Source organism: Mesorhizobium sp. M0870 (assembly GCF_040319775.1).
GTDB lineage: Bacteria > Pseudomonadota > Alphaproteobacteria > Rhizobiales > Rhizobiaceae > Mesorhizobium.
Genome location: NZ_JAMYOI010000032.1, coordinates 1 through 56,507 on the forward strand (window position 1 = coordinate 1; position 56,507 = coordinate 56,507).

The window sequence follows — 56,507 nt, forward strand, 5'->3', positions numbered from 1 at the left end:
ACGAGCTGTTCATGCGGGTGACGCTGACCTTCGGCTACATGGAGCAGCCGAACATCCCGCGCGCGCTGGCGATCTGCCGCAAGCAGGGCTGGAAGTTCGACATCATGACGACCTCGTTCTTCCTGTCACGGCGTTCGCTCAAGGCCTCGCCCAATTCCGGCATGCCGGTGTGGCAGGATCGGCTGTTCATCGGCCTGGCGCGCACGGCGGCCGATGCGACGGAGTATTTCCAAATCCCGACCGGGCGCGTGGTCGAGATCGGCACGCAGGTGGCGATCTAGGACATGTCCTGGCGGATCGGCGAATGGACTGTGCTTCACGGCACAGTCCATGTCACTCCGCTTCAACCGGCCAGCGCGGCCTTGTTTGCCTCGAGGAACTGCTTCAGCGTCTTCGACTTCCGGCCGGAAAGCGTCTCGACCGCGTCCGTCACCATGGCGATGCGGCCGGAACGCGTGTTGGCGTCGAACGACACGATGATGCGGGCAAAGTCCTCGGGAACGCCAGCCGCCTTCACGCCCTCGGTCAGGGCTTCATCCGGAACCTGCACGACATCTAGCGGCTTGCCGGTGACCTCGCTTACCAGGGCCGCAATCTCCGCGGTGGTGTAGGCCTGCGGGCCGGTCAAGGTGTAAGTCTTGCTTTCGTTCGAAACGGTAACGAGGCCGGCGGCAATCGCTGCCGCCATGTCGTCGCGCGCACCGTGCGCCATGCGGCCGTCGCCGGCGGACGTATACCAGTGTCCCGAGGCAATGGCCTGCGGCAGGGCCATGAACAGGTTCTCCTGGTACCAGCCGTTGCGGAAGATCGTGTAAGGGATGCCGCTCGCCTTGATCGCCTGCTCGGTGCCGTAGTGATCATTGGCAAACAGCACCGGCGAAACCGGTTCTGGATTAGGCATCGAGGTGTAGAGAAGGTGGGAAACGCCGGCCTTCTTCCCGGCGGCAACCGCGTTCTCGTGTTGCCTCAGGCGCTTGCCGTGAAGCAGGTCGATCTCGCCGGTCGAGATGATCAGCACCCTGTCGGCGCCCTTGAACGCAGACTCCAACGATAGTGTGTCGTCGAAGTCAGCCGCCCTTGTGATGACGCCTCGGGCCGCCAGGCCGGCGAGGTTTTCCGGATTGCGGGTGGTGGCGATGATCCGTGCCGCTGGAACCTTGAACGTGTCCAGCAGATGGTTGATGACGCCGCGGCCGAGCTGGCCGGAAGCGCCGGTGACGAGAAGGGTTTCGGTCATGGAAGATCCTGACATTGCGCCGCTAAGGCGGCTCGAGTGGCAGTCTCAAAAAGAGACCAGCACTAAAATAGGAATTGACCCTGGGCCGTAAAGAAGGCAGTTTTTCGGGAGGTAGGCAGGCGCAGGGAACCAGCGGTGGACAGCAAGATCGTCAATCTGAGATCGAAGATGGAGGTCTACAAGGCGATCTCCGGCGGCGGCAATTTTGCAAATTGTCCAGTCCGCGATGTCATCCAGGGGGTGAGCGGCAAATGGAGCTCGCTGCTGATGATGGCGCTGGCCGAAAAGCCCTATCGGTTTGGCGAATTGCGGCGGCTGGTGCCCGATATCTCACAGCGCATGCTGACGCAGACGCTCCATGATTTGCAGCGTGACGGCTATGTGCATCGCGAAGTGTTCCCGACCAAGCCGCCGAGCGTCGAATACAGCCTGACCGATCTCGGGCATTCGATGTTCGGCGCCTTGCATCAGCTGATCCTATGGGCCGAACTCAATCATGACGCGGTGCGCGACGCGCGTTCCGGCTTTGATGCCATGCAGGCTTGAACGGCAGTTAAAACCCGCGGCTTGATTTCGTCGGGCGGCTGAAGGATTGTCCCGGCCAGTTCGGCTTGGGGGCATTGGCATTTCCTACGACATAGCAATTGCCGGCGCCGGGCCGGCGGGATTGGCCATGGCGCTCTATCTCAAGCGTGCCGGGCATCGGGTCACGGTCTTCGAGCGCTTCGATGAGCCGAAGCCGGTCGGCTCCGGGCTGATTCTGCAGCCGACAGGGCTGACGGTCCTGGCCGATCTTGGCCTGCTTGACGACATACTCGCGCTGGGCAGCCGTATCGACCGCCTGCATGGCGCCGATGCTTCCACGGGCCGTACGGTGCTCGATGTCCGCTACGATGCGCAACGCGGTGGCCGCTTCGGGCTGGCGGTGCACCGGGCGGCCTTGTTCGGCGTGCTTTTCCGCGCCGCGCAGCGCGAGGCGATCGCCATCGAGACCGGCGTCGAGATCGAGGCTCTGGAGACCGGCGAACGGGCGACGCTGATATGCGGCAACCGACGAAGGGCAGGGCCGTTCGACCTCGTCATCGACGCCAGCGGTTCGCGCTCGAAACTGCGCCGCGCGAGCGCTCCAGGCGAGCCAAGAGCACTCACCTATGGCGCGTTCTGGGCCTCGCTTGGTTGGCGCGGCGACGGTTTCGATGAGCATGCGCTGCTGCAACGCTACGACAAAGCGAGCGTGATGATCGGCGTGCTGCCGGTCGGCCGGCCGCAGCCGGGCGCTGAAAAGATGGCGGCCTTCTTCTGGAGCCTGAAGCCGTCGGATGCCGATGAGGTGCGCGTCCGCGGCCTGAACGCCTGGAAGGAAAGGGTGGTCCGGCTGTGGCCACAGAGCGAGGCGTTCACCAGCCAGATCGACAGTTTCGACCAGCTCTCGCTGGCCCGCTACGGCCACCACACGATGAAGCTCCCGGCCGGTAGGCGATTGGCCGTCATCGGCGACGCGGCGCATTCCACCAGTCCGCAACTCGGGCAAGGGGCGAACATGGCGCTGCTCGACGCGGCGGCGCTCAGCCATGCGCTGGTGCGGACAACGAGTGTCGACGCAGCACTGGAGGCCTATGCGAAGGCGCGGCGCTGGCATGTCCGCATCTTCCAGGCGCTGTCGCTGGCATTCACGCCGTTCTACCAGTCGGATTCGGTGGCGCTGCCCTTCATCCGCGACAGGCTGGTGGCGACGGTGGCAAAAATCCCGCCGGCGCCGCAGTTTCTCGCCTCGATGGTGGCCGGTACGATGATCGATCCGTTCAAGCGGATTGGGCTGACCGAGGCGCGGTGGCTGGATCGTTTTGCCGGATGAGGCCTGAAAGGTGCGATCCCTTCGCTTGCAGGAAAGCATGCAGGCGCTGCGGATAGTCCGGCGCCACGGCTTGCCTGATCGACGGGCGTTCACTCAACGCCTTGCGCCAGGCTCGGACGAGCGGTTTGCCGTCCAGAATGCCGAAATCACCGATGTGGTCGAAGACATCGAGATAGCGGAAGACCGGACCGTAAACGGCGTCGACCAGCGAAAAGTGGTTGCTGGCGAACCAGGGTCCGCCGGGCTCGTCCGCCAGCTCGGCTTCGAGGCGATCGAACATGGCGGACAGCGCGCTGGATTCGGCAAGGAAGCCAGCCTCGATCGAGGCTGAATAGAACCGGCCGATGGCGTTGAGGGTTGCCGAACCGAACTCGATCCAGGCGCGATGACGGGCGCGGGCATAGGGATCGACAGGGTGGAGGGGATTGGCCTGCGTCTCTTCGAGGAATTCCAGGATGACCGCTGACTCGAAGACCACCGTTTCCTCGCCATTTCGCTGCACGCGCAGCAGCGGCACCTTGCCGAGCGGCGAGATCGCCTTGAACCAGTCCGGCTTGTTGGCGAGGTCGATATCGATGCGCTCGAACGGCACGCCCTTTTCGGCCAGCGAAATCGCGGCGCGCTGCACATAGGGGCAGAGGTGATGGCTGACGAGAATGAGCTTGTCGGCGCGTGTGCAGGTTTCGTGTTTCATCGGATCGGCTTTCCAGGGTTAATGCAATTGCATCTATATAGATGCACATGCATCGACCGTCAAGCTTGATGCAATTGCATCTATCGTCTAGGAATGCGCCATGACCGAGAAAGCCACGCCTTCGCCCGAAGCCATCAAGGCCTGGGCTCGCCTGATGCGCGTTTCGCGCCAGCTGATGGAAAGCGCCGAAGAGGCGTTGAAGGCCGCCGGCCTGCCGCCGCTTGCCTGGTACGACGTGCTGCATGAGCTCGCCGAGGCGGGTGAGGGCGGGCTGCGGCCGTTCCAGCTCATCGAGCGCACGCTGTTCGCGCAATACAACATCTCTCGGCTTCTGGCCCGGCTCGAGGCCGATGGGCTCGTCGAGAAACTGCCGGTGGCCGATGACGGCCGTGGCCAGACCATCCGCATCACCGCCAGCGGGCGAGAGACACGCCGCCAGATGTGGGCTGTCTACGGACGCTCGATTGCGGAACTGGTAGGCGCCAAATTGTCGGCGGATGAGCTGACCATGGTCTCGGCATTGCTTGGACGGCTGCGTCAACCGCCGGCCGGCGACTAGGCGAGGCTTGTCGCGCGCGGCAACGCTCATCCACTTGCAGATATTTTGCTCTCGTCCTCTTGCGTGCGGCCTTGGAATGCGCAATATGCCGAACCGTAACGTACGGTACGGATTGCCGAGTGATCGGTGGCCTGCCTTTCGAGAGAAGAGCGTTTTGCACATCTTGCCCGATATGGACACCAGCGAAGCGCTGACAGAACGGCAGAAGGCCGTCCTCGACGCGGCGTTGCGGCTGCTGGTCGAGGAGGGCGATCATCTGACCATGACCGCCGTGGCGCGCCGCGCTAGCTGCTCCAAGGAAACGCTCTACAAATGGTTCGGCGACCGTGACGGGCTGCTGACGGCGACGGTGCAGTGGCAGGCCTCGAAAGTGCGGGTGGCGCCGGTTGACGGCAAGGGGCTCGATCTTGCCTCGCTGACCGCAAGCCTCGAACGCTTTGCCTCGGACTGGCTTAAGGTGATCTCCAGCGACACCTCGATCGCCCTCAACCGGGTGGCGGTCAGCCATGCGGGCTCGGGTAAGGACAATCTCGGCGCCGTCGTGCTTGAGAACGGCCGCTTCGCATTGGCCAAACGGTTGAAGCCGGTGCTTGAGGCCGGCCGACGGACCGGGCTTTTGGATTTCACGGATGCCGAGACGGCGTTCCGCACCTTTTTCGGGCTGGTCGCCCGCGACGTGCAGATCCGTCTGCTGCTTGGCGACCGGCTGGAATTGACTGAGGCGGCGATCGGCGGCGATGCCGCGCGCGCGACGCAGCAGTTTCTCGCTCTTCATGGAGCAACAACCGGCCGCAAGGCCCTCTGATTTGTAAAAACGGGAAGGAAGACAAAATGCGCGTCTATTACGATCGTGATGCCGATCTCAATCTGATCAAGGGCAAGAAGGTCGCCATCATCGGCTATGGCAGCCAAGGCAGGGCGCATGCGCTCAACCTCAAGGATTCCGGCGCCAAGGAGATCGCCATCGGCCTCAAGGCCGGCTCGGCGACCGCCAAGAAGGTCGAGGCCGACGGGCTCAAGGTGATGAGCGTGGCGGACGCCGCCAAATGGGCCGACCTGATGATGATGGCAACGCCGGACGAACTGCAGGCCGACATCTACAAAAACGAGATCGCGCCGAACATCCGCGACGGTGCCGCAATCGCCTTCGCGCACGGCCTCAACGTGCATTTCGGCCTGATCGAGCCGAAGTCGACGGTCGACGTCGTCATGATCGCGCCGAAGGGTCCCGGCCACACGGTGCGCGGCGAATACCAGAAGGGCGGCGGCGTGCCGTGCCTGGTCGCCGTCAACCAGGACGCTTCGGGCAATGCGCTCGACCTGGCGCTGTCCTACGCCTGCGGCGTCGGCGGCGGCCGTTCGGGCATCATCGAGACCAATTTCCGCGAGGAATGCGAGACCGACCTGTTCGGCGAGCAGGTCGTGCTGTGCGGCGGTCTGGTCGAGTTGATCCGGGCCGGTTTCGAGACGCTGGTGGAAGCCGGCTACGCGCCTGAGATGGCCTATTTCGAGTGCCTGCACGAGGTCAAGCTGATCGTCGACCTGATCTATGAAGGCGGCATCGCCAACATGAACTACTCGATCTCGAACACCGCCGAATGGGGCGAATATGTCTCCGGTCCGCGCATCATCACCGCCGAGACCAAGGCCGAGATGAAGCGCGTGCTGAAGGACATCCAGACGGGAAAATTCACCTCGGAGTGGATGCAGGAATACCGCGCTGGCATGTCCCGCTTCAAAGGCATCCGCCGCAACAATGACAGCCACCAGATCGAGGAAGTCGGCGCCAAGCTGCGCGCGATGATGCCCTGGATTTCCAAGAACAAGCTGGTCGACAAGGCCAAGAATTGAGCGAAATCCACAAGCGCTCGAAAACAGCGGCTTCCATGACAAAAAACGGCGCCAAGTGGCGCCGTTTTTTCATTCTGTCGGTCAGCTCAGCTACAGGCCAGCTCAGCTACAGGCCAGCTCAATAGGGTGAGTAGCACTGCTGCCGCGGGCCGTTATAGGGCTGGAACGTGTTGTCGTAGGCCCGGTACGACCGGTAGCGGTTGTAGCACCATTGGACATGGACGCTCGAAAGCCGTCCCGCGCGGTAGTAGCGGCGCGGCGCCGGCCGGTCGTAGTAGTCGTTATTGTTGTACATGCTGCCGAGGCCAAGCCCTAGGCCAAGGCCCAGGATCGCGGCACTCGCGCCATCATCATAGTAACGGCCGCCGCGATAGTGATGGCGACCATGGCGCCAACGCCAGTTGTCTCCGCCATTCCAGTTACCACCGCCGCCGTGCCAGTGTCGACGGCCGCCGTCCCAATTGCCTGACCGGCGCCATCTCCAATTGTCGTTGTTGAACTGACGGTTGTTGCCGCCCGCCCAGCTGTCGCGGACCGGCGTGACATTCGGCGCCGCCGTGCTGGTGGGTATCGACAGATCCGGCTGCATGATCGGTCCGGCGGCGGACGGTGCCGTGACGCCGGACAGGATACCGAGGGCTATCAGCCCCGATTTGACCGTGGAAGAAAAGAGCGAACTCATTGCACTCTCCAAGAGTTACAGGCCCCACGCCCACCCGAGGAATGGGGCAACAATGGATGTTTGCATCTGAACGGCGGATGAACGGAAAGGTTCCGTCAACCATGACGCGAACGCGCCCAGGACCAATCGATCTCAGATGGTGGTTTTGCGAGCTTGTTTTCCCAAGCACTTGCGGGCAAAGGTCATGGCATGTCGCTGCGCCTTGCCACCTTCAATGTCGAGAACCTGATGAACAGGTTCGATTTTTCCGGCTATCGCAACCAGCTCAACGAGGATCGAACGCTGGCGCTGTTCGATATCCAGAGCGAAGCGGAATACAGGATCCTGGAGCAGGCCCGCGCCATCGCCCAGTCCGACGACACGCGCCAGCTGACGGCGCTGGCGATCGCTGCCACCCGGGCCGACATCATCTGCATGCAGGAGGTCGACAACATCGAAGCGCTGAAGGCCTTCGAATACGGCTATTTGTTCAAGATGGTGGGGCAGGGCTACCGGCAGAAATACACCACAGCGGGCAATGATTCGCGCGGTATCGACGTTGCCGTAATGATGCGCAACGAGACCGCGCAGGGCCAGCCGATCGAATTCGTGCGCATGACCAGCCACGCCTATGTCACCTACGAGCAGTTCGGGCTGCACACGCCGGAACTCGAGGCACTGGGCAATCAGGCCAATGAGCGCATTTTCCGGCGCGACTGCCTGGAGATCGACGTCACCGTGGGTGGCGTGCCGCTGACGCTCTATCTCGTGCATTTCAAGTCGATGGGCTCGCCGCGCAACGGGCTCGACGGGCGCGAGGCGACGATGCCGGTGCGCATCGCAGAGGCGCAGGCCGTGCGCCGCATCATCGAGGAGCGCTTCGGTGGGGACACCGCTGACAAAAGTGGGGCCGCCGACAAACGCTGGGCGATCTGCGGCGACATGAATGACTATCGCCAGCGCGTGAAGGTAGCAGGCGATGCGATCGACGGTTATCGCTTCGAGGTGGTCGACGAAGCCCTGTCCTGCATCAACGTGCTGACGGCAGGCGGCTTTTGCGAAAATGTCGTCGAGCGGCGGCCGGAGATGAACCGCTGGAGTTTCTACCACACGCGAGGACCCGAAGAGCGGCATCTGTGCCAACTCGACTACATTCTGTTGTCGAAGGGGCTCGCCGCCAGCAACGCAACGGCCGTTCCCGACATTATCCGCAACGGCCAGCCCTGGCGCACCATTTTTCCGCCCGGCCAGGAGGTCGAGCGGTTTCCGCGCGCCGGCTGGGACCGGCCGAAGGCATCGGATCATTGCCCGGTGGCGATCACGCTGGACATTGTCCGGTAAGCAGTATTGGGGCCTGATACGGTATGAGTTTCGACCTGCCGCGCAACGTCATCCTGCCGGTCGACGACATCGACGTCCGGCTCGATCCCGGTCCGCACCCTTTCGCAAGGGACAATGCAGAGGCGATCGCCGAGAACTGGCAGCACGAAATCGCCGCCAATCCGGCGCTGTTCGACGGCATGGTGGTGCTGCTGTCGCAACTTGCCTACCGCGACAGCCGTCTCGTCGGCCGCTGCCATGCGGTCAATTACTCGACGTTCATGCTGTGGCGGAAGCGGCGCGAGAATTCGGGCGCCGAGCATGCCTATGCCCATGCCATGCTGGTGGCCGGCGACAATGCGCTGGTGGCGATCCGCATGGGGCCGCACACAGTCAATGCCGGCCGCGTCTATTTCGCTGCCGGCTCGTTCGAGCCGATCGATTTTCGCGATGGGCTGGTCGATGTCGATTTCAACATGATCCGCGAGGTGCGCGAGGAAACCGGTCTCGACCTGTCAGGTGCGGAACGCGGCAAGCGCTACCATGCCATGTCGACCAGCAGCGGCACGGTAATCTTCCGCCGTTATCACGCGACGGCGTCCGCCGACGAGATCGCCAGGCGCATCTCGGCCTTCGTCGCCACCGAGACCGACCCGGAGATCGACGGGCCGGTGATCATTCGCCATGCCGCCGACCTGCCGGTCGGGCTGTCGCCGCACATGAAGCCGCTGATCGAGTGGCATTTCGCAAACAGGAATTAAGGGCGCGTCTTGTTCTGTGCCGCGTTGCGATCGTTGCGGGCGGCGACGAGGAACAGGATGAAGCCGATGCCAAGCAAGCCGCCCATCGCCATTCCCATGGTCTGGCCGACGACTGCCTGGAAATCTGATGTGACGCGATCGGGATTGGCCATGCCGAAGCGGGCGAGATACCACCAGATGCCTGCAAGACCTGCCTCGATGACCACCATCGCCAGGACCAGTCGCGCCTTCTTGCTCATCCCGCTATTCCTCCACCCAAGGTCAATTGCCCTAGCATCGCGAACAGTGTGGGGACAGTGGCGGGCCGGGTGGAAACGTCGAAGACTGTGCAAAACCGGGTCGGAGCGCCGGCCGCGTTCTGGCCGGGTTGCCCTATTCGTGCCTTAGCGCGTCGATCGGATCGAGCCTGGCGCCGCGCAATGCTGGGAAGAAGCCGAAGACCATGCCGATCAGGGCGGAAAAGCCGACGGCGAGCAGGATCACCGCCGGGCTCGGCGCAAACGGGATGGTCAGCGTCACCGCGGCGAGGCCGGCCAGCGCCAGGCCGATCAGGATGCCGATGATGCCCCCGAGCAGCGACAGCACCGTCGCCTCGACCAGGAACTGGATCAGGATGTGCTTCTCATGCGCGCCGATGGCCAGCCTGATGCCGATCTCCCGGGTGCGCTCGGTGACCGACACCAGCATGATGTTCATGATGCCGATGCCGCCGACCAGCAGGCTGACGCCGGCGACGGCGCCCAGCATGCCGGTCATGGTGGTTGTGGCGCTGGCCATGGCGTCGGCGATCTGGGTCATGTCGCGGATGGCGAAATCGCTCTCGCGGTCCGGCGTGATGCGGCGCGCATCACGCAAAATATCCTCGACGCGCGGCTGCAATTCGCTGGTCGGTGTGCGGTCGTCGGCGGCGATGTAGATGTTGTCGATGTCGCGGTTGCCGGCGATGCGGCGCTGGTAGGCGTGCAACGGCATCAGCACGACATTGTCCTGGTCCTGGCCGAAGCCGGTATAGCCCTTGGGCTCGAGCAGGCCGATGATCTTGCAGGAGGTGCGGTTGACGCGGATGATCTCGCCTTCGGGATCGCCGGCGCCGAAGAATTGCTGGCGCACGGTCTCGCCGATCAGGCACACGCCGGTGCCCGAGCGGGTTTCGGAATCGCTGAACGGGCGGCCCGACACCAGCTTCCAGTCGCGCGCATCGAGATAGGCGCTGTCGGTGCCGGTGACGCCCGAGGTCAGGCTCTCGGTGCCGAAGATGACGCGGACCTGCTTTTGCGAGGCCGGTGAAATCGCGCGCGCGCCGCTGAGATGCGCCACAAGTGCCGCAAGGTCCTTTTCCGCGAGCGGACGCACCACCTGGTCGAGCCCGCCCGGTCCGCCGGGGCCGGCCGGACGGCCGGAGCGGACCACCAGTAGATTGCTGCCGAGCTTGGAGATGTCGGCCTTGACCTTTGCTGTGGTACCCGAGCCGATGGTAAGCATGGCAATGACGGCGGCAACACCGATGACGATGCCGAGCAAGGTCAGGAACGAGCGCAGCACGTTGCGGCGGATCGAGCGCAGCGAGAGGCGGACGGTTTCCCAGATCATGGTTATGCCGTCTCCAGCTTCATTGTGTCGGAGGCGACATGACCGTCGAGGAAGCGGATGGTTCGTTCGGCATAATCGGCGACGTCGGCCTCATGCGTAACCATGGCGACGGTCAGGCCAAGCCCGGTGTTGAGCCGGGTCAGCAGCTCCATGATCTCGTGCGTGCGGGCGGTGTCGAGATTGCCGGTCGGCTCGTCGGCGACGAGCAGTGTCGGGCGCGTGACGATGGCGCGCGCGATCGCCACGCGCTGCTGCTGGCCGCCGGACAGTTCGGCCGGCGTGTGGTGCTCGCGGCCGACAAGGCCGACCTGCGCCAAGGCCTGCATGGCCAGGTCGCGGCGCTCGCGGGCGGCGACGCCGCGATAGATCAGCGGCAGTTCGACATTTTCGGCCGCCGTGGTGCGGGCCAGCAGGTTGTAGCCCTGGAAGACGAAGCCGACATAGAGGTTGCGCAGCATGGCACGGCGGTTGCGGTCGAGGCGGCCGGCGTCGATGCCCATGAAGGAATAGGTTCCGGCCGTCGGCGTGTCGAGGCAGCCGATGATGTTCATCGCCGTCGACTTGCCGGAGCCGGACGGACCCATGATGGCGACGAATTCGCCACGCCGGATGGCAAGATCGACGCCGGCCAGCGCATGCACCTTGGCCTCGCCCTGGCCGTAGCTCTTCCAGACCTTGTCGAAGGTGATGAGGGTCGCGCCCGCAGCCACGGCATCAGCTCCGCTGCTGCGACGCGGTGATGATTTGAGCGCCTTCGTCCAGGCCCGAAATGATCTCGGTCAGTTCGCCGTCGGTCGAGCCGATCTTGACGTTGACCGGGTGCGGACGCCCGTTCTCCAGCACGTAGAGCGTGCGCGAGCCGTCGGTGGGCACTGTGGCGGCCTGGCGCTGGCGGTTGCCGCCGGGGCGCCCCATGCGGCCGGTGAACAGGTCGCTCAGGCTCCAGCCGCGGGCGGCCTGCTGCGCCGGACGATAGCGGAAGGCGGTGGCCGGCACGGTGAGCACGCCCTTGGCCTGTTTGGTGACGACCGAAACGGTTGCGGTCATGCCGGGCCGCAGCAACAGCTCGTTGTTGTCGACCTCGAGCCGCGCATTGTAGGTGACGACGCCGTCGGTGGTGACCGAGGCATAGGAGATGTCGCGGATCTCGGCGTCGAACGGCCGCTCGGGGAAGGCATCGACGGTGAAGCGGGCATGCTGGCCGGATTTGACCGCGCCGATGTCGGCTTCGTCGACCGCCGCCACCAGTTCCATGTTCCTGAGATCGGCGGCGATGATGAACAGCACCGGCGCCTGCAGGGAGGAGGCGACCGTCTGGCCGGGATCGACCGAGCGCGTCAGCACGATGCCGTCGATCGGCGCATAGATGGTGCTCTTGGCAAGGTCGGTCTGCTGCGCCTTGAGGTCGGCCTGGGCGATGGCGAGGTTGGCCTGCGCACTGTCGAGCGCTGCCTTGGAACGGTCGCGCGTGGCGGTTGCTGCTTCAAGCGACTGGTCGGTCGCCATGCCACGCCTGGTCAGTTCGGCGGCGCGCACCAGCGCCTTCTCGTTTTCGGTCAGCGTAACCGTGGCGTCCTCGACATTGGCGGCGGCGGCCTTGGCCGAAGCTTCGGCGCGCTCGATCTGGACCTCGAGTTTCACCGTGTCGAGTGTCGCCAGCACGTCACCCTTCTTGACCTGCTGGTTCTCCTCGGCCGAGACCGAGCGGATGATGCCGGACAGTTCGCTTGAAATGTCGACCTGGGTGAGCGGCTGCAGCGTGCCGGTCGCCGATACCGCGACGGTGAGATCAGCCTTGGCGGCAGGCACGGTGGTGTAATCGATCCTGGCCGGCGAGCCGGCATACCACTGATAGACGCCGAGCGCGGCGGCGAGCACGATCAGCGCCAGCAGCGCATAGAGCCAGCCGCGCCGACGCGACTTGCGCCGCCCCGTCTGGTCGAGCCCAAGCGCCGTCTCGATGGCGGAATCCGATTCCGTGTTTGGCAGATTGACAATCTGGTCCACGCTGGACCCCTATAATGCGCAATGTCCCTATCTGTGCACAGATCAGGCTTACTGGTTCAAATATCAAATTAAATTTCGCCCATGTTGGGATTGAGGCAGGAATGAAAACTCGGAATTACTTGCTTTACGATGTGTTTACGACCGAGCGACTGGCCGGCAATCCTTTGGCCGTCGTGCTGGACAGCGAGGGATTGGACACGGCGGCGATGCAGGCCATCGCGCGCGAATTCAACCTGTCCGAGTCGGTTTTCGTGCTGCCGCCGGACAATCCCAAGCACAGAAACCGCATTCGCATCTTCACCCCCGACTATGAAATGCCATTCGCCGGCCACCCGACCGTGGGCGCCGCGATCGCGCTGGCCGAACTGGCGGAAGAGGGCGGCGCCGGCATCTTCGTGCTGGAGGAAAACATCGGCCCGGTGCGTTGCGCCGTCAGCAAGCACGACGGCAACACCTTCGCCGAGTTCGACCTGGCGAAGCTGCCGGAACCGCTGAAGCTCGAGGCCGATCCGGAGGCGATCGGCGCCGCCCTTGGGTTGACGCCGCATGAAATCGGCTTCGAGAATCACCGCGTCGCGTTCTGGTCGGCCGGCGTGCCCTACGTCACCATTCCGGTTGCCAATCTCGAGGCGGCGGGCCGAATCCGGCTGGACAACCAGGCCTGGTCGGAACTGGCGCCGCGCAAGAGCGAATGGGCCTTTGCCAGCCCCTATGTCTATTGCCGCGAAACGGTGAACCACGAAAGCGCCTTCCATGTGCGCATGATCGTGCCTGGCACGCCTTCCTACGAGGATCCGGCGACCGGCTCGGCGGCTGCCGCCTTTGCCGGCGCCATCATGCATTTCGACGCGCCGACCGACGGCATTTCGCAGCTGTGGATCGAGCAGGGGCTGGAGATGGGCCGGCCATCGCGCATCCGCCTCGAACTGACCGTGCAAGGCGGAAAACTGGCCTCGGCGCGCATCGGCGGCAATGCGGTCAAGGTGGCGGAGGGCAAGCTGTTCGTCTGATCGAACGCATGCTCGGTCGATTTGTCGGGAAATGATTCCGGCAGGGCTGGACAGGACCGGTGGTGGCGGCTATATGCCCGCCAACGCCGGTTTTTGCCGGCCGAGTGGGTGCGTAGCTCAGTTGGTAGAGCAGCTGACTCTTAATCAGCGGGTCCACAGTTCAATCCTGTGCGCACCCACCAAATTCCTAGAAGAGTTGGTGGAAAGACCCTGAAAGCGAGACGCGTTTGGCGCGTCTCGGGCATGCGTCTGGCCGTGATTCTTCAACCGCTATCCGGATCTCGTGGCGATTCAGCCGCGTTGAAAAATGCGGCTCAGAAACCGGCCGAATCGAAAAGCAATGCTCTTTTCCCCGGTTGAGAATCGCCGATGCCGGAAGATGCTTCCTTTGTCGTGACAACGGCTTCTTTGTCGGTCGATACGGGGGTTGGATACCTACTTCTCCGAAACACCCGCTTCTGCAAAACTTGCCATGCGGGCATGGCACTCCAGCGCCGAGCGGACGATGTTTACGGCCAGGCAGGCGCCGGAGCCTTCGCCGAGTCGCATGCCGAGATCGAGCAGCGGCGGCAGGCCGAGGGCTTCGAGCAGGCCGCGATGGCCCGATTCGGCCGAAACGTGCGCGGCAATCGTGTGGGCGAGGCCGGTCGGGTGCAGTCTGGCTAGCGGGGCCGCGGCGGCGGTGCAGACGAAGCCGTCGAGCAGCACGGGTATGCCCACATGGCGGGCGGCCAGCGTGGCGCCGAAGATGGCGGCGAGTTCGCGGCCGCCGAGCGTGGCAGCGATAGCAAGCGGATCGGCAAGGGCGGCGGCGTGGCGCTCCAGGCCGGCTTCGATGGCGACCACCTTGCGCTTGAGGCCGGCGTCGTCGACACCGGTGCCGCGCCCGGTCCATTTTTCAGCACCGCCGCCGAACAAGGCGGCTGAAATGGCGGCTGCAGGCGTGGTGTTGCCGATGCCCATTTCGCCGAAGCAGACGAGGTCGAGGTCTTTTGTCACCGCGTCGTAGCCGGCCGACACGGCGGCGAGGAACGACTTCTCGTCCATCGCCGGCACTTGGGTGAAATCGCCGGTGGGATGGTCGAGATCGAGCGGAATGACGTCGAGTTCGGCGCCGGCCATGCGGGCAAGCTGGTTGATGGCGGCACCGCCGCCGGCGAAATTCGCCACCATCTGCACGGTGACCTCCGAAGGATAGGCCGAAACGCCTTGCGCGGTGACGCCATGGTTGCCGGCGAAGACGAAAACCTTGACGCGGTCGAGTTTTGGCATGTCGCGGCCCTGCCAGCGTGCCAACCACGCGGCGATCGTCTCCAGCCGGCCAAGGCTGCCTTGCGGCTTGGTCAGCGTGTCTTGGCGGCGGACGACCGCATTGGCCGCGGCATCGCTGCCGGCCGGCAGGTCGAGGCAGGCGGCGCGCAATTCACTAAGCGATTTGAAGGGCATGGGGGCAAAGTCTCCGAAAAGGAATCAGGCCAAGGGATCAGGCCAAGGATCAGGAAAGCGCTACGGAAGCGACGAGCAGCACCGCGATCTCGCTTGCCTGCTGCAAGGCTCCGATCGTGTCGCCGGTCTGGCCATCGATCTGGTTGAGGCAAAGGGCGCGGAAAGCGGCAAACAGCAGGCCAAGCAGGATCAGCGCGAAGACGGCGCCGCCCAATCCGAGCAGGAGCAGCGGGATCGCGCCGAGCACGGCGCCGGCCATGGCGGTTTCCTGCGAGACGGTGCCGGCATCGGCCGAGAGGCCGTCGACGCGCGCTGGAGGCAGCAGATGCATGAAAGCGCCAAGCAGGCCGCGCGAGGCCGCGTGCGCGGCCAGGAGGGCGAACAGGGCCTGTGTAGGGTCGACGAGTTCCGACAGCGCGCTCCAGCGGATCAGCAGCGACAGGCCCAGCGCCGCCGCACCATAGGCGCCGATGCGGCTGTCGCGCATGATCTCGAGTTTGCGGCCGCGTGATTTGCCGCCGCCAAAGCCGTCGGCGACGTCGGATAGCCCGTCCTCATGCAGGCAGCCGGTGGTGAGCACGGTTGCCACAAGCGCAAGTGCGGCCGCTGGCCCCATGGCCAGGCCAAACCGTTCCGCCGTGGCGAAGACGATGGCGCCGATCAGGCCGACGACAAGTCCGGCAATGGGGGCTGCCCAGATCGCGGCGGCAAGACTGCGGCCGCGAAAATCGAAGACGGGCAGCGGCAGACTGGTGAAGAAGACCAGGCAAAGCGCGATGTCGTCGACGACCTGCCGCGGTGAAAGAGCCAGATTCTTGAACTTCATGCTTTAGCCCCTCGCAATCGCATGGAAGAAGGTGCCGCTGACATAGCCGCGCCGATAGCCCGAGGCGCCGATCGGATTGCCCTGGCCGTCGGCAAGGTCGGCCAGCGGCTCGTCATTGCCGGTGGCCGTCATCTGCGCATAGTGGAATTCGTGGCCGCGGATCAGCGCACCTTGTGAGCCCAGCGGGCAGTCGACGCGCAACCGCGCCTCGCGGTAGCCGAGATTCATCTTGCGTTTGGCGAAGCTGGTGGAATGGCCGAGCAGGCCGAGCATCGCATGCGTTTCGCCCGACGCATCCTCCAGCGCTTCGCCCAACACCATGAAGCCACCGCACTCGCCATGGATGGGCTTTGTTGCTGCAAAACACGCCATCCCGGCGCGGAAATTCGCGGCGGCGGCGAGCTTGCCGGCGTGTAGCTCGGGATAGCCGCCGGGTAGCCAGCAGACATCGCAGGTCTCGTGGGGCGCTTCGTCGGCGAGCGGCGAGAACGGGACGATTTCCGCACCTGCCTTGCGCCAGTAGGCGGCGACATGTGGATAGAGGAAGGTGAAGGCGGCATCCTCGGCCAACGCGATGCGCTGGCCGGGCGGCGCCAGCGCGTCGTCGAAGCCGCCATGTGCCGGGGTGAGGGGTGTCGCCAGGGCCATGATCGCATCGAGGTCGAGCGACTTTTCCGCCATGTCGGCCAGCCGGTCGAGATGCGCCATCAGGTCGTCATATTCGCCGGCCTGGACGAGGCCGAGATGGCGCTCGGGCAGGTTCAGCGTGGGATCGCGCAGGATGGCGCCGACGACCGGCAAGCCGATCGCCTCGATGGCCTCGCTGCACAGCTTGCGATGGCGCTCGCTGCCCAGCCGGTTGAGCACGATTCCGGCCATGCGTACATCCGGATCGTAGGTGGCAAAGCCCTTGGCGACGGCGGCCGCGGTGGTCGACTGGCCGGAAACGTCGAGCACCAGCAACACCGGCAGGCCGTAGAGCCGCGCCAGGTCGGCGGCCGAGCCGGTGCGCCCCGGCGAGGCCGGAATGCCGTCGAACAGGCCCATGGCGCTTTCGAGGATGACGAAATCGGTGTCGTCGGCGGCTTGCGCAGCGAGTGCGTTGAGCAGCGATGGCGGCATCGCCCAGCTGTCCAGGTTGACGCCGGACAGTCCCGTGGCGGCGGTGTGGAAGCCGGGGTCGATATAGTCGGGGCCGGATTTGGCGCCTCGCACCTTCAGTCCGCGCCGGGTCAGCGCGCGTAAAATGCCTATGGTGACGCTGGTCTTGCCGGAGCCGGAGCGCGGCGCGCCGATGATGATCGCGCGGGCGGTCACAAAGCACCTACCAGTGCCGCGCGCATGGCGACGATGCCGCCGACGACGATCAGCGCCGGCGAGGCAAGGCCGGCGGCCGCGGCTTCCTCGGCAATGGTGGCGAGCGTGGCGACGACGGTTCGTTCCTGCGGCGTCGTCGCGGCGACGATCACTGCCGCCGGTGTCGACGGCGCCAGTCCGCCATCCAGCAGTGCCGCTGATATCAGCGGCAGATTGGCCATGCCCATATAGACGACCACAGGCTGGCCGGTTCGGGCGATCGCCGCCCAGTCGAGATCGTCATCGGTGCCGGCGGCGTGGCCGGTCGCCAGGATCACCCCCTTGTTGATGCCGCGCATGGTGGCCGGGATGCCGGTGGCGGCCAGCGCGCTGAGCCCCGATGTCAGGCCGGGCAGGACGCGGAACGGAATGTTTTCGCGCACGAGCGCCAAGGCCTCTTCGCCGCCACGGCCGAAAATATAGGGATCGCCGCCCTTCAGCCTGACGACGCGGCGGCCTTCGCGTGCCAGCCGGACCAGCAAAGCGGTGATGTCGTCCTGTTTCATCGACGGTTTTCCGCCGCGCTTGCCGGCAAAGAACAGCTCGGCGCTTTCGGCAACGGCGACGACATTGGGGGAGACCAGCGCGTCGTAGACCAAGGCGTCCGCCTCGGCCAACGCAGCCAGCACTTCCAGGGTCAGGCAGCCGGGATCGCCGGGACCGGCGCCGGCCAGCCAGACATGGCCCGGTTCGAGCGGGCGCGGCTTGAAATTCAGCCGGGACAAGGCTTTTTCGAGCGTGGCGTTTTCGCCGGTTTTTTTGGTGCTGCCGCTCACAATCCGTCCCGTCCGCGAAAACGCCGCTGGTAATGGGCGTCGTACAATGAACTCTCCCCGAAATCCTGTGCCGCCAGCGAGCGGCCGACGAAGATGATCGCCGTGCGTTCCATCGGATCGGCGGCCAGCAACTCTTCGATGGTCGCCAGCGTGCCGGTCAGCACACGCTCGTCCGGCCAGGAGGCGCGGAAGACGACCGCCACCGGGCAATCGCCGCCATAGTGCGGCGTGAGCTCGGCGACGATGCGGTCGATGGCGTGGATGGCAAGATGAATAGCAAGCGTGGCGCCGGTGCGGCCGAAGCCGGCGAGCGTTTCGCCGGGCGGCATTTTTGATGCGCGCCCGGAGATGCGGGTCAGCACCAGGCTTTGCGCGACTTCGGGAATGGTCAGCTCGCGGCGCAATGCTGCGGCGGCAGCGGCGAAGGAGGGGACGCCCGGCGTCAGCGTGTAGGGAATGCCATGCTTTTCCAACCGGCGGATCTGCTCGGCCACGGCGCTCCATACCGACAGGTCGCCGGAATGCAGGCGGGCGACGTCATGGCCTGATTTGTGGGCCTCGACATAGGCGGCTTCGATCTCGTCGAGCGACATCGGCGCGGTGTCGATCAGCTTTGTCCCTGGCGCGCAATGCTGCAGCAATTCGGGCGCGACGATCGATCCGGCATGAAGACAGACCGGGCAGCTCGCCAAGAGTCTCGCGCCGCGTAGCGTAATGAGGTCGGCGGCACCGGGACCGGCGCCGATGAAATGAACGGTCATGGCGCATCTCCGCTGATGGCGATGGCACAAGTGACCGAGCCGAGCACCGTGCGGGGGCCGAGCAGTTTTGCCCCGGCGCCGGCAACGGCGAGGGCTGACGCCTCGGAAACCGAGGGCGTGCCGGCAACATCCTGCGAGAGCTCGGAATGGCTAAGCGTGTCCGACGAGGCAGCCTGAAGTGCTGAGTTGTCGACGACGATGACCGGAAGGCTCAGCGCGCGGCCAGCGGCGGCGATCGCTTCTTCATCCTTCTTGAACTCGGCAGTTGCCAGTGCCGAAAGCGCCGTCACCGCCAGCCCATGCGTCTCCAGCGCGGTTTCGACCGTTGCAAGCACGTCTTCGACGCTCACGCCCTTTCGGCAGCCTATGCCTGCGACCATCATGGCTTCACCCAGCTCCATTGGGTGACCGGCATGGCCGGCCGCCATGCCTGCATCGAGCCGACGGGCGATGCGCGGGATATGTTTATCCGCGTGAGATCGCCGCCAAGCGAGACATGGCGGGCGAGAAGCAGGGTTTCCATCTCCAGCGTCACCGCGTTGGCAACGAGGCGGCCGCCAGCGCGCAGCGCCTTGATGGCGGCATTCAAGACACCGGCATCGCTGCCGCCGCCGCCAATGAAGATCGCATCAGGCGTGTCCAGCCTGGCAAGCGCCCTGGGGGCGCTGCCTTCCACCACGACAAGGCCGGGAACGCCACAGGCGGCGGCGTTGCGGCCAATACGGGCGGCGCGGACCGGGTCGGCCTCGACGGCTATAGTGCGCATGGAAGGGTGGGCCAGCATCCATTCGATGCCGATGGAACCGGAGCCGGCGCCGATGTCCCACAGCAGCTCGCCGCGCCGTGGCGCCAGCGCCGACAGGGTGATCGCGCGGATTTCGCGCTTGGTGATCTGGCCGTCATGGTCGAACAGATGATCGGCAAGGCCTGATGTGAGCGGCAGGACGCGCGCATCCGGACCGGATTCAACTTCGACCGCCAACACGTTCAGCGGATTGATGCTTTCGAGATCGAAGGCATCGGCGCGCGCCGAACGCTGGTTCTCGTTTGGCCCGCCCAGTGCCTCCAGAACGGTGAGCCGCGATGCGCCGAAGTCGAGTTCGGTGAGCAGGCGGGCGATCGCCGCAAGGGCTTCGGCGTCCGACGTCAGCGCCAGGATGCGCGCGTTCGGTTGCAGGAGTGGCCGGATCAGGTCGAGTGGCCGGCCATGCAGCGAGACGGTCTCGATGTCCTGCAGCGCCCAGCCAAGGCGGGCGGACGCCAGCGAAATCGCTGACGGCGCGGGAATGACATGCATCTCCTGCGCCTTCACTTTCCGGGCGAGGGTGGCGCCAACGCCGTGGAAGAACGGATCGCCCGAGGCGAGCACGCAGACGCGCCTGCCGGCAAGCGCCAGGACGTCAGCCATCTCGGCATCGAAAGGAACCGGCCAGGCGCGCGGCTCGCCCTTGGAGAAGGAAGCGACGAGCGCCAGGTGCCGCTTGCCGCCGAAGATGACTTCCGCCCTGGCAATCCGCTGCTTGGCCTCGTCGCCGAGACCGGCTAAACCGTCCTCGCCGATGCCAACGATTGTAAGCCAAGCGGCGCTCGATTGACCCCTAGCAGGCATGATGACCCACCGCATTCTGATCCTCGGCGGCACCACCGAAGCCCGGCAACTGGCCGGAAAACTGGCTGCGCGCGCTTCGGTCACGCTGTCGCTGGCCGGGCGCACCGAAAGCCCGGTCGCACAGGGCGTGCCGATGCGAAGCGGAGGCTTTGGCGGCGCCGATGGGTTGGCCGCCTACCTGCGGGAGACGGGCACCGACCTGCTGATCGACGCCACGCATCCCTACGCGGCGCAGATCTCCGCCAATGCCGCACAGGCGGCGCGCACTGCCGGCGTGCCGATCCTTGCTCTGCGGCGCCCCGGCTGGGAGCCTGTCGAAGGCGACCGCTGGACGCTGGTCGATAAGGTTGCCGATGCCGTGCAAGCGCTTGGAGTGGCGCCGCGCCGCGTTTTCCTGGCACTCGGCCGGCAAGAAGTAGCCGCTTTCGAAGCAGCGCCCCAGCACCACCATCTTATCCGCAGTGTCGACCCGGTCGAGCCCAAGCTTGCCGTGCCCGATGCCGTATATCTGCTGGCCCGTGGCCCGTTTCGTGAGGCGGAGGAACGCGCGCTGCTCGAAAAGCAACGCATCGATGTCGTCGTGTCCAAGAACAGCGGCGGCGAAGCGACTTATGGCAAGATCGCCGCGGCGCGGGCGCTTGGCCTCGAGGTGGTCATGATTCGCAGGCCTGATCTGCCGGATGTTCCCGCGGCTGAAACCGTCGAAGCACTGACCCTGATGGTCGATCATTTTGTCCGCCCCGTGGACGAGCGCGGCGTGTAAACCAGCGCCGGCTTCTCCGCGCGCTTGATGATCCTGGTTTCCGGCGAGCCGATGATGATGCAGGTCGCCATATCGGCTTTTTCAGCCTCGACATCGGCCAGCAGGTTGACCTCGATGCGCTCGTCCGGGCGGCCGGCGGCGCGGCCGAAAATCACCGGCGTGGTGCCAGGCAGGATAGCGGTCAGGCATTCAAAGGCGCGGCCGAGCTGCCAGGGGCGCGCCTTGCTGATCGGGTTATAGAGCGCGATGACGAAGCCGGCGCCGGCCGCCGCCAGCAGGCGCAGTTCGATCAGCTCCCAGGGCTTCAGATTGTCGGACAGCGAGATGGCGCAGAAATCATGGCCGAGCGGCGCGCCGATGCGGGCGGCGACCGCCAGCATGGCGGTGATGCCGGGCACCACAGCGACATCGACCGCGCGCCATTCGGCCGGGCCGGCCTCGATCGCCTCGCAGACGGCCGCCGCCATGGCGAACACGCCGGGATCGCCACCGGAAACCACCGCGACGTCGTGGCCCTCGGCGGCTTTGACCAGTGCGTCCTTGGAGCGGGCGAGTTCCTCGCGATTGTCGGAAGCGACGCGGGTCTGATCCGAGCGCAAGTCCAGCCGGTCGAGATAGGGTTTGTAGCCGTAAAAGAATTTCGCCTCGGCGACGGCGCGGCTGGCTTCCGGCGTGACCTGATCGGCATTGCCGGGGCCAAGGCCGATGACAGTGAGACGGCCGCTCATACTTGCGCTCCCACGGCGCCGGGGCGGCCGGACCAGCCGGCGACCAGCACGATGGCGAAATAGGGCGCCTTGTCGTCCGGCTTGTCGGCCAGCTTCATCGACACGCTGCCGGCCATGGTGCCGCGCTCGACATAGACGGCGCGCGACAGCTTGGCCGTAGCCTCCAGCGCCCTCCTGATCTTGGGCAGGTTACGGCCGACCTTCATGATGACGGCGGCATCGGTGTCAGCCAGCCGGCGCGTCAGCTCGAACTCGCTCATCGTGCCGGGCAGCACCGTCAGCACATCGTCGCCCTGGACGATCGGGATACCAGTCTGCGACCAGCAGCCGGACATGGCGGTGACGCCGGGAATGACTTCGGTCGGGAAGCGATGGGCGAGGCGCACATGCAGATGCATGTAGGAGCCGTAGAAAAGCGGGTCGCCCTCGGACAGCACGGCAACCATCCTGCCGGCTTCGAGGTGCTCGGCGACCCTCTCGGCCGACTCCTCATAGAAAGCCGTGATCTGCGACCGGTAGTCGTCGTGGTCCTTGTCGATTTCGGTGGTGACGGGATAGAGCAGCGGCAGTTCCGTCATTTCGGGGCGGAACTGCGCTTCGACGATGGCGCGCGCGTTGCTGTTGTTGCCGCGCTTGGCGAAATAGGCCACGACATCGGCTTCCGCCAAGGTGCGCGCGGCTTTCAGGGTCAGCAGTTCGGGGTCGCCGGGACCGGTGCCTACGCCGACGAGACGGCCTTTTGCAATGGCGTTCACAGGCCCGGCCTCGCCAATGAATTGAGCGCGGCGGCGGTCACGGCGCTGCCACCGAGCCGGCCGCGCACGATGGCGTAGGGAACGCCATAGGAATTCTCGGCCAGCGCGTCCTTCGATTCGGCAGCGCCGACGAAGCCGACCGGCATGCCGATGATGGCCGCCGGTTTCGGCGCGCCGTCGCGCAACTTCTCCAAGAGATAGAAGAGCGCGGTCGGCGCATTGCCGATGGCGACCACCGAACCGGCCATGCGGTCGCCCCACAGGTCGATCGCGGCGGCGGAGCGGGTGTTGCCGATCTCCCTGGCGATGTCGTGCGTGCGCGGATCGCGCAACGTGCAGATCACCTCGTTGCCGGCTGGCAGCCTGGCGCGGGTGACGCCATGCGAGACCATTTCCGCGTCGCAGAAGATCGGCGCGCCCGCCGCCAAAGCGATGCGGGCAGCGGCAACGAAATCCTTGGAGAACACAAAATGACTTGATGCTTCGACCTGCCCGCAGGCATGGATCATGCGGATGGCAACATCGGCCTCGGCCTCGGAGAAGCGCGACAGATCGGCCTCCGCGCGGATAATGGCGAAGGAGCGCTCATAGATCGCCGTGCCGTCATGGATATAGTCGTAGGCGGCCATGCTCATTTCCGTTTTTCAGTTTGGGCCTGTCGGTAAGCCTCGGCGATACCGGCCGGCCCGAGCCTTGCCAGGCAAGCGGCGGCGGTTTCGCCTTGATATCGTGTGCCGCGGATCATTGCCGCGACGCGGCCAATGCCGCGCGCGGCGTCATAGCCCGGCCTGTAGCCCGCAGGAAGGGCCTTTGCCGTCGCGTTCACGACAAGTCCGGCTCCGTTTTCGCCGCCGACAATCGTCAGCGCCGCCGAGCCGGGGTGGGCGCAACCCTTGGCGCAGCCGGAAACGTGCAGGGTGAAGTCGAGGATGTCGGCATTTTCAGTGGCGATTGTCTCGGCAATGTCGCGCGTGGCGATGCGGCCGGAGGCGCAGGCTGGTGTGCCGGGGCAAGCGGCTATGCGCGTGCGCGGGTCGGTGGGGGCGGTGACGAAGCCGAGGGCGGTGGCGGTGTGTTGGAGCGATGAGTTGGCGGCCGGTGGCTGACCTAGGAAAAGCAAGACGCGGCCTGGGGCTGGGCGGATTTCTGACGTGCCGAGGGCGAGGGCGTGTTGAGCGAGGGCGATGAGCTTGTCGGCCGGCATGCTGCCGTAGGGGAGGGCAATGCCGAGGGCGTGGTCGGTCGATAAAGAGAAAAGACCGATAGGTCGGCGATCCTGCACACCCCCCTCTGTCCTGCCGGACATCTCCCCCGCAAGGGGGGAGATTGAGCCGTCATCGGCGCTTTCGCCAATTGCCGACGTCACGTCCACCGCCGATGTTGCAGGACGAGAGCCGGCGTCGGAACCGCCGATCTCCCCCCTTGCGGGGGAGATGTCCGGCAGGACAGAGGGGGGTGTGACGGAGTGCCAACCTGCGAGAGAGGCCAATTGGCGGTCCGTCAAATCCCTCGCATGCGCCTCCCGACTCTTCTCGGCAATCATCCTGAGCACCGCAACGGCAATATCGCGCGCTACATCGTCATCGACCGTCGCAAGCGGCCTCGCGCTTTGGCCGTCACCTGAAACAGACACAGCCCACAGCACGCCAGCGCTGGCCCGCACCGCCTTCAGCCGCACATCGGCCGTCACCGCATCCATGGTCAACTGCCCACCGCCATCGACAATCACGGAAACCTTCGGCCCGAGCCGTTGCGTCAGCCCAGCCTCGCCAATCGCCGCCCTGATCCGCTCGGCCAGTGGCCGGGGATCGGCAATCTCTTGCGGATCGATGCCGGCCAGCGGCCCGGTCTCGACCGGCACGCCGGTGCGCACCGCGATATCAAGCGCATCGACCTCCGCCGCCAGCAGCGCCGCGCTGTCCGTGGTCAGCCCGCGTATCTGCAGACTGCCGCGCGCGGTGACTTCCATGATGCCGTTGCCATGCCGCAAGGCGGATTCGGCTAACCCGATCAAAAGCTTCGGCGACAATCCTCCAGCAACCGGGTTGAGCCGCACCAAAAGCCCGTCACCGGTTTGCATCGGGGCCGACAAGGCCGGGCAGGCGCCGCGACGCGAGAAGGCGTTCATGCCGCCACCCCAAGCGCTTCTGCCTCGGCAATCAGGGCGGCGAGATCGTCGTCGATGGAATTGCGCAAGGGATGCCAGAGGCCACGCCGTCGCGCCGACAGGAAGCGCTCGGCGATGACTTTGGCAGCGGCGGGGTTCTCGCGCAGGATGAAGGCGCTGACCAGTGGATCGCCGAGATAGGCGTCATGAACCGCCTCGATCAGCGTTCCCGAAATGGCGTGTGTGGTTTCGGCAAAGCCGACCAGCCGGTCGACGGTTTCGGCAAATTCGGAGGCGCCGCGTGGGCCGTGGCGCATCTGGCCTGCAATGAAGCGTGAATTGACGGCGCGGGCGCGCACCACCCGCGATACCGCTTCGCCTACCGAGCGGAGCTTCGGCCTTTGCGGATCGGTGGTGTCGAGCACGATGACGTCGGCATGCCTGCCCAGGGTTGCCAAGGCAGCCGAAAACCCGCCAATGAAGGCGACGTCGGCGGAGCCCTCGAGGATATCGCGGCCGGGGTCGTCGCCGGTGTGGACGAGAAGATCGGCTTCGGCGATGCGGCCTTCGAAGGCGCCGGGCACCGAGATGCCTTCTCCTTCTGCGCCGCCATAGGCGTGCGAGGTGGCGTCGAGATAGGCGCGGCCGATTTCTTCGCGCGCGGTCCAGTTGCCGGAGGACAAGATATCCTCGACGCCGGCGCCATAGGTGCCGGGCGAGGTGCCGAAGATGCGCGGGCTGAGCTTGCCGTCGGCACGGGTTTTGGCCGCGAGCGGGTTTTCCGTATCGTCCTCGTCGCGGGCGGCTACCGCGTTGGCGGCGGCATCGATCAGTGCGATCTGGGTCGGGAACATATCGCGGAACAGGCCTGATATGCGCCAGGTGACATCGACGCGTGGCCTTCCGAGCGTGGCCGGCGACAATACCTCGATGCCGGTGATGCGGCCGGTCGCCGAATCCCATTGCGGCCGGCAGCCCATCAGCGCCAATCCTTGCGCGATCTCCTCGCCGCCGGTGCGCAGTGAGGCCGAGCCCCAGAGATCGATGACCAGCGAGCGCGGCCAGTCGCCATGCGATTGCATGTAGCCGCGCACCACTTCCTCCGCCGCTGCCTTGCCCAGATCATAGGCGGTCGGCGTCGGCATGGTGCGCGGGTCCGAGGTGAACAAATTGCGGCCGGTGGGCAGAACGTCCGAGCGACCCCGCGCGGGCGCGCCGGCCGGGCCGGCCTTGACGTGGCGGCCATCGAGTGCGGCGAGCAGCGCCGCCTTCTCGGCTGCCGCACTCTGGCGCCGCATGGCGTCGGGCTCGTCCTCAGGGGCGCGGCCATAGATATGCAGCCCGTCCTTGATGGCAAAATCCTTGAGGTCGCAGAGCCAGGCGTCGATGCGGCGCAACGCTTCGTCGGGCGCGTCGGTCGTGGCGACGCCGGCTTCGGAAGCGAGGCCGGTCTTCTGCGCCGTCTCGACGATCAGCTTGGCAAGGCGGTCGCGGCGGCGGCGGTCGAGCCCGTCGGCCTGGGCGTATTCGTCGACCAACCGTTCCAGCTTGTGCTGGTTCTCGTCCAGCTCGGCATCGGTCAGTGGCGGCGGCAGGTGGCCAAGGGTGACGGCGGCAATGCGCCGCTTGGCCTGCGCCGCTTCGCCGGGGTTGGAGACGATGAAGGGATAGATGACGGGCATGGCGCCGGTGACGATCTCGGGAAAGCAGCTCTCCGAAAGCGCAACGGTCTTGCCCGGCAGCCACTCCAGCGTGCCGTGCGCGCCGACATGGACGAGCGCATGGACGCCGAGCGATTTGCGCAGCCACAGGCCGAAGGCGATCAGCGCATGGCGCGGCGGCAGCGTCGGGTCGTGGTAGTCGGCGCGGCGGTCGACGGAGCGGCCGCGGTCTGGGGCGAGGGCGACCGTGATGTTGCCGAAGGTGGCAGCGCGGAAGGGGAAGTGGGCGGCGGTTGGCGCTTGAGCACCCCCCTCTGTCCTGCCGGACATCTCCCCCGCAAGGGGGGAGATTGAGCTCTCATTGCCGCTTTCGCCAGCTACGAACGTCGCAGAATGAGCGCCGATGGCGGAACTGCCGATCTCCCTCCTTGCGGGGGAGATGTCCGGCAGGACAGAGGGGGGTGCCTCGCACAAACCTATCTCATATTCAGCCTTCCAAGCTGCATCTACGGCAGCAATTGCTGCAGACGGCAGTGCCTTCGAGAACTCCACATAATCCCTCAAGGCCAAGCCATGCCCGCCCTGGCCCAGCCGCGCCAGCAACTCACGCGGCGTTTGCGGAATCCCCTCAACGACATAGCCCTGTTCGCTGAGGTCCTGCAGCATGGCCAGCACGCTGGACGGGACATCCAAACCCACGGCGTAGCCGGTGCGGCCGGGGGCACTGGGATAATCCGGCATCAGGATGGCCAGCTTGCGTTCGGCGCGGGCTGTCTCCTGCAGGCGGATAAAGGCCGCGACGCGGTCAGCCACTTGCGCCACACGATCCGGTTCCGGCCGGTTGGCAAAGGCGCGGTGGCCAAGTGCTGGATCGATCTCGCTCTCGCCCTTAAAGGAAATGGCGCCGGCCAGGATGCGGCCGTCGAGTTCGGGCAGCACGACATGCATGGCGAGGTCGGCGGGCGCCAGGCCGCGCTGGTTGGTCTCCCAGACGTCGCGGCGGGTGGTGGCGACGATGACCTGGAAGACCGGTACGCCGGCGCGGTCGAACAGGGTTTCAATGCCGGGTTCGGCGCCGGACGCGAAAGCGGTCGCGGTGATGATGGCGGCGGGATTGAGCGCGGCGAGTGCGGTTTCCACGAACGCCAGGGATGAGGGGTCCTTGAGGCTGGAGACGAAGATGGGGACCGGATTGATGCCGCGCTGGCGGAGCGCGTGGAAAAGCGCATCGATGGGCGCGACATCGGCGGCCAATAGCATCGAGCGATAGAACAGGATGGGGATGATAGGAGCGTTGACGTTGTCAGCGTCGAGTTCCTTCACACCCCCCTCTGTCCTGCCGGACATCTCCCCCGCAAGGGGGGAGATTGCGCTGTCATTGGAGATTTCGCCAATTGTCGAGGTTGCGGACGCGTCAGCTTCTAATGAAACGGGAAAAGAGCCGGCTTTGATGAAGTCCGATCTCCCCCCTTGCGGGGGAGATGTCCGGCAGGACAGAGGGGGGTGTGAAGGATCACCAACGACCCCAAGTCCTGGCTCATAAAACCCGGCTTTCGGCACTGGAACCGGCTCTGCAAAAGCCGCATCCTGTCCCGCCAGTCGCGCCAGCCTCCGCACCAGCGCGCTCATATTCGCCGGGCCGCCCTCGCGGAAATAGTCGAGCAGGCCATCGAGCTCCTCGCGCGGCAGCGTCGAGGCTTCGATCAGGCGCAGATCCTCGTCGCGGCATTCGCCGGGCAGCAGCGCCAGCTTTATGCCGTGTGCGCGGGCGGTCGAGGCAAGCTGGTCGCAGCCGTAGCGCCACCAGTCGTAGCCGCCGAGGATGCGCACGAGGATGACCTTGGCGTGACGGGCGACGCTGTCGACCCAGAGGTCGACGGACATGGGATGGCGCAGGTCACGCAGGGCAGCCAGCCGCATCGAGGGCAGGCGGCCGGCATCGGCCTTCCAGGCTGCCGCCAGTCCGGCGAGGTCGCTGTCGGTGAAGGACAGGGCCACGATATCCGCCGGCGTCTGCCGCAGATCGACCGGCTCGGCGAGGTCGTCGAGCGAGGCGGATGTCGTGGTGAGGATGTGCATCGCAACCCGTGTCCGAGATCAGCCGGCGAGTATACGCTCGATCGCCGGGCGGTTCAGCCCCTTCAGGCCGATGACGACGAGACGCGAGCGGCGGTCGTCCTGCGCGGTCCAGGCGCGGTCATAGTAATGATTGACGCGCGGCCCGACGGCCTGCAGCAAGAGCCGCATCGGCTTGCCACCGACCTCGACGAAGCCTTTTACACGCAGCACGTTTTCTTCTTCGGCGACTGTGGCGACACGCTTTGCCAGTTCATCGGGATTGGCGATCGAGGCAATGTCGACAATGAACGTGTCGAAGTCGTCATGTTCGTGGTCGAATGCGCCGTCATGGTGGGACTTGCGGTTTTCGATGTCGTCCTCGACGGCGAGACCGAGCCCGAGCAGCACGGAGGGATCGACCTTGCCATGCGACGTCGGCACGATCTTCACGGCGCGGGCGGAGTGTTCGCCAATGATGGCGTTGGCGCGGGCGGTGCCGGCGGCGTCCATCAGGTCGCTTTTCGACAGGATGATCAGGTCGGCGCAGGCGATCTGATCCTCGAACACTTCTTCCACCGGATCGTCATGGTCGAGCGTCTCGTCCCCGGCGCGCTGCGCCTGCAAAGCATCCATGTCGTTGGCGACGCGGCCTTCGGCCAATGCCGGCCCGTCGACCACGGCGATGACGCCGTCGACTGTGACGCGGCTCTTTACGCTCGGCCATTGAAACGCCTGGACCAGCGGCTTGGGCAGCGCCAGGCCCGAAGTCTCGATCAGGATGTGGTCGACCCTCGGCGTCAGCGCGAGGATCTTGTCGAGCGCCGGGACGAAATCGTCGGCGACGGTGCAGCAGATGCAGCCATTGGCCAGTTCGACGATGTTTTCCTCCGGGCAGGTGTCTATGCCGCAGCCCTTGAGGATCTCGCCATCGATGCCGATGTCGCCGAATTCGTTGACAATGATGGCAATGCGCTTGCCGCCGGCGTTTTCCAGGAGATGGCGGACCAGCGTCGTCTTGCCGGCGCCGAGGAAGCCGGTGACGACGGTGCAGGGAACGCGGGAGAGGTTCGCAGGCGAATCTGGGGCAGTCATGGTCAATCCTTCAGCAGGTCTAAGGGAGGGATGCGGGCAACGAGGCCACGCTTCAGGCTATCGGGGCGGCCGCGCCATGGAATCAGGCCGTCCTTCGAGGTGGCGAAGAGCTTGGCGCCTGTCACGAGGTCGGCGCCGCTGGTCGTGGTCAGGTCGCCGAAGACATAGCTCCAGCACCCGTCGCGCAGGATGGCGGCGCTGAGGCGGCGCTTGCAATTGCCGAGGCATTCGACGCTGCGGATGCGGATGTCGTCGCCGGATGCGGCGCGGCGCGTGTCGTCCGCCAGCAATTCGCCGGCGCGGGGATGAGCGTCGGCGCCGGTCTCATCGCGGCAGGAGGCGCAGACGATGATGGTGACGCCGGCCAAGGCATCATCATGGCCGGACGAAATATCCGCTGTGCCAGCCGAAAAACTGCTGTCGTGGTCCAAGATCGGGCTCCTTGCCCGGAAACCCGCCGGGCGATCGGATTCTAAAGTCGCAGACGGCAGGTCTCCTGGCTCGCGGGTCATCGCCTTGGTAGCCGCCTTCCCGGGAACTCCCCAGTGGCTTTCGGCCTTGGCTCTTCGCTTACAGTTGCGGGGACAGCCGCGGATTTGGGATTTTGCCCCGCACCGCATTCCCTCTTAGCTCTTGCCGTTGCGGGCAAGAGACCATCTGAACCGGATTTAGGCTTTTGCGGGCAGCGGTGTCAACGCAACGCAGGGGCAATCTGAAATCAGGGGCGGGGACGCTTCACTACCACTGACCGCTCTTCGCGAATGCCATCTTCGTTGTTGGGATCAGGAAAAGCTGTAACGAAAGCCGTCAGAAGGATATCTCCATCTTGCCGGTCCAGCCATCCGGCGCTGTCACCCACATCGAAGTAAATGCCATCAACTTTGAAGCCAAATGTGTCTCCAGCAGGTCTAGGGTAGCGTTTTCGGATTGCCTGCGCATGTACGTCCCATGAAAAGGACGAAATCCTATCGAGGCACTCCTGCACCTCTTGGGTCAGCCCGGCTTTGAATCCATTGTTTATCCGCTAGCCTGTGTACGTTGGCTCAATTGTTATCTCCCGGCAACGCAAGGATGACCTGACGCAGCGCCTGGTACCCGTCGCCGTGGTGCCAGTCCTGATCAACGAGGAGCTCTTGACCTTCCGGCCAAGTTTCGTTGTCCAGGAGAATTTCGTTGCCGACCAGTGCTCCGCCATAGCTCGCCAGGAATATCCGGATGAAATGACTGCCAGGGCGAACCTTAGCCGTGAACAGTTTTTCCAAGCGGGCATAAAACGCTGGATATGTCCGGTTGAGAGTGCATTCCACTGCAGCCTGTGTGATCACAGGTCCACCGTAGATCTTCCAGCCAGCATCATTCCGTTGCCAGAATGCAATCTCGGCTTGCATGTTCTCGCAAACATGCTCCGCAAGGCCCTCGATCAGCACATGAAATACACCGATCAGGAATTTTCCGAATGCTTGGAAAATCGCCTGTTCACGCGTGTCGCCCAGTCCAACAAAAGATTCGATGACCGGCTGAGTGCCTAGCAACGGTGAGAAGACGTAGATTTCGAGAACAAGCCTACGACCCGAGCCTGACGGCTCCTTGTCGAAAACTTGGGCTTCAAAGCGCAGGTCTTCCAGTTCAATCCTGACATCGTTCTGTCCACGGATGGCGCTGATCCCATGCGCAATCAACGCTTCGTGAATCAGGTCGAGAACCTCTTGCGATGCCATCATTGAACCTAGGCCGACAAAACTCCCTCAAACGGCTGCAGCCGACGGCTGATGTCAAGAGCGCCCGTCGCTGATCACGCTCAGCAGCGCCGGACCCAAATCCCCGGCAGGCGTCACTTCGATGCGTTCGAGTCCGAGCCAGCCCTGCATCTGCTTCAATTCCTCGAACAGCTCTGCAGCGGTTTCAGGCGGTGCACCGGGCTCCGCATAGGCCGCATGGACGCGCAGTATGCTGGCCGGACGGTCGGCCTTGAGGTCGACGCGTGCCACGATCCTGTCGCCGAGCAGGAACGGCAGGACATAATAGCCATATTGCCGCTTGTCGGCCGGCGTGTAGATCTCGATGCGGTAGTGGAAATCGAACAGCCGCTCGGTGCGCGACCGCTCGAAGACGACCGGATCGAACGGCGCCAGCAGGGCGCGGGCCTCGACTTTGCGCGGCAGGCGGGCGTCTTTATGAAGATAGGCCGGCTTGTCCCAACCTTCGACACGCACCGGCAGCAGCTCGCCCGTTTCAACCAGTTCCTCCAGCCGGCCCTTCATGTCGGCCGGCGACAGGCGGAAATAGTCGCGCAGGTCGCCTGAAGTCGCCACGCCGTGGGCGCGGGCAGAAATGCGCAGCAATTCGCGGTGCGCGTCCTCGGCTGCCGGTACCGGCAGATCGAGGATCGCCTGCGGCAGCACGCGTTCGGGCAGGTCATAGAAGCGCTCGAAACCGCGGCGGTGCGCCGTGGTGATGCGCCCGGCCCAGAACAGCCATTCGAAGGCGTGCTTGGCATGGCTCCAGCCCCACCAGCCGCCCGAGCCTTTCTGGCCTTCGAGCGCGGAAGCGGCGATCGGGCCGCGCTCGGCGACCTGGCGGTAGATCTCTTCGATGTAGGCGGCGTGCTCGCGGCCCCATTTGGCGAGGCCCAGATACATTTCGTCGCCGCGCTCGGCGCGCTGCATGCGCCAGCGCATCAGCGGGTACGTCTCGACCGGCAGGAAGGAGGCCTCGTGCCCCCAGTATTCGAAAACCGTGCGCTTGCGCGTCACGGCCGCGTTGTCGAGCAGCGAGAACGGGTAGGGGCCAAGGCGCGAATAGAGCGGCATATAATGAGCGCGCACCACCGCGCTGACGGAATCGATCTGCAGCAGGCCGGTGCGGGAGAGGGTGCGGGCAAAATGTCGGCGGTCAGGCGTGCCGGTCGGGCGGGGATCGAGAAACCCCTGGGCGGCAAGCGCGATGCGACGGGCCGTGGGGAGCGAGATCTTTTCCTTCATGCAGGCATCACTTTGAAGTGTTTTGACCGAGGGTCGAATGGCTGATTCCAACCCATGCTAGCAGGGTTTTGGCGGCATCCATGTCAGGAGAGAAAAGTGGAGTAAAAAGCGAAGGAAATCAAACAGGAGCGGATCGGACCAGTTTGCCGCGATATGCCGTCCAGGTCGGTGTTTTGAACAAGGTTTGACTTGCTTCGCTGGAAGTGCTGCGCTAACCCTCGCCGCGTTGCAGCATAGGCCCTTAAAACGGTTCAGCGGTTAAACTGTCACGCTTCCGCATTAGGGTCCGGTGCTGTAATCAAAGTGGATTGGCGCCAACGGAAAGCCGAGCATGAACGCACTCTTGAGCTCATACCTGCCCATCGTCCTGTTCATAGGCGTGGCGCTGGTTGTCGGCCTGGCGTTGCTGGCCGCACCCTTCCTGGTGGCCTATCGCAATCCCGATCCCGAAAAGCTTTCCGCCTACGAGTGCGGTTTCAACTCGTTCGACGACGCGCGCATGAAGTTCGACATCCGTTTCTACCTGGTGTCGATCCTGTTCATCATCTTCGACCTGGAAGTGGCCTTCCTGTTTCCGTGGGCGGTGTCGTTTTCGAAGATCGGCATGCTCGGTTTCTGGTCGATGATGGTGTTTTTGGCGGTGCTGACCATCGGCTTTGCCTATGAATGGAAAAAAGGAGCGCTGGAATGGGATTGAACGACAGTTCAGGCACCCTCGTCGCGCCGAAGCCCAAGGGTATTATCGATCCCAACACCGGCAGGCCGGTGGGGGAGGACGATCCCTTCTTCCTCGAGATCAACAATGAGTTGGCCGACAAGGGCTTTTTGGTCACTTCGACCGAGGCGCTCATCACCTGGGCGCGCAGCGGGTCGCTGATGTTCATGACGTTCGGCCTCGCTTGCTGCGCGGTCGAGATGATCCACACCTCGATGCCACGCTATGATTCGGAGCGGTTCGGCGTCGCGCCGCGTGCGTCCCCGCGCCAGTCCGACATCATGATCGTCGCCGGCACGCTGACCAACAAGATGGCGCCGGCGCTGCGCAAGGTCTACGACCAGATGCCGGAACCGCGCTACGTCATCTCGATGGGCTCCTGCGCCAATGGCGGCGGCTACTACCATTATTCCTATTCGGTGGTGCGCGGCTGCGACCGCATCGTGCCGGTCGACATCTATGTGCCCGGCTGTCCGCCGAGCGCCGAAGCGTTGCTGTACGGCATTCTTCTGCTGCAGAAGAAAATCCGCCGCACCGGCACGATCGAACGGTAAATCCATGACCGCATCCCTGAGCGAACTGTCGACCTATCTCGGCGAGAAGCTGCCTGGCCGCTTCAGTGACGGGGTGCTTGCCTATGGCGAGCTTACCGTTCACGTCGAGCCGCGCGATCTGGTCGAGGTGATGACCTTCCTGCGCGACGATGCGCGCTGCCAGTTCATCTCGATCATCGACGTCTGCGGCGCCGACTATCCGTCGCGGGCCAAGCGCTTCGACGTCGTCTATCATCTGTTGTCGCCGAAGCAGAATGTGCGCATCTGCGTCAAGGTGCAGGCCGACGAGGAAACCATGGTGCCGTCGATCACCGGCGTGTTCCCCGGCGCCGACTGGTTCGAGCGCGAGACCTACGATCTCTACGGCGTGCTGTTTTCGGGCCATCCCGATCTGCGTCGCCTGCTGACCGACTACGGTTTCGAAGGCCATCCGCTACGCAAGGATTTCCCGCTGACCGGATTCGTCGAGGTGCGTTACGACGACGAGGCCAAGCGCGTCATCTATGAGCCGGTCGAGCTCAAGCAGGAATTCCGCAATTTCGATTTTTTGTCCCCGTGGGAAGGTACGGATTACGTGCTGCCGGGTGACGAGAAGGCAAAGCAGTAAATGGCTGAAACCTCGGTCCGCAACTTCAACATCAATTTCGGCCCGCAACACCCTGCGGCGCACGGCGTTTTGCGCCTTGTGCTGGAGCTGGACGGCGAAGTCGTCGATCGCGTCGATCCGCATATCGGGCTCTTGCATCGCGGTACCGAAAAGCTGATCGAAGCCAAAACCTATTTGCAGGCGATCCCTTATCTCGATCGGCTCGACTATTGCGCGCCGATGAACCAAGAGCACGCCTTCGCGCTCGCCGCCGAGCGCCTGCTCGGCATCGAAGTGCCGAAGCGCGGGCAGCTGATCCGCGTGCTCTATTGCGAAATCGGCCGCATCATGTCGCACATCCTCAATGTGACGACGCAGGCTATGGACGTCGGCGCGCTGACGCCGCCGCTGTGGGGCTTCGTCGAGCGCGAAAAGCTGATGGTGTTCTATGAGCGCGCCTCCGGTTCGCGCATGCATGCCGCCTATTTCCGTCCCGGCGGCGTCCATCAGGACCTGCCGCAGAAGCTGGTCGAGGACATCGGCAAGTGGATCGACCCGTTCCTGAAGTCGATCGACGACCTCGATCAGCTGCTGACCGGCAACCGCATCTTCAAGCAGCGCAATGTCGATATCGGCATCGTCTCGCTGGCCGATGCCTGGGCCTGGGGTTTTTCGGGTGTGATGGTGCGCGGCTCGGGTGCACCCTGGGACCTGCGCAAGTCGCAACCCTATGAATGCTATTCGGAAATGGATTTCGACATTCCGATCGGCAAGAACGGCGACTGCTTTGACCGCTACCTCGTGCGCATGGAAGAAATGCGCCAGTCGGCGAAGATCATGCGCCAGTGCGTCGATCTCTTGCTCGGCAAGGAAAGCACCGGCCCGGTGTCGAACCTCGACGGCAAGGTGGTGCCGCCCAAGCGCCAGGCGATGAAGCGCTCGATGGAAGCGCTGATCCATCACTTCAAGCTCTACACCGAGGGTTATCGCGTGCCAGCCGGCGAGGTTTACGCCGCGGTCGAGGCGCCGAAGGGCGAATTCGGCGTCTATCTGGTTTCCGACGGCTCCAACAAGCCCTACCGCTGCAAGCTGCGCGCGCCGGGTTTCGCGCATCTGCAGGCGATGGATTTCCTCTGCCGCGGCCACATGCTGGCCGACGTCACCGCCGTTCTCGGCTCCCTCGACATCGTGTTTGGTGAGGTCGATCGCTAAATGTCAGTCCGCCGTCTCGCAGAAGCCAGCGTCCAGCCAGCCTCCTTCGCCTTCAACCGGGCGAATGCGGCCGCGGCGAAGCAATGGATCAAGAAATATCCGAAGGGTCGCGAACAGTCGGCCATCATTCCCTTGCTGATGATAGCGCAGGAGCAGGAAGGCTGGGTGACGAAGGCGGCGATCGAGACGATCTCCGACATGCTCGGCATGCCGCGTATCCGCGGGCTCGAGGTCGCGACCTTCTACACGCAGTACCAGCTGAATCCGGTCGGCACGCGTGCGCATATCCAGGTCTGCGGCACCACGCCCTGCATGCTGCGCGGTTCGGAAGCGCTGATGGATGTCTGCCGCTCCAGGATCCATCACGACCAGTTCCACGCCAACGACAAAGGCACCTTGTCCTGGGAAGAGGTCGAATGCCTTGGCGCCTGCGTCAACGCGCCGATGGTCATGATCTTCAAGGACACGTTCGAGGATCTGACGCCGGAACGCCTGGCTGAAATCATCGATCTCTATGACGCCGGCAAGGGTGCTTCGGTGGAACCGGGGCCGCAGAACGGCCGTACCGGCTCGGAGCCGGCCTCCGGCCTCACCACGCTGAAGAGCGAAAAGGCGATCCTCAAGTCGACCCGTGAAAGGGAAGCCAGGGAAGCGGCCAGGGCCGCCAGGGCGGCGCCCGACGCGATCATCGCAGGGCCCGTGCCGGCACCGGCCGCGGCCCCTGTCGCGCCGTCCAACACCAGCAAGCCGAAGACCGACGCCCCTGAAACCAGCCCGGCATTGAAGACGCCTTCAAAAACCAAGGTCGCGCCGACGGTTGAAAAGGCGGCGAGCGTTGCCGCCCCACTGCATTCGGCCGCCAATGCCAACAAGGCAGACTCCAAGGTCGAGCAGGTTTCCAAGCAGCGCAACGGTCCAATAACCAAGGCCGAGCCGGCATCCGCCTTCAAGGCGCCGGAGGTCAAGGTACCGGCAGCCAAGCCGGCCAAACCGTCGCTCGAGGACAAGAACCGTCCGGCCGGCATCGATAAACCGGTACAGGTCGATGACCTAAAGCTGATCTCCGGCGTCGGCCCCAAGATCGAGGGCATCCTGCATACGCTGGGCATTTTTACCTTCGCGCAGGTCGCGTCGTGGAAGAAGGCCGAACGCGAGTGGGTGGATGGCTATCTCTCTTTCCAGGGCCGCATCGATCGCGACGACTGGGTCAAGCAGGCCAAGGCGCTCGCCAAGGGTGGCGTCGCCGGATACATCCGCGTCTTCGGCAAGAAGCCGGTCTGAGGGACGAAAAATGCTCGGGGATAAAGACCGCATCTTCACCAATATCTACGGCCTGTTCGACAAGTCCTTGGCCGGCGCGATGGCGCGCGGCGCCTGGGACAACACGCCCGGCATCGTTGCCAAGGGGCGCGAGTGGATCGTCAACGAGATGAAGGCGTCGGGCCTGCGCGGCCGCGGCGGCGCCGGCTTCCCGACCGGGCTCAAATGGTCGTTCATGCCCAAGCAGAGCGACGGCCGGCCGAGCTATCTCGTCATCAACGCCGACGAATCCGAGCCCGGCACTTGCAAGGACCGCGACATCCTGCGCAACGACCCCCATACGCTGGTCGAGGGCGCGCTGCTTGCCGGTTTCGCCATGGGCGCGATTGCCGCCTACATCTATGTGCGCGGCGAGTTCATCCGCGAGCGCGAGGCGCTGCAGCGCGCGATCGAGGAGGCCTACGAGGCCAAGCTGATCGGCAAGAACAACACCTCCGGCTATGATTTCGACATCTACATGCACCACGGCGCCGGCGCCTATATCTGCGGCGAGGAGACAGCGCTCCTCGAAAGCCTCGAAGGCAAGAAGGGCCAGCCCCGGCTGAAGCCGCCATTCCCTGCCAATGTCGGCCTCTATGGCTGCCCGACCACGGTCAACAATGTCGAATCGATCGCGGTTGCGCCGACCATCCTGCGCCGCGGTGCGGCCTGGTTCTCGTCCTTCGGCCGGCCCAACAATGTCGGCACCAAGCTGTTTTGCATCTCCGGCCATGTCAACAATCCGTGCACGGTCGAGGAGGCGATGTCGATCCCGTTCCGCGAGCTCATCGAGACGCATTGCGGCGGCATTCGCGGCGGCTGGGACAATCTTTTGGCGGTCATACCGGGTGGCGCCTCGGTGCCGCTGGTGCCGGCCGAGCAGATCATCGACGCGCCGATGGATTTCGACGCCTTGCGCGACCTCAAATCCGGGCTTGGAACCGCGGCTGTCATCGTCATGGACAAGTCGACCGATGTCGTGAAGGCGATTGCGCGGCTTTCCTACTTCTACAAGCACGAGAGCTGCGGCCAGTGCACGCCATGCCGCGAAGGCACCGGCTGGATGTGGCGGGTGATGGAACGGCTGGTGCGCGGCGAGGCGCAGAAGCGCGAGATCGATATGCTGCTCGACGTCACCAAGCAGATCGAGGGCCATACGATCTGCGCGCTGGGTGACGCGGCGGCATGGCCGATCCAGGGCCTGATGCGGCATTTCCGCGGCGAAGTGGAGCGGCGCATCGACGAGTTTTCGCGCAATGCGCACCGGGCCGAGCCTGTGATGGTGGCGGCGGAATAGAAGAATGTATACGCGGACGAAAGTCCGCAGCGAAGGGCGGGGCGAACGAAGAAACGACCAGGAGAACTCTATGGCGCCGTATTCGAACCCGCTGATGCCCAATTTGGACCAGATCGAGAAGATGAACCAAGACTTGACCAGGATGATGCCGAAGGAGATGGCCAGCGCCGTCAACCTTTTCGTGCATCCTGTGGCGGGTGCGGCGGCGATGTCGGCGCTTGGCCTCGGGCTCGCCAACCATGCTTTCGGCGTCTGGCTGGGTGCGCTTTCAGGTGCCGCAGAAGCCTCGCAGCGGCTGCTGCAGCCGATCGTCGATGATTTCGAGGCGCGCGTCGCGCAGTTCGAAGATCCAAGTCCTTCCTCCACCAAGGCACGGGCGACGGCGAAAAGCATGATTGCCGAGGCGCAGTCCTTCGCCCGGGAGGTCACCGATATTGCCGCCAAGGAAGCCGCCACTGCCGTGCCGGCCGCGAATGCCGCTCCGGCTGCGGGCGGCGCCGGCGATGCGCTGATGCCCGAGGATTTCAGGCAGCCCAACGCCATGGAGAAGCCGGCCAAACCGGCGGATCTCAAGGCCATCTCGGGCATCGGGCCGAAGCTGGAAAAGGTTCTCAACGGCCTCGGCATCTGGACGTATGCCCAGATCGCGGCATGGACGCCGCAAGAGGTTGCCTGGGTCGAGGACTATCTGTCGCTCGGCGGCCGCATCGGCCGCGACGATTGGACAGCCCAAGCGGCGGCGCTCGCCGTCAAGAAGTGAATGAAGTGCCCGACGTGGTCTCGACCGCGTCCGGAAAAAGAGATTGCGGGAACTCCGCAGGGGTTTGAGGCGAATGGCAAAGCTCAAGGTCGACGGGAAAGAGATCACTGTACCCGACCACTACACGCTGCTGCAGGCGGCTGAAGACGCTGGCGCGGAAGTGCCGCGCTTCTGCTTCCATGAGCGGCTGTCGATCGCCGGCAATTGCCGCATGTGCCTGATCGAGGTGAAGGGCGGGCCGCCCAAGCCCCAGGCCTCCTGCGCCATGAACGTGCGCGATCTGCGTCCCGGGCCGAATGGCGAGGCGCCGGAAATCTTCACCAACACGCCGATGGTCAAGAAGGCCAGGGAAGGCGTGATGGAGTTCCTGCTGATCAACCATCCGCTGGATTGCCCGATCTGCGATCAGGGCGGCGAATGCGACCTGCAGGACCAGGCGATGGCGTTCGGCGTCGATTCCTCGCGCTATCACGAGAACAAGCGCGCGGTCGAAGACAAATACATCGGACCGTTGGTGAAGACGGTGATGAACCGCTGCATCCACTGCACGCGCTGCGTCCGCTTCACCACCGAAGTCGCCGGCATTTCCGAACTGGGCCTGATCGGCCGTGGTGAGGATGCCGAGATCACCACCTATCTCGAACAGGCGATGACGTCGGAGCTGCAGGGCAATGTCATCGACCTTTGCCCGGTCGGCGCGCTGACCTCGAAGCCATTCGCCTTCCAGGCGCGGCCGTGGGAGCTGACCAAGACCGAATCCATCGACGTGATGGATGCGGTCGGCTCGGCGATCCGCGTCGATAGCCGGGGCCGCGAAGTGATGCGGATCCTGCCGCGCGTCAACGAGGCGGTGAACGAGGAGTGGATCTCCGACAAGACCCGCTTCATCTGGGACGGCCTGCGCACGCAGCGTCTCGACCGCCCCTATGTGCGCAAGGACGGCAGGCTGGTTGCCACCAGCTGGGCCGAGGCCTTCGCCGCGATCAAGGACGCGGTGTCGAAGACGGCGCCCGAAAAGATCGGCGCTATCGCGGGCGATCTCGCCGCCGTCGAGGAAACCTATGCGCTCAAGCTGCTGATGGCTTCGCTCGGCTCGAAGAATACGGATTGCCGCCAGGATGGCGCCGCACTCGACCCGGCGCTCGGCCGTGCGAGCTACATCTTCAACCCGACCATCGAAGGCATCGAGCAGGCCGATGCGGTGCTGATCATCGGCGCCAACCCGCGCTATGAAGCCTCGGTGCTCAACGCCCGTATCCGCAAGCGCTGGCGGACCGGCAATCTGCCGGTTGGCGTCATCGGCGATGTCGGCGACACACGCTACGACTACGAACAGCTGGGCGCCGGACCGGATTCGCTGAAGGATTTGGCTGACGGCAATGGCAAGTTCTTCCAGGTGCTGAAGAAGGCGACGCATCCGCTGATCATCGTCGGCCAGGGCGCGCTGGCGCGCGCCGATGGCGCGGCCGTGCTCGGTCAGGCGGCCAAGCTCGCCGCCGCCGTCAACGCTGCCCGCGCGGATTGGAACGGCTTTGCCGTGCTGCACAATGCGGCCGGGCGCGTCGGCGGTCTCGATCTCGGCTTCGTGCCGGGCGAGGGCGGCAGAAACGTTGCCGGCATGCTGGGCGAAATGGAGCTCCTGTTCCTGCTCGGCGCCGACGAGATCGACATGGCCAAGACCGGCGGCGCCTTCGTCGTCTATATCGGCACGCATGGCGATCAGGGCGCGCACCGCGCCAATGTCATCCTGCCGGCGGCCGCCTACACGGAAAAGTCGGCCACCTATGTCAACACCGAAGGGCGTGTGCAGCAGACCAACCGCGCCGGCTTCGCGCCGGGCGAGGCTCGCGAGGACTGGGCGATCCTGCGGGCACTGTCGGATGTGCTGGGCAAGAAACTGCCGTTCGATTCGCTGCCGCAACTGCGCGCCAAGCTCTATGGCGAATACCCGCATCTGGCCCGTATCGACCAGGTCGCGGCCGGCAATGCCGAGGACATCGCTGGGGTGGCGAAGCTCGGCGGGCGGCTGAACAAGGGCACCTTTACGTCGCCGGTGACGGATTTCTACCTGACCAACCCGATCGCGCGGGCATCGGCCGTGATGGCGGAATGCTCGGCACTGGCCAAGAGCGGCTTCAAGCAGGCGGCGGAATAAGCATGGACACTTTCTTCTCCTTCTACGTGCTGCCGGCGCTGATCATTCTGCTGAAATCGGTCGTGCTGATCGTTATCCTGCTGATTTTCGTCGCCTATATCCTCTATGCCGACCGCAAGATCTGGGCGGCGGTGCAACTGCGCCGTGGCCCGAACGTCGTCGGCCCCTGGGGCACGCTGCAAGCCTTCGCCGATCTGCTGAAATTCGTCTTCAAGGAGCCGGTCATCCCGTCCGGCGCCAACAAGGGCGTGTTCCTGCTGGCGCCGCTGGTCTCGGCCGTGCTGGCGATCTCGGCCTGGGCGGTCATCCCGGTCAATCAGGGCTGGGCGATCGCCAACGTCAATGTCGGCATCCTCTATGTCTTCGCCATCTCCTCGCTCGAGGTCTACGGCGTGATCATGGGCGGCTGGGCCTCCAACTCGAAATATCCGTTCCTCGGCGCGCTGCGTTCGGCGGCACAAATGGTGTCCTACGAAGTCTCGATCGGCTTCGTCATCGTCACTGTTCTGCTCACCGCCGGCTCGCTCAACCTGTCCGACATCGTGCTGTCGCAGCATGATGGAATTGGTACGCGGCTTGGCCTGCCCAATACGTTCCTCGACTGGAACTGGCTGGCGCTGTTCCCGATGTTCATCATCTTCTTCATCTCGGCGCTGGCCGAGACGAACCGCCCGCCCTTCGATCTGGTGGAAGCCGAATCGGAACTGGTCGCCGGCCACATGGTCGAATATTCGTCGACGCCGTTCCTGCTGTTCTTCCTCGGCGAGTATGTAGCCATCGTGCTGATGTGCGCGCTGGCCACCATCCTGTTCCTCGGCGGCTGGCTGCCTCCGTTCGACTTCGCGCCGTTCACCTGGGTGCCGGGCGTCATCTGGTTCGTGCTGAAAGTCTGCTTCGTGTTCTTCGGCATCTCCATGGTGAAAGCCTTCGTGCCGCGCTACCGCTACGACCAATTGATGCGGCTTGGCTGGAAAGTGTTCCTGCCGATCTCGCTGTTCATGGTGGTCGCCACCGCGGCCTTCCTCAAGATCACGGGGTTTGCGTGATGTCCGCTCTTTCCCAAGCCGCCAAATCGCTGCTGCTGCAGGATTTCGTCAGCGCTTTCTTCCTGTCGATGCGCCAGTTCTTCGCGCCGAAAGAGACGATCAATTATCCGCACGAGAAGGGGCCGACCAGTCCGCGCTTCCGCGGCGAGCATGCGCTGCGCCGCTATCCCAATGGCGAGGAACGCTGCATCGCCTGCAAATTGTGCGAGGCGATCTGCCCGGCGCAGGCCATCACCATCGAGGCCGGCCCGCGCCGCAATGACGGCACGCGCCGCACGGTTCGCTACGACATCGACATGGTGAAGTGCATTTATTGCGGCTTCTGCCAGGAAGCCTGCCCGGTCGACGCCATCGTCGAGGGGCCGAATTTCGAATTCGCGACGGAGACGCGCGAGGAACTCTACTACGACAAGGACAAGCTGTTGGCGAATGGCGACCGGTGGGAGCGCGAACTGGCGCGCAACATCTCGCTGGACTCGCCCTACCGCTGATATTTGACGCATGGACGGGGCAGGGGCCTCGTCCAGAGGATGATCCCGAAAAGTTGCGGACTTTTTCGGACCAGATCATGCTCCGGAATACAGAGTGGCCCATGTTTCTTTCGATCGGGCCTTTCAACCCGATCGGAACATGGGCTAGGACAACGCGGCTTTGGAACCGGAGGCGGAACCAGGCCAGAGACAACAAACAGGACGAGCGTCCTGTTCGTACAGGAACCCGGGGGATCCCCAATGTTGAGTGGACTAGAGGCGGCCTTTTTCTACCTCTTCGCCTTTGTCGCGGTGGCGTCGGCGTTCATGGTCATTTCGTCGCGCAACCCCGTGCATTCGGTGCTGTTCCTGATCCTGACCTTTTTCAACGCCGCCGGCCTGTTCATGCTGACCGGGGCCGAGTTCCTGGCGATGATCCTGCTCGTCGTCTATGTCGGCGCGGTGATGGTGCTGTTTCTGTTCGTCGTCATGATGCTCGACGTCGATTTCGCCGAGATGAAGGAAGGCGCCCTGCAATATGCGCCGATCGGCGCGCTGGTCGGGCTGATCCTGGCGGCGGAGCTGATCGTCGTTCTCGGCGGCTACACTTTCGCGCCGCAGCTCGCTTCGACGGTCTCCAAGCCCATTCCGGATCTCGCCACGCGGACCAACACCGCCGCGCTCGGCGACATCCTGTATACCGACTACCTCTACTACTTCCAGATTTCGGGCCTCATCCTGCTGGTCGCCATGATTGGCGCCATCGTGCTGACGCTGCGCCATAAGCCAGGCGTCAAGCGGCAGTCGATCGCGGCCCAGGTCGGCCGCACGCCGGCGACCGGCATGGAAATCCGCAAGGTCAAGACAGGCGAGGGACTCTGAGATGGTTGTCGGCATCGCACATTATCTGACCGTATCGGCTGTTCTGTTCACGCTCGGCGTGTTCGGCATCTTCCTGAACCGCAAGAACGTCATCGTCATCCTGATGTCGGTTGAACTGATCCTGCTGGCGGTCAACATCAATTTCGTCGCCTTTTCGGCGGCACTGGGCGATCTGGTCGGCCAGGTGTTCGCGCTGTTCGTGCTGACGGTAGCTGCGGCCGAGGCCGCCATCGGACTTGCCATTCTCGTCGTCTTCTTCCGCAACCGCGGCTCGATCGCGGTCGAAGACGTGAACATGATGAAGGGTTGACGGAACCACCATGTATCAGGCCATCGTCTTCCTTCCCCTGCTCGGCTTCCTGATCGTCGGCCTGTTCGGCACGTCGCTCGGCGCCAAGGCGTCCGAATACATCACCTCCGGTTTCCTGGTGATCGCGGCCGTGCTGTCGTGGGTCGCTTTCTTCACCGTCGGTTTCGGCCATGGCGAGGTGTTCACCGTGCCGGTGCTGCGCTGGATACAGTCGGGCGGACTGGAAGCGTCCTGGGCACTGCGGATCGACACGCTGACGGTGGTCATGCTGGTGGTGGTCAACACCGTCTCGGCGCTGGTCCACATCTATTCGATCGGCTACATGCACCACGATCCGAACCGGCCGCGCTTCTTCGCCTATCTGTCGCTGTTCACCTTCGCCATGCTGATGCTGGTGACGGCGGACAACCTCGTGCAGATGTTCTTTGGCTGGGAAGGCGTGGGGCTGGCGTCCTACCTGCTGATCGGCTTCTGGTACAAGAAGCCGTCGGCCAATGCCGCGGCAATCAAGGCCTTTGTCGTCAACCGCGTCGGCGATTTCGGCTTCGCACTCGGCATCTTCGGCGTGTTCGTGCTGTTCGGCTCGGTCAATCTGGGCACGATCTTCGCCAATGCGGCAACGTTCATTCCGGCCGAAGGCGCCCCGCACGGCGCCGCCGTGCTGACCTTCCTCGGCTATGCGCTGGACAAGCAGGCGGCCATGACGATCGTCTGCCTGCTGCTGTTCATGGGCGCCATGGGCAAGTCGGCGCAAGTGCCGCTGCACACCTGGCTGCCGGATGCCATGGAAGGCCCGACACCGGTTTCCGCGCTGATCCATGCCGCCACCATGGTGACGGCCGGCGTGTTCATGCTGGCACGGCTGTCGCCGCTGTTCGAACTCTCGCATTCGGCGCTGACTGTCGTGACCTTCATCGGTGCCTTCACGGCCTTCTTCGCGGCCACCGTCGGTCTCGTCCAGAACGACATCAAGCGCGTCATCGCCTACTCGACCTGCTCGCAGCTCGGCTACATGTTCGTGGCGCTCGGCGTCGGCGCCTATGGCGCGGCGATCTTCCACCTGTTCACGCATGCCTTCTTCAAGGCGCTGCTGTTCCTCGGCTCGGGCTCGGTCATCCATGCCGTGTCCGACGAGCAGGACATGCGCAAGATGGGCGGCCTCAGGAAACTGATCCCGACCACCTACTGGATGATGGTGATCGGCACGCTGGCGCTAACCGGCGTCGGCATTCCGGTGACGGTCATCGGCACCGCCGGCTTCTTCTCCAAGGACGCCATCATCGAGAGCGCCTTTGCCGGCCACAATTCGGTTGCCGGCATGGCCTTCGTGGCTCTGGTCGTCGCCGCTTGCTTCACCTCCTTCTACTCCTGGCGGCTGATCTTCATGACCTTCCACGGCAAGCCGCGGGCGAGCCATGAAGTGATGCACCACGTCCATGAATCGCCGCCTGTGATGCTGGTGCCGCTGTTCATCCTGGCCGCTGGCGCACTGTTTGCCGGCATCATCTTCCACCGCGCCTTCATCGGCGAGGGCTATGCCGAGTTCTGGAAGGCATCGCTGTTCACGCTGCCTGACAACCACATCCTGCACGACATCCACGAATTGCCGCTGTGGGTCGAACTGTCGCCCTTCATCGCCATGCTGATCGGCTTCGCGCTGGCCTGGAAATTCTACATCCGCTCGCCGGAAATGCCGGTCAACCTCGCCGCGCAGCATCGCGGGCTGTACGCCTTCCTGCTCAACAAGTGGTATTTCGACGAGCTCTACGACTTCCTGTTCGTGCGGCCCGCCAAGCGCCTCGGCCATTTCCTGTGGAAGACCGGCGACGGCACCATCATCGACGGCCTCGGCCCGGATGGCATTTCGGCGCGCGTCGTCGATGTCACCGACCGCGTCGTCAAGCTGCAGACCGGCTATCTCTACCACTACGCCTTCGCCATGCTGATCGGCGTTGCCGCACTCGTCACCTGGATGATGCTCTGATGACCGCCTGGCCAATCCTCTCGCTGGTCACCTTCCTGCCGCTGGTTGGTGTGCTGCTTATCCTGTTCATCAATGACGACAGCGAAAATGCACGCCGCAACATCCGCTCCATCGCGCTGTTGACGACGACGTTCACGTTCATCATCTCGCTGTTCATCTGGACCGGATTCGACAATTCGCAGTCCGGCTTCCAGTTCGTCGAGAAGGTCGCGTGGCTCGACTCCGGCATTTCCTACCATATGGGCGTCGACGGCATCTCGATGCTGTTCGTCATCCTGACGACGTTCCTGATGCCGCTGTGCATCCTGGCGTCGTGGGAATCGATCGAGAAGCGCGTGAAGGCCTACATGATTGCCTTCCTGCTGCTCGAAACGCTGATGATCGGCGTGTTCTGCGCGCTGGACATCGTGCTGTTCTACGTCTTCTTCGAAGCCGGCCTGATCCCGATGTTCATCATCATCGGCGTCTGGGGCGGCAAGCGGCGCGTCTACGCCTCGTTCAAGTTCTTCCTCTACACGCTCGCCGGCTCGGTGCTGATGCTGCTCGCCATCATGGCGATGTTCTTCCAGTCCGGCACAACCGACATCCCGACGCTGCTGACCCACAACTTCCCGGCCAACATGCAGACCTGGCTATGGCTTGCCTTCTTCGCCTCCTTCGCGGTGAAGATGCCAATGTGGCCGGTGCACACCTGGCTGCCCGATGCGCACGTCGAGGCGCCGACGGCGGGCTCCGTCATCCTGGCCGGCATCCTGTTGAAGATGGGGGGGTATGGCTTCCTGCGATTCTCCTTGCCGATGTTCCCGCTGGCGTCGGAAATGTTCGCGCCGCTGGTCTTCGCGCTGTCCGTCGTCGCCATCATCTACACCTCGCTGGTGGCGCTGATGCAGGAAGACATGAAGAAGCTGATCGCCTATTCGTCGGTTGCTCATATGGGCTTCGTCACCATGGGCATCTTCGCCATGAACCAGGAAGGCGTGCAGGGCGCGATTTTCCAGATGCTCAGCCACGGCCTCGTCTCCGGCGCGCTGTTCCTGTGCGTCGGCGTCATCTACGACCGCATGCACACACGTGAGATCGCCGCCTATGGCGGCCTGGTCAACAACATGCCGAAATACGCCACGGTGTTCCTGATCTTCACCATGGCCAATGTCGGCCTGCCCGGTACCAGCGGCTTCGTCGGCGAGTTCCTGACCATGCTGGGCGTGTTCCGGGTCAACACCTGGGTGGCGTTCTTCGCCGCCACCGGCGTCATCCTGTCGGCCGCCTACGCGCTCTGGCTCTACCGCCGGGTGATCTTCGGCGCACTGACCAAGGAGAGCCTGAAGGGCCTGCTCGATCTGTCGCCGCGCGAGAAGGTGATCATCTACCCGCTGGTCGTGCTGGTCATCTTCTTCGGCGTCTATCCCGCCCCGGTCTTCGACGCGACGGCCGAATCGGTCAAGTCGCTCGTCACCAATGTCACTGCATCCATCGGCGCCGCGCAGACCGCGGCGGCGAACTGACCAGAGGTTTTGCGAACCATGACGCCGGACCTTCTCTCCAGCCTGTCGCTCTCGACGCCAGAGCTGATCCTTGCCGTCGGCGCGCTGGCGCTGCTGATGGTCGGAGCCTATTCGCGCGCCAACACGGCCAACACGGTAACCGGCCTTGCGGTTGCCGTTCTGGCGATCGCGGGCGCCTGGCTGATCTTCCGGACCGGGCAGGGCAGCGCTTACGGCAATGCCTTCATCCAGGATTCCTTCGGCCGCTTCATGAAGGTGCTGGCGCTGATCGGTTCGGCGGTGACGCTGGTGATGTCGATGCGCTTCGCCAAGGCTGAACGCTTCGACAAGTTCGAATATCCGGTGCTGATCCTGCTCTGCACGCTCGGCATGATGCTGATGATCTCCGCCAATGGCATGATCGGCCTCTATCTCGGCCTCGAGCTGCAGTCGCTGGCGATCTACGTGCTGTGCGCGATCAACCGCGACAATCTGCGTTCGACTGAGGCTGGCCTCAAATATTTCGTCCTCGGCGCGCTGTCGTCGGGCATGCTGCTCTATGGCATCAGCCTGGTCTACGGCTACACCGGCAACACCGGCTTCCAGGAGATCGCTTCTGCGCTCGGCAGCGGCGAGCGCCAGCTCGGTCTCGTTTTCGGCCTCGTCTTCGTGCTGGCCGGCCTTGCCTTCAAGATCTCGGCGGTGCCGTTCCACATGTGGACGCCAGATGTCTATGAGGGCGCGCCGACACCGGTGACGGCCTTTTTGGCGGCAGCACCGAAGATGGCGGCGATGGCGCTGATGGTGCGCGTCACCATGGGTGCGTTCAAGCCGATCGCCTCCGACTGGCAGCAGATCATCGTCTTCATCTCGATCGCCTCGATGGCGCTTGGTGCTTTCGCCGCCATCGGCCAGACCAACATCAAACGGCTGATGGCCTATTCCTCGATCGGCCATATGGGCTATGCGCTGGTCGGCCTTGCCGCCAACAGCCAGGCCGGCGTGCGCGGCGTTGCCATCTACATGCTGATCTATCTGGTGATGACGCTCGGCACCTTCGCCTTCATCCTCGCCATGCGGCGCAAGGAAGGCAATGTCGAGCAGATCAGCGAGCTGGCCGGCCTGTCGTCGACCAATCCGATCATGGCGACGATCCTGACCATCCTGATGTTCTCGCTGGCCGGCATCCCGCCGCTCGCCGGCTTCTGGGGGAAATGGTACGTCTTCCTCGCCGCCATCAACGCCAATCTCTATGCGTTGGCGATCATCGGCGTGCTGGCCTCGGTGGTGGGCGCCTATTACTATTTGCGCATCATCAAGATCATGTGGTTCGACGAACCGGTCGGCGGCTTCGTGCCGATGGCGACGGAATTGCGTGTCGTGCTCGGCGTCTCCGGCGCCTTCGTGCTGTTCTACGTGCTGATCGGCGGGCCGATCGGCACCTATGCCGAAGCCGCCGCCAAGACGTTTTTCTAGTCGGCATGGCATTTCGGCTGGCTCCAACCTCGGCGTCGGATGGGTTCCGGCTCGAGGCGCATGAGAGCGTAGGCTCCACCAATGCGCTGGCACTGGACCACGCAAGGGCAGGCGACCCCGGCAAATTGTGGGTCGTTTCCAAGAAACAGGAAAGTGGGCGTGGCCGGCGCGGCCGCGTCTGGGCGACGCCAGAAGGCAACCTCGCGGCGACGCTACTGGTCATCACCAAGGCAGAGCTTCGCCTTGCCGCGACGCTGGGCTTCGTCGCCGGACTGGCGCTGGCCGATGCGCTCGACGCCGTGGTGCCGAAAGGCCGGATAGCCATCGGCCTCGACGGTGGCAGCGAAGGGAAAAACCGTTTCGAACTGAAATGGCCGAACGACGTGCTTGCCTCCGGCGCCAAGCTGGCCGGCATCCTGCTGGAATCGGCAATCCTGGAAGGCGGCCGTTTCGCGGTGGCGGTCGGAATCGGCGTCAATGTGGTGGCATACCCCGAGGATTTGCCCTATCCCGCAACATCACTCAGCGCGCTGGGCGCGGCATGCGATGCGGAAACACTGTTCCTGGCGCTGTCGGATGCCTGGAGCGAGAATGCCCGGTTGTGGGATGAGGGGCGCGGACTTGCCGCCGTCAGGCGTCGGTGGCTTGATCGTGCTGCGGGGCTTGGCAGCGAGGTTGCTGTCAGAATTGACGGTAATGTGGTGCGTGGGGTGTTTGAGACCATTGACGAGGACTGCCGTTTCGTGATCCGCGACGATGAAGGTTCGGTTCGGACGATCGCCGCCGGCGACGTGCATTTCGGCGCGGTCGCTTCGGCCAGGGCATAGGGCCGTTTATGCACCGTTCTAACTGTTTGTTTTTGCGCAACTCCGGTGGGAAAACCGTTACACACTTTTCCCGGAATTGCTTTTTGGGCTTGGCCTGAGGGCCAGGAAGGGAAAAATCATGGCGAAAGCGGAAACCGCCGAACTCGTCTTCGTGCCGCTCGGCGGCGTCGGCGAGATCGGCATGAACTTCGCTCTTTACGGCTACGGGCCGCCCAATGCGCGCGAATGGATCGTCATCGATGTCGGGGTGACCTTCCCCGATGCCAGCCTGCCGGGCGTCGACCTGGTGCTGCCCGACACGCGCTTCATCGAGGAGAACCTCGCCAATCTGCGCGGCATCATCATCACGCACGCGCATGAAGACCATTACGGCGCGCTGCTCGACACATGGCCGAAGCTGAAGGCGCCGGTCTGGATGACGCCGTTCAGCGCCGGCCTGCTGGAAGCCAAGCGGCAAGGCGAGCAGGGCGCGCCGAAAATACCGGTCACGATCTATCGGGCGGGCGAGAAATTCACCGTCGGCCCGTTCGAGATCGAAGCCATTCCGGTCGCGCACTCGATTCCCGAGCCGATGTCGCTGGCGATTACCTCGCCGGCCGGCACCGTCATCCATACCGGTGACTGGAAGATCGATCCGGAGCCGACGATTGGGCCGAAGACCGACGAGGCGCGTTTCCGGGCCTATGGCGACAAGGGCGTTCTGGCGCTGATCTGCGATTCGACCAATGCGCTGCGCGAAGGTGAGTCGCCTTCGGAAGTGGCTGTGGGCGAGGGCCTCAAAGGCGTCATCCAGGCTGCCAAGGGCCGTGTCGCCGTCACCACATTCTCCTCCAATGTCGGACGCATCGTCTCGATCGCCAAAGCGGCGCGCGATGCCGGACGCCAGTGTCTGGTGCTTGGCCGTTCGCTGAAGCGGGTCATCGATGTGGCCGGCGAACTCGGCTACATGGACGGTCTGCCGGAGTTCATCGCCGAGGAGGATTTTGGTTTCATCCCGCGCGAAAACCTGGTCATCATCTGCACCGGCAGCCAGGGCGAGCCGCTGGCCGCACTGGCCAAGCTGTCGCGCGAAGAGATGAAGTCGGTGTCACTGACGGCAGGCGACACGGTGGTGTTTTCCTCGCGTACCATTCCCGGCAACGAGAAGGCGATCCTCGAGATCAAGAACCGTCTCATCGACCTCGGCGTCAAGATCATAGAGGACGGCGATGCACTGGTGCATGTCTCCGGCCATCCGCGGCGCAGCGAATTGCGCAAGATGTATGAATGGGTGCGCCCGCAGATCGGCGTTCCCGTGCATGGCGAGGCGGCACATCTGGTGGCGCAGGGCTCGCTGATGTCGACATCGGGCATCGGCCAGGTGGCGCAGGTGCGCGACGGCGACATGCTCAGGCTTGCTCCCGGCCCAGCCACCATCATGGATCAGGTGCCGTTCGGCCGTATCTACAAGGATGGCAGACTGATCGGCACCGATCAGGCGATGGGCATCCGTGACCGGCGCAAGCTGTCCTTTGCCGGCCACGTGGCGGTCAATGTCGTGTTGGACGACAAATATGAGCTTGCCGGCGACCCCGACCTGGTCGCCATCGGCGTCGCCGAGGCCGATGGCCGTGGCGAGTCGCTGGAAGACTTGATGATCGATGCGGCAATCGGCGCGGTGGACTCGATCCCCCGTCAGCGCCGAAAAGACCTCGACCTGGTGCAAGAAGCAGTGCGGCGCGCCGTGCGCGGCGCCGCCAACGAAGCCTGGGGCAAGAAGCCGCTGGTGACTGTATTCGTCACAAGGTGACGAAAGGGAGTAGGGGAGTAGGGGAGTAGGGGAGTAGGAAGAGCAAACAGCTGACATACCTGTCTTTTCCCTTACTCCCGTATTCCCATACTCCCTACTTGGGAGTGCCAATGCTCGGACGACTGAACCATGTCGCGCTTGCCGTGCCGGATCTGGCTGCTGCCGTCGCTGCCTATCGCAACACGCTCGGCGCGGAAGTGACGGCGCCGCAGGCGCTGCCGGAGCATGGGGTGACGGTGGTGTTCGTCAATGTCGGCAACACCAAGATCGAACTTCTGGAGCCCTTGGGCGAGGGGTCGCCGATCGCCGCCTTCCTGGAGAAGAATCCTTCCGGCGGCATGCACCATCTTTGCTACGAGGTCGATGACATCCTGGCCGCGCGCGATCAGCTCAAGGCCGCCGGCGCCCGCGTGCTGGGCGACGGCAATCCGAAGATCGGCGCGCACGGCAAGCCGGTGCTGTTCCTGCATCCGAAGGATTTTTTCGGAACGCTGATCGAACTGGAGCAATCATGAGCTGGGTTTCGTTCACCGCCCTGTTTTTCGCGACCTGGTGGGTGGTGCTGTTCGCCGTGCTGCCGTTCAGCGTGAGGACGCAGGACGACGATCGTGACGTGACGCTCGGCACGGTTCCGAGCGCGCCGCGCGGACCTCACATGCTGCGCGCCGTGATCCGGACCACCATCGCCACCGCGATCCTGATGGGCATTTTCTATGGCCTGACGCATGGGCTGGGATACAGCCTCAACGACATCCCGCACATCGTGCCGGAATTCAGCCAAACCCCAGCCAAATAGCCGGTCCCGGCCCAAGAAGATTTGTCCGGCAAAGACGTTTTCATCCGTCGGAACAGCTTGGTTCCAGACAGGAATGCCGTGCCGTTTTGCGGCCGGGCGAGCGCTGACGCTAGGTAAGGTGGTTTGGCAACGCATTGCGCTAAGCAGATGATTGCACAAAAAAAATGCAAGGCACGAGGCCTTGCAATTTAAACGCGTCCGATCTGTTTCCGGTTTCCGGCGGCAGCGAGTAACCGCGCCTAGATCGCATCCTCCCAAGACTTTGACCGCGTAGGAGAGCAGATTTTTTTCTACCCTCTCGGTTATCGAGGTACATTAGCCTAAGGCGAATGACAATGTCACGAAGAATTTTGCCTTGAAACGGGCATTCTCGTGCTGCACTGCACAATAGTGTGGCAGGCGTTGCTTGGCGAACGATCATCAAGACGCGCGCGGTGACCGGGAGGCCTTGCGGCGCCGTGGGTCTTCTGGGCGGGCGAAGGACGGTGCGACGCTTCTGATCCCGGCTATCCCGTGCTTTTTGAAAATCGATTGCCGCTTTTCGGGCCGAAGCGTCCGGGTTCCCATTCCGCCTTGAAATGGCTATGAAGCCGGGTCAAGCAAGCCAAAGTCGCGCCGATTCTGACGCGACCCTCCTCACTCACGGACCAGTCCATGCGTTTGTCGCGCTATTTCCTGCCTATCCTCAAAGAAAACCCGCGCGAGGCCGAGATCGTCTCGCACCGGCTGATGCTGCGCGCCGGCATGATCCGCCAGCAGGGGCAGGGCAGTTTCTCGTGGCTGCCACTCGGCAAGCGGGTGCTGGACAAGGTCTGCCGCATCATCCGTGAGGAGCAGAATCGCGCCGGTGCGCTGGAAATCCTGATGCCGACCATCCAGTCGGCCGATCTGTGGCGCGAAAGCGGCCGCTATGACGACTACGGCAAGGAGATGCTGCGCATCAAGGACCGGCAGGACCGCGACATGCTCTACGGCCCGACCAATGAGGAAGTGGTCACCGAGATCGTCCGCGCCTATGTCAAATCCTACAAGGACCTGCCGCTCAATCTCTACCACATCCAGTGGAAGTTCCGCGACGAAGTGCGGCCGCGCTTCGGCGTCATGCGTTCGCGCGAATTCCTGATGAAGGACGCCTATTCTTTCGACCTCGACTTCGAGGGCGCCAGGGCGGCCTACAACAGGATGTTCGTGTCCTATCTCCGGACTTTTACGCGCATGGGGCTGCAGGCAATACCGATGCGGGCCGATACCGGGCCGATCGGCGGCGATCTCAGCCATGAATTCATCATCCTGGCCGACACCGGCGAGAGCCAGGTCTACTGCCACCGCGACTATCTTTCGCTCGATGTGCCCGGAGAGAAGACCGACTTCGCCAATGCCGCCGAGATCAGCGATATCGTCAAGACTTGGACGACACCCTACGCGGCCACCGACGAGATGCATGACGAGGCGGCGTGGGAGAAGATCGGCGAGCGCGACAAGGTTTCGGCGCGCGGCATCGAGGTCGGCCACATCTTCCATTTCGGCGATAAATATTCGAAGCCCATGGGCGCCAAGGTGACCGGGCCCGACGGCAAGGATCATTTCGTCTCCGGAGGCTCCTACGGCATCGGTCCGTCGCGGCTGGTCGCTGCGATCATCGAAGCCAGCCATGACGACAACGGCATCATCTGGCCGGAGGCGGTGGCGCCGTTCGACATCGGGCTGATCAACATGAAGGCGGGCGACGCCGAGTGCGACCGCGTCTGCGACGAACTGCATGCCGTTTTCGTCGCCGCCGGCAAGGACGTGCTCTACGACGACACCGATCAGCGGCCCGGCGGCAAGTTCGCCACCGCCGATCTGATCGGCCTTCCCTGGCAAGTGATCGTCGGCCCGCGCGGTGTCGCCGCCGGCGAGATCGAGATCAAGAATCGCAAGACCGGCGAGCGCGAGACGCTGCCGATCGCAGACGTGAAAAAGCGCTTCGGTGTCGCCGCATGAGCGAGGCGGTGGCGGCAAGACCGGTCGGCGCCGGACCCTTTTCCATCTTCGAGCGCATGGTTGCCTGGCGCTATCTGCGTTCGCGGCGCAAGGAGACGGTGATCTCCGTGATCGCCTCGATCTCCTTCCTCGGCATCATGCTGGGCGTCGCCACGCTGATCGTGGTCATGGCGGTGATGAACGGTTTCAGGGCGGAGCTTTTGACGCGCATCCTCGGCGTCAACGGCCACCTGATCGTGCAGCCGCTCGATTCGCCGTTGGAGGACTATGCGCAGGTCGCCAGCCGCATCAACGGTGTAGCAGGCGTCAAATACGCCATCCCGCTGATCGATGGCCAGGTGCTTGCGCAAGGCAATGTCGGCGGCGGAACCGGAGCGCTGGTGCGCGGCATACGCGGCGAGGATCTGAGCAAGATCGCCATCGTTGCCAGCAACATCAAGCAGGGTTCGATCGCCGATTTCGACTCTGGCGAGGGGGTTGCCATCGGCAAGCGCATGGCCGAGAATCTCGGCCTGACGCTTGGCGATACCATCACCTTGATTTCGCCCGACGGCGACGTGACGCCGATCGGCACCACGCCGCGCATGAAGGGCTACAAGATCGCGGCGATCTTCGAAGTCGGCATGTCCGAATATGACACCTCCATCGTCTACATGCCGTTTTCCGAAGCGCAGCTCTATTTCAACATGGATGGGCGGGCGCAGACGATCGAGATCTATGTCGACAATCCAGACGATGTCGATGCGCTGAAACCGAAGGTGGAGGCGGCGGCGCAGCGGCCGATCGACATGGTCGACTGGCGCCAGCGCAACGAGACCTTCTTCTCCGCCCTGCAGGTCGAGCGCAACGTCATGTTCATGATCCTGACGCTGATCGTGCTGGTGGCGGCGCTGAACATCATCTCCGGCCTGATCATGCTGGTGAAGGACAAGGGCCACGACATCGCCATCCTGCGCACCATGGGGGCTTCGCGCGGCGCCATCCTGCGCATCTTCCTGATGACGGGTGCGGCGATCGGCGTGACCGGCACGCTTGCCGGTGTGCTGCTCGGCGTGCTGATCTGCACCAACATCGAATCCATCCGCCAGTTCTTCTCATGGATGACCGGCAAGGTGCTGTTCAATCCTGAACTCTATTTCCTCAGCCAGTTGCCGGCGAAGATGGATCCACGCGAGACCACCTATGTCGTCCTGATGGCGCTCGGCCTGTCCTTCCTGGCAACGGTGTTTCCGGCATGGCGCGCCGCGCGTCTCGATCCGGTCGAAGCCTTGAGGTACGAGTAGTGGCCGAGGTCATTATCGAGCTGAAGAGCGTCGAGCGGCACTATGTCCAGGGGCCGCGCAAGCTCACCATCCTGAACGGCGCCGATTTCTCGCTGAAGCGCGGTGAGATGGTGGCGCTGGTGGCGCCGTCGGGCACCGGCAAGTCGACGCTGCTGCACACCGCCGGCCTGCTGGAGCGTCCCGACGCCGGCGACGTCATCCTGGCCGGCCGTGCCTGCGGGCGGCTCTCCGACGACGAGCGCACGGCGATCCGCCGCAACGATGTCGGCTTCGTCTACCAGTTCCATCATCTGCTGCCGGAATTCTCGGCGCTGGAAAACATCATGATGCCGCAGCTCATCAAAGGGCTCAGCCGGAAGGACGCGGCCGAGCGCGCGGCGCAGCTGCTCGATTACATGCAGATCGGCAAACGCGCGTCGCACCGGCCGTCCGAACTCTCCGGCGGCGAGCAGCAGCGCGTCGCCATCGCGCGCGCGGTCGCCAATGCGCCGCTGGTGCTGCTGGCGGACGAGCCGACCGGCAATCTCGATCCGGTCACCGCGTCTTATGTGTTCGAGGCGCTGGCGGCGCTGGTCAAGCAATCGGGCCTTGCGGCGCTGATTGCCACCCACAATCACGAACTGGCATCGCGCATGGACCGGCGCGTCACCCTGGCCGACGGCAAAGTGGTGCCGCTTTAGTCTCCGATGTCGTCATCCTAGGGCGGAGCTCCGCGGAGCGGAGCGTAGACCCTAGGATCCATGCCGTTACTTTCGAGACAAATGCAGGGGTCGAGGATATGCGACCTTTATCAGAGCGATAATTCTGCACCGTAGCATCGCCCCAAGGTCACGGCATGGATCCTAGGGTCTGTGCGCGTCGCTCCGCTCCTTGCTCCGCCCTAGGATGACGAAGCAATGGGTGTATTGGCTAATCGCAAAGGCTGCGATCTCACCACGTAGCACCGTCCGACGCCCATCAACCTTTTCTTAACCCTGCCGATCTGATCGCCGCAAAAATCCGGATGCGGGCGGATCGTGCCCGTTGACTTTGAGACAAAATTAGAACAAAATGCGAACATATCAACAACAGGAGAGAGTTATGACCGATCTGGTTCAGGATGTCATCTCACTGGTTTGCATGAGCACGTTCCTTG

55 protein-coding genes, 1 tRNA gene and 1 riboswitch are annotated in these 56,507 nt (G+C 64.0%); of the genes, 33 read left to right on the top strand and 23 right to left on the bottom strand.

The features are described 5' to 3' along the window. A partial coding sequence (locus tag NKH97_RS27875; protein WP_502895379.1) for a KUP/HAK/KT family potassium transporter occupies positions 1–281 on the top strand: 281 nt, incomplete at its 5' end. A gap of 62 nt (positions 282–343) precedes the next feature. Here NKH97_RS27875 and NKH97_RS27880 read toward each other — a convergent pair. Then, positions 344–1,237, bottom strand: coding sequence for an SDR family oxidoreductase (locus NKH97_RS27880; protein ID WP_128304440.1), 894 nt, complete (start codon positions 1,235–1,237; stop codon positions 344–346). Positions 1,238–1,372: 135 nt separating this feature from the next. Here NKH97_RS27880 and NKH97_RS27885 point away from each other — a divergent pair, with 135 nt between their 5' ends. Beyond that, positions 1,373–1,783, top strand: coding sequence for a winged helix-turn-helix transcriptional regulator (locus NKH97_RS27885; protein WP_127293162.1), 411 nt, complete (start codon positions 1,373–1,375; stop codon positions 1,781–1,783). Positions 1,784–1,829: 46 nt separating this feature from the next. Beyond that, positions 1,830–3,092 carry an FAD-dependent oxidoreductase gene (locus tag NKH97_RS27890; protein WP_352439804.1) on the top strand — a complete coding sequence of 421 codons (1,263 nt, stop codon included), beginning with the start codon at positions 1,830–1,832 and terminating at the stop codon, positions 3,090–3,092. Here NKH97_RS27890 and NKH97_RS27895 read toward each other — a convergent pair. After that, a complete protein-coding gene (locus tag NKH97_RS27895; RefSeq protein WP_352439805.1) occupies positions 3,040–3,786 on the bottom strand; it encodes a glutathione S-transferase family protein in 747 nt (248 codons plus the stop codon). The two genes, NKH97_RS27890 and NKH97_RS27895, sit on opposite strands and share 53 nt — an antisense overlap. A 100-nt stretch (positions 3,787–3,886) precedes the next feature. On the opposite strand from NKH97_RS27895, the gene NKH97_RS27900 reads away from it, so the two are divergent. The 3 genes from NKH97_RS27900 (at position 3,887) to ilvC (ending at position 6,196) form a co-directional block, all read left to right on the top strand. Continuing rightward, positions 3,887–4,345: a MarR family winged helix-turn-helix transcriptional regulator gene (locus NKH97_RS27900; protein ID WP_352439806.1), complete on the top strand. Its 459-nt coding sequence runs from the start codon at positions 3,887–3,889 to the stop codon at positions 4,343–4,345. A 172-nt stretch (positions 4,346–4,517) separates the two neighbouring features. After that, positions 4,518–5,150 carry a TetR/AcrR family transcriptional regulator gene (locus NKH97_RS27905; RefSeq protein ID WP_352439973.1) on the top strand — a complete coding sequence of 211 codons (633 nt, stop codon included), beginning with the start codon at positions 4,518–4,520 and terminating at the stop codon, positions 5,148–5,150. Positions 5,151–5,176: 26 nt separating this feature from the next. Next, positions 5,177–6,196: a ketol-acid reductoisomerase gene (ilvC, locus tag NKH97_RS27910; RefSeq protein WP_013531065.1), complete on the top strand. Its 1,020-nt coding sequence runs from the start codon at positions 5,177–5,179 to the stop codon at positions 6,194–6,196. A 118-nt stretch (positions 6,197–6,314) separates the two neighbouring features. Here the strand turns inward: ilvC and NKH97_RS27915 are convergent, their stop codons facing one another. After that, complete coding sequence (locus NKH97_RS27915) at positions 6,315–6,878, bottom strand: BA14K family protein (protein ID WP_352439807.1); 564 nt, start codon at positions 6,876–6,878, stop codon at positions 6,315–6,317. Between the two features lie 189 nt (positions 6,879–7,067). Between NKH97_RS27915 and NKH97_RS27920 the strand changes: the two genes are divergently transcribed. Both NKH97_RS27920 and NKH97_RS27925 read left to right on the top strand, forming a co-directional pair. Continuing rightward, positions 7,068–8,198 carry an endonuclease/exonuclease/phosphatase family protein gene (locus tag NKH97_RS27920; protein ID WP_352439808.1) on the top strand — a complete coding sequence of 377 codons (1,131 nt, stop codon included), beginning with the start codon at positions 7,068–7,070 and terminating at the stop codon, positions 8,196–8,198. 23 nt (positions 8,199–8,221) lie between these two features. Beyond that, positions 8,222–8,938, top strand: coding sequence for a hypothetical protein (locus tag NKH97_RS27925; RefSeq protein ID WP_352439809.1), 717 nt, complete (start codon positions 8,222–8,224; stop codon positions 8,936–8,938). Here the strand turns inward: NKH97_RS27925 and NKH97_RS27930 are convergent. From NKH97_RS27930 to NKH97_RS27945, 4 genes are all read right to left on the bottom strand, one after another. Beyond that, a complete protein-coding gene (locus tag NKH97_RS27930) occupies positions 8,935–9,177 on the bottom strand; it encodes a hypothetical protein (protein WP_352439810.1) in 243 nt (80 codons plus the stop codon). The genes NKH97_RS27925 and NKH97_RS27930 overlap by 4 nt on opposite strands. A gap of 133 nt (positions 9,178–9,310) precedes the next feature. After that, a complete protein-coding gene (locus NKH97_RS27935; RefSeq protein ID WP_023812410.1) occupies positions 9,311–10,528 on the bottom strand; it encodes an ABC transporter permease in 1,218 nt (405 codons plus the stop codon). Positions 10,529–10,530: 2 nt separating this feature from the next. Further along, positions 10,531–11,238, bottom strand: a complete 708-nt coding sequence (locus tag NKH97_RS27940; protein ID WP_023812409.1) for an ABC transporter ATP-binding protein — start codon at positions 11,236–11,238, stop codon at positions 10,531–10,533. 4 nt (positions 11,239–11,242) lie between these two features. Further along, positions 11,243–12,535, bottom strand: a complete 1,293-nt coding sequence (locus tag NKH97_RS27945; protein WP_023812408.1) for an efflux RND transporter periplasmic adaptor subunit — start codon at positions 12,533–12,535, stop codon at positions 11,243–11,245. Between the two features lie 101 nt (positions 12,536–12,636). Between NKH97_RS27945 and NKH97_RS27950 the strand changes: the two genes are divergently transcribed. Together NKH97_RS27950 and NKH97_RS27955 are read left to right on the top strand one after the other, a co-directional pair. Continuing rightward, a complete protein-coding gene (locus tag NKH97_RS27950; protein ID WP_023812407.1) occupies positions 12,637–13,545 on the top strand; it encodes a PhzF family phenazine biosynthesis protein in 909 nt (302 codons plus the stop codon). A 106-nt stretch (positions 13,546–13,651) separates the two neighbouring features. Continuing rightward, positions 13,652–13,727, top strand: a tRNA-Lys gene (locus NKH97_RS27955). A gap of 253 nt (positions 13,728–13,980) precedes the next feature. Here the strand turns inward: NKH97_RS27955 and cobT are convergent. Genes cobT through cbiE form a run of 7 tightly spaced genes read right to left on the bottom strand, consistent with a single transcriptional unit; the run spans position 13,981 to position 20,319 of the window. Beyond that, the gene (cobT, locus tag NKH97_RS27960) at positions 13,981–14,991 is read right to left on the bottom strand and encodes a nicotinate-nucleotide--dimethylbenzimidazole phosphoribosyltransferase (RefSeq protein ID WP_128304435.1); all 1,011 of its coding nucleotides are present in this window, start codon (positions 14,989–14,991) and stop codon (positions 13,981–13,983) included. 49 nt (positions 14,992–15,040) lie between these two features. After that, entirely contained in the window at positions 15,041–15,817 is a 777-nt protein-coding gene (locus tag NKH97_RS27965; RefSeq protein ID WP_128304434.1) for an adenosylcobinamide-GDP ribazoletransferase, read from the bottom strand. Positions 15,818–15,820: 3 nt separating this feature from the next. Beyond that, positions 15,821–17,134 (bottom strand): cobyrinic acid a,c-diamide synthase CobB, encoded by a 1,314-nt coding sequence (locus NKH97_RS27970; RefSeq protein WP_352751286.1) that lies wholly within the window; start codon positions 17,132–17,134, stop codon positions 15,821–15,823. After that, positions 17,131–17,949 carry a uroporphyrinogen-III C-methyltransferase gene (gene cobA, locus NKH97_RS27975; protein WP_352751288.1) on the bottom strand — a complete coding sequence of 273 codons (819 nt, stop codon included), beginning with the start codon at positions 17,947–17,949 and terminating at the stop codon, positions 17,131–17,133. Before cobA ends, NKH97_RS27970 begins: the two co-directional genes overlap by 4 nt. Next, complete coding sequence (gene cobM / locus NKH97_RS27980) at positions 17,946–18,710, bottom strand: precorrin-4 C(11)-methyltransferase (RefSeq protein WP_352751290.1); 765 nt, start codon at positions 18,708–18,710, stop codon at positions 17,946–17,948. The genes cobA and cobM overlap by 4 nt, the downstream gene beginning before the upstream one ends. Next, complete coding sequence (locus tag NKH97_RS27985; protein ID WP_352799203.1) at positions 18,707–19,093, bottom strand: cobalamin biosynthesis protein; 387 nt, start codon at positions 19,091–19,093, stop codon at positions 18,707–18,709. The genes cobM and NKH97_RS27985 overlap by 4 nt, the downstream gene beginning before the upstream one ends. Continuing rightward, complete coding sequence (gene cbiE / locus NKH97_RS27990) at positions 19,090–20,319, bottom strand: precorrin-6y C5,15-methyltransferase (decarboxylating) subunit CbiE (protein WP_352751294.1); 1,230 nt, start codon at positions 20,317–20,319, stop codon at positions 19,090–19,092. Before cbiE ends, NKH97_RS27985 begins: the two co-directional genes overlap by 4 nt. A gap of 1 nt (position 20,320) precedes the next feature. Here cbiE and NKH97_RS27995 point away from each other — a divergent pair, with 1 nt between their 5' ends. Then, positions 20,321–21,082, top strand: coding sequence for a cobalt-precorrin-6A reductase (locus NKH97_RS27995; RefSeq protein ID WP_352751296.1), 762 nt, complete (start codon positions 20,321–20,323; stop codon positions 21,080–21,082). Here the strand turns inward: NKH97_RS27995 and NKH97_RS28000 are convergent. The 9 genes from NKH97_RS28000 to NKH97_RS28040 all read right to left on the bottom strand — a co-directional run bounded on the left by NKH97_RS28000 (position 21,046) and on the right by NKH97_RS28040 (position 32,464). Then, positions 21,046–21,810, bottom strand: a complete 765-nt coding sequence (locus tag NKH97_RS28000) for a precorrin-3B C(17)-methyltransferase (protein ID WP_352751298.1) — start codon at positions 21,808–21,810, stop codon at positions 21,046–21,048. The genes NKH97_RS27995 and NKH97_RS28000 overlap by 37 nt on opposite strands. Next, a complete protein-coding gene (locus NKH97_RS28005; RefSeq protein WP_352751300.1) occupies positions 21,807–22,565 on the bottom strand; it encodes a precorrin-2 C(20)-methyltransferase in 759 nt (252 codons plus the stop codon). Before NKH97_RS28005 ends, NKH97_RS28000 begins: the two co-directional genes overlap by 4 nt. Next, a complete protein-coding gene (locus NKH97_RS28010; RefSeq protein WP_352751302.1) occupies positions 22,562–23,194 on the bottom strand; it encodes a precorrin-8X methylmutase in 633 nt (210 codons plus the stop codon). The genes NKH97_RS28005 and NKH97_RS28010 overlap by 4 nt, the downstream gene beginning before the upstream one ends. A 2-nt stretch (positions 23,195–23,196) precedes the next feature. Beyond that, complete coding sequence (gene cobG / locus NKH97_RS28015; RefSeq protein ID WP_352799204.1) at positions 23,197–24,693, bottom strand: precorrin-3B synthase; 1,497 nt, start codon at positions 24,691–24,693, stop codon at positions 23,197–23,199. Continuing rightward, positions 24,690–28,412 (bottom strand): cobaltochelatase subunit CobN, encoded by a 3,723-nt coding sequence (locus NKH97_RS28020; protein WP_352799205.1) that lies wholly within the window; start codon positions 28,410–28,412, stop codon positions 24,690–24,692. Before NKH97_RS28020 ends, cobG begins: the two co-directional genes overlap by 4 nt. An 18-nt stretch (positions 28,413–28,430) precedes the next feature. Beyond that, entirely contained in the window at positions 28,431–29,483 is a 1,053-nt protein-coding gene (gene cobW, locus NKH97_RS28025) for a cobalamin biosynthesis protein CobW (protein WP_352612425.1), read from the bottom strand. 2 nt (positions 29,484–29,485) lie between these two features. After that, positions 29,486–29,914, bottom strand: a complete 429-nt coding sequence (locus NKH97_RS28030; RefSeq protein ID WP_352439823.1) for a DUF1636 family protein — start codon at positions 29,912–29,914, stop codon at positions 29,486–29,488. A 38-nt stretch (positions 29,915–29,952) separates the two neighbouring features. Next, a riboswitch (cobalamin riboswitch) is annotated at positions 29,953–30,156 on the bottom strand. Between the two features lie 370 nt (positions 30,157–30,526). Further along, on the bottom strand, positions 30,527–31,201 hold the full coding sequence (locus tag NKH97_RS28035) for a DUF6348 family protein (protein WP_352461363.1): 675 nt from the start codon (positions 31,199–31,201) through the stop codon (positions 30,527–30,529). A gap of 54 nt (positions 31,202–31,255) precedes the next feature. Then, positions 31,256–32,464: a winged helix-turn-helix domain-containing protein gene (locus NKH97_RS28040; RefSeq protein ID WP_352612430.1), complete on the bottom strand. Its 1,209-nt coding sequence runs from the start codon at positions 32,462–32,464 to the stop codon at positions 31,256–31,258. Between the two features lie 331 nt (positions 32,465–32,795). On the opposite strand from NKH97_RS28040, the gene NKH97_RS28045 reads away from it, so the two are divergent. From NKH97_RS28045 to NKH97_RS28150, 22 genes are all read left to right on the top strand, one after another. Next, on the top strand, positions 32,796–33,161 hold the full coding sequence (locus NKH97_RS28045; protein ID WP_010910112.1) for an NADH-quinone oxidoreductase subunit A: 366 nt from the start codon (positions 32,796–32,798) through the stop codon (positions 33,159–33,161). Further along, positions 33,152–33,733: a NuoB/complex I 20 kDa subunit family protein gene (locus NKH97_RS28050; protein ID WP_013531090.1), complete on the top strand. Its 582-nt coding sequence runs from the start codon at positions 33,152–33,154 to the stop codon at positions 33,731–33,733. Before NKH97_RS28045 ends, NKH97_RS28050 begins: the two co-directional genes overlap by 10 nt. A 4-nt stretch (positions 33,734–33,737) precedes the next feature. Further along, the gene (locus tag NKH97_RS28055; RefSeq protein ID WP_352799206.1) at positions 33,738–34,340 is read left to right on the top strand and encodes an NADH-quinone oxidoreductase subunit C; all 603 of its coding nucleotides are present in this window, start codon (positions 33,738–33,740) and stop codon (positions 34,338–34,340) included. Further along, on the top strand, positions 34,341–35,531 hold the full coding sequence (locus NKH97_RS28060) for an NADH-quinone oxidoreductase subunit D (protein ID WP_023812387.1): 1,191 nt from the start codon (positions 34,341–34,343) through the stop codon (positions 35,529–35,531). After that, the gene (locus tag NKH97_RS28065) at positions 35,532–36,812 is read left to right on the top strand and encodes an NADH-quinone oxidoreductase subunit E (protein WP_352799207.1); all 1,281 of its coding nucleotides are present in this window, start codon (positions 35,532–35,534) and stop codon (positions 36,810–36,812) included. Between the two features lie 10 nt (positions 36,813–36,822). Next, entirely contained in the window at positions 36,823–38,127 is a 1,305-nt protein-coding gene (gene nuoF, locus NKH97_RS28070) for an NADH-quinone oxidoreductase subunit NuoF (RefSeq protein ID WP_023812385.1), read from the top strand. Positions 38,128–38,197: 70 nt separating this feature from the next. Continuing rightward, positions 38,198–38,887: a helix-hairpin-helix domain-containing protein gene (locus NKH97_RS28075; protein ID WP_352799208.1), complete on the top strand. Its 690-nt coding sequence runs from the start codon at positions 38,198–38,200 to the stop codon at positions 38,885–38,887. A gap of 73 nt (positions 38,888–38,960) precedes the next feature. Continuing rightward, entirely contained in the window at positions 38,961–41,042 is a 2,082-nt protein-coding gene (gene nuoG, locus NKH97_RS28080) for an NADH-quinone oxidoreductase subunit NuoG (protein WP_128304421.1), read from the top strand. Between the two features lie 2 nt (positions 41,043–41,044). Beyond that, complete coding sequence (gene nuoH, locus NKH97_RS28085; protein WP_023812383.1) at positions 41,045–42,088, top strand: NADH-quinone oxidoreductase subunit NuoH; 1,044 nt, start codon at positions 41,045–41,047, stop codon at positions 42,086–42,088. Next, entirely contained in the window at positions 42,088–42,579 is a 492-nt protein-coding gene (nuoI, locus tag NKH97_RS28090) for an NADH-quinone oxidoreductase subunit NuoI (RefSeq protein WP_023812382.1), read from the top strand. The genes nuoH and nuoI overlap by 1 nt, the downstream gene beginning before the upstream one ends. Positions 42,580–42,819: 240 nt before the next feature. Continuing rightward, positions 42,820–43,440, top strand: coding sequence for an NADH-quinone oxidoreductase subunit J (locus NKH97_RS28095; protein ID WP_023812381.1), 621 nt, complete (start codon positions 42,820–42,822; stop codon positions 43,438–43,440). 1 nt (position 43,441) lies between these two features. After that, positions 43,442–43,750 carry an NADH-quinone oxidoreductase subunit NuoK gene (nuoK, locus tag NKH97_RS28100; RefSeq protein WP_010910101.1) on the top strand — a complete coding sequence of 103 codons (309 nt, stop codon included), beginning with the start codon at positions 43,442–43,444 and terminating at the stop codon, positions 43,748–43,750. Positions 43,751–43,760: 10 nt separating this feature from the next. Next, positions 43,761–45,734 (top strand): NADH-quinone oxidoreductase subunit L, encoded by a 1,974-nt coding sequence (gene nuoL / locus NKH97_RS28105; RefSeq protein WP_023812380.1) that lies wholly within the window; start codon positions 43,761–43,763, stop codon positions 45,732–45,734. Beyond that, entirely contained in the window at positions 45,734–47,239 is a 1,506-nt protein-coding gene (locus NKH97_RS28110) for an NADH-quinone oxidoreductase subunit M (protein ID WP_023812379.1), read from the top strand. Before nuoL ends, NKH97_RS28110 begins: the two co-directional genes overlap by 1 nt. 18 nt (positions 47,240–47,257) lie before the next feature. Beyond that, positions 47,258–48,694 carry an NADH-quinone oxidoreductase subunit NuoN gene (nuoN, locus tag NKH97_RS28115; protein ID WP_352751314.1) on the top strand — a complete coding sequence of 479 codons (1,437 nt, stop codon included), beginning with the start codon at positions 47,258–47,260 and terminating at the stop codon, positions 48,692–48,694. Between the two features lie 5 nt (positions 48,695–48,699). Continuing rightward, the gene (locus NKH97_RS28120) at positions 48,700–49,521 is read left to right on the top strand and encodes a biotin--[acetyl-CoA-carboxylase] ligase (protein WP_352751316.1); all 822 of its coding nucleotides are present in this window, start codon (positions 48,700–48,702) and stop codon (positions 49,519–49,521) included. Positions 49,522–49,639: 118 nt separating this feature from the next. Beyond that, positions 49,640–51,310, top strand: a complete 1,671-nt coding sequence (locus NKH97_RS28125; RefSeq protein ID WP_127267199.1) for a ribonuclease J — start codon at positions 49,640–49,642, stop codon at positions 51,308–51,310. A 110-nt stretch (positions 51,311–51,420) separates the two neighbouring features. Beyond that, the gene (gene mce / locus NKH97_RS28130; RefSeq protein ID WP_128304418.1) at positions 51,421–51,825 is read left to right on the top strand and encodes a methylmalonyl-CoA epimerase; all 405 of its coding nucleotides are present in this window, start codon (positions 51,421–51,423) and stop codon (positions 51,823–51,825) included. Next, positions 51,822–52,106: a DUF1467 family protein gene (locus NKH97_RS28135; RefSeq protein WP_023812375.1), complete on the top strand. Its 285-nt coding sequence runs from the start codon at positions 51,822–51,824 to the stop codon at positions 52,104–52,106. Before mce ends, NKH97_RS28135 begins: the two co-directional genes overlap by 4 nt. Positions 52,107–52,760: 654 nt before the next feature. After that, positions 52,761–54,089 (top strand): proline--tRNA ligase, encoded by a 1,329-nt coding sequence (gene proS, locus NKH97_RS28140; protein ID WP_352799209.1) that lies wholly within the window; start codon positions 52,761–52,763, stop codon positions 54,087–54,089. Further along, on the top strand, positions 54,086–55,372 hold the full coding sequence (locus tag NKH97_RS28145) for a lipoprotein-releasing ABC transporter permease subunit (RefSeq protein ID WP_127293254.1): 1,287 nt from the start codon (positions 54,086–54,088) through the stop codon (positions 55,370–55,372). Before proS ends, NKH97_RS28145 begins: the two co-directional genes overlap by 4 nt. After that, entirely contained in the window at positions 55,324–56,052 is a 729-nt protein-coding gene (locus tag NKH97_RS28150) for an ABC transporter ATP-binding protein (protein WP_206535279.1), read from the top strand. Before NKH97_RS28145 ends, NKH97_RS28150 begins: the two co-directional genes overlap by 49 nt. The last annotated feature ends 455 nt before the right edge of the window (positions 56,053–56,507 follow it).

Coding starts and splice junctions, on each gene's coding strand:
- NKH97_RS28050 (WP_013531090.1), top strand. CDS start 33,152: ATGGGATTGAACGACAGTTCAGGCACCCTCGTCGCGCCGAAGCCCAAG.
- NKH97_RS28040 (WP_352612430.1), bottom strand. CDS start 32,464: ATGAAGGAAAAGATCTCGCTCCCCACGGCCCGTCGCATCGCGCTTGCC.
- NKH97_RS28065 (WP_352799207.1), top strand. CDS start 35,532: ATGTCAGTCCGCCGTCTCGCAGAAGCCAGCGTCCAGCCAGCCTCCTTC.
- NKH97_RS27925 (WP_352439809.1), top strand. CDS start 8,222: ATGAGTTTCGACCTGCCGCGCAACGTCATCCTGCCGGTCGACGACATC.
- nuoL (WP_023812380.1), top strand. CDS start 43,761: ATGTATCAGGCCATCGTCTTCCTTCCCCTGCTCGGCTTCCTGATCGTC.
- NKH97_RS28135 (WP_023812375.1), top strand. CDS start 51,822: ATGAGCTGGGTTTCGTTCACCGCCCTGTTTTTCGCGACCTGGTGGGTG.
- NKH97_RS28000 (WP_352751298.1), bottom strand. CDS start 21,810: ATGAGCGGCCGTCTCACTGTCATCGGCCTTGGCCCCGGCAATGCCGAT.
- ilvC (WP_013531065.1), top strand. CDS start 5,177: ATGCGCGTCTATTACGATCGTGATGCCGATCTCAATCTGATCAAGGGC.
- NKH97_RS27995 (WP_352751296.1), top strand. CDS start 20,321: ATGACCCACCGCATTCTGATCCTCGGCGGCACCACCGAAGCCCGGCAA.
- NKH97_RS27905 (WP_352439973.1), top strand. CDS start 4,518: ATGGACACCAGCGAAGCGCTGACAGAACGGCAGAAGGCCGTCCTCGAC.
- NKH97_RS27985 (WP_352799203.1), bottom strand. CDS start 19,093: ATGATGGTCGCAGGCATAGGCTGCCGAAAGGGCGTGAGCGTCGAAGAC.
- nuoI (WP_023812382.1), top strand. CDS start 42,088: ATGTCCGCTCTTTCCCAAGCCGCCAAATCGCTGCTGCTGCAGGATTTC.
- NKH97_RS27950 (WP_023812407.1), top strand. CDS start 12,637: ATGAAAACTCGGAATTACTTGCTTTACGATGTGTTTACGACCGAGCGA.
- proS (WP_352799209.1), top strand. CDS start 52,761: ATGCGTTTGTCGCGCTATTTCCTGCCTATCCTCAAAGAAAACCCGCGC.
- NKH97_RS28010 (WP_352751302.1), bottom strand. CDS start 23,194: ATGGCCGCCTACGACTATATCCATGACGGCACGGCGATCTATGAGCGC.
- NKH97_RS28150 (WP_206535279.1), top strand. CDS start 55,324: ATGGCGCGCCGCGCGTCTCGATCCGGTCGAAGCCTTGAGGTACGAGTA.
- mce (WP_128304418.1), top strand. CDS start 51,421: ATGCTCGGACGACTGAACCATGTCGCGCTTGCCGTGCCGGATCTGGCT.
- cobG (WP_352799204.1), bottom strand. CDS start 24,693: ATGAACGCCTTCTCGCGTCGCGGCGCCTGCCCGGCCTTGTCGGCCCCG.
- NKH97_RS28060 (WP_023812387.1), top strand. CDS start 34,341: ATGGCTGAAACCTCGGTCCGCAACTTCAACATCAATTTCGGCCCGCAA.
- nuoF (WP_023812385.1), top strand. CDS start 36,823: ATGCTCGGGGATAAAGACCGCATCTTCACCAATATCTACGGCCTGTTC.
- NKH97_RS27880 (WP_128304440.1), bottom strand. CDS start 1,237: ATGACCGAAACCCTTCTCGTCACCGGCGCTTCCGGCCAGCTCGGCCGC.
- NKH97_RS27930 (WP_352439810.1), bottom strand. CDS start 9,177: ATGAGCAAGAAGGCGCGACTGGTCCTGGCGATGGTGGTCATCGAGGCA.
- cobM (WP_352751290.1), bottom strand. CDS start 18,710: ATGACCGTTCATTTCATCGGCGCCGGTCCCGGTGCCGCCGACCTCATT.
- cobT (WP_128304435.1), bottom strand. CDS start 14,991: ATGCCCTTCAAATCGCTTAGTGAATTGCGCGCCGCCTGCCTCGACCTG.
- nuoH (WP_023812383.1), top strand. CDS start 41,045: ATGGACACTTTCTTCTCCTTCTACGTGCTGCCGGCGCTGATCATTCTG.
- NKH97_RS28095 (WP_023812381.1), top strand. CDS start 42,820: ATGTTGAGTGGACTAGAGGCGGCCTTTTTCTACCTCTTCGCCTTTGTC.
- NKH97_RS27920 (WP_352439808.1), top strand. CDS start 7,068: ATGTCGCTGCGCCTTGCCACCTTCAATGTCGAGAACCTGATGAACAGG.
- NKH97_RS28020 (WP_352799205.1), bottom strand. CDS start 28,412: ATGCACATCCTCACCACGACATCCGCCTCGCTCGACGACCTCGCCGAG.
- nuoG (WP_128304421.1), top strand. CDS start 38,961: ATGGCAAAGCTCAAGGTCGACGGGAAAGAGATCACTGTACCCGACCAC.
- cbiE (WP_352751294.1), bottom strand. CDS start 20,319: ATGCCTGCTAGGGGTCAATCGAGCGCCGCTTGGCTTACAATCGTTGGC.
- NKH97_RS28145 (WP_127293254.1), top strand. CDS start 54,086: ATGAGCGAGGCGGTGGCGGCAAGACCGGTCGGCGCCGGACCCTTTTCC.
- NKH97_RS28075 (WP_352799208.1), top strand. CDS start 38,198: ATGGCGCCGTATTCGAACCCGCTGATGCCCAATTTGGACCAGATCGAG.
- NKH97_RS27895 (WP_352439805.1), bottom strand. CDS start 3,786: ATGAAACACGAAACCTGCACACGCGCCGACAAGCTCATTCTCGTCAGC.
- NKH97_RS28125 (WP_127267199.1), top strand. CDS start 49,640: ATGGCGAAAGCGGAAACCGCCGAACTCGTCTTCGTGCCGCTCGGCGGC.
- NKH97_RS28045 (WP_010910112.1), top strand. CDS start 32,796: ATGAACGCACTCTTGAGCTCATACCTGCCCATCGTCCTGTTCATAGGC.
- NKH97_RS27900 (WP_352439806.1), top strand. CDS start 3,887: ATGACCGAGAAAGCCACGCCTTCGCCCGAAGCCATCAAGGCCTGGGCT.
- NKH97_RS28110 (WP_023812379.1), top strand. CDS start 45,734: ATGACCGCCTGGCCAATCCTCTCGCTGGTCACCTTCCTGCCGCTGGTT.
- NKH97_RS27935 (WP_023812410.1), bottom strand. CDS start 10,528: ATGATCTGGGAAACCGTCCGCCTCTCGCTGCGCTCGATCCGCCGCAAC.
- NKH97_RS27965 (WP_128304434.1), bottom strand. CDS start 15,817: ATGAAGTTCAAGAATCTGGCTCTTTCACCGCGGCAGGTCGTCGACGAC.
- NKH97_RS27915 (WP_352439807.1), bottom strand. CDS start 6,878: ATGAGTTCGCTCTTTTCTTCCACGGTCAAATCGGGGCTGATAGCCCTC.
- cobW (WP_352612425.1), bottom strand. CDS start 29,483: ATGACTGCCCCAGATTCGCCTGCGAACCTCTCCCGCGTTCCCTGCACC.
- NKH97_RS28035 (WP_352461363.1), bottom strand. CDS start 31,201: ATGGCATCGCAAGAGGTTCTCGACCTGATTCACGAAGCGTTGATTGCG.
- NKH97_RS28120 (WP_352751316.1), top strand. CDS start 48,700: ATGGCATTTCGGCTGGCTCCAACCTCGGCGTCGGATGGGTTCCGGCTC.
- nuoK (WP_010910101.1), top strand. CDS start 43,442: ATGGTTGTCGGCATCGCACATTATCTGACCGTATCGGCTGTTCTGTTC.
- nuoN (WP_352751314.1), top strand. CDS start 47,258: ATGACGCCGGACCTTCTCTCCAGCCTGTCGCTCTCGACGCCAGAGCTG.
- NKH97_RS28055 (WP_352799206.1), top strand. CDS start 33,738: ATGACCGCATCCCTGAGCGAACTGTCGACCTATCTCGGCGAGAAGCTG.